Raw genomic sequence first — 56,597 nt, 5'->3', positions numbered from 1 at the left:
CAAGCTATCGCGCGCAGCGTTACCAATCCGTTTATGGTAACCGCCGCGTTCACCATTTTTCGGCAAATCGAGCTTCTCTTTAATCGAATTTTACCGGCCGGCGGCGCTGAAGCCCCTGCTTACCCAAGGGATTCTTGACTTTTGTGCAGCGCACAATATATTGAGGTGCATTGCACAAGGGCGCCCGGGGCCAAAAGGGCGTTTCAACCAAGGGAAGAATGAAATGACCCAGACCTATGAGGACTTCTCGAAATACGGCAAGGAGTTTGCCGACACCGGGCTGAAGAGCTTTGCCTCGCTGACCAAGGGTGCGCAGGCGATCGCCACCGAAGCCGGCGAATACACCAAGAAGAGCTTCGAGGCCGGCAGCGCCGCCGTCGAGAAGCTGTTCGCGGCCAAGTCGATCGAGAAGGCCATCGAGATCCAGACCGATTACGCCAAGCAGAGCTATGAGAGCTTCGTGGCCGAGGCCAGCAAGATCGGCAATCTCTATGCCGAACTCGCCAAGGAAGCCTACAAGCCTTTCGAATCGGTGGTCGCTAAGGCGAAGTAATTTCGTCCCACCACAACCGATACGGCCAACCGGCCTGCGGAAAGGGCCCGGTCGCGGAAACGCGGCCGGGTTTTTTCATGCGCGACCGCAACCCGATGCACATTGCCGCATTCACGATTGAGAAATTCGCTGAGGTTTGCCCACCTAGCCATATTGTCAGCTAAACAGAAGGGCTTAAAATCGTCCATCGAGAACCTACATGTTGAACTCGCATGAGGATTCGAAAAGGCTGGACTACGTGACGATCGGTTTGACTGCCACGGCGGGCGTGGTGCGAATGCAAAGTGACGGGGACCGCAACGATCCCGGTCGCGGTACCGCTGTCATCACGCGCACCAAGACCAAAACCAAAAAGCCCAGTCTCTACCGGGTCCTTATTCTGAACGACGACTACACGCCCATGGAGTTCGTCGTTCACGTCCTGGAGCGTTTTTTCCAAAAGGACCGCGAGGCCGCCACGCGCATCATGCTTCATGTTCACAATCATGGAGTGGGCGAGTGCGGTGTCTACACATTCGAGGTGGCCGAGACCAAAGTGTCCCAGGTCATGGATTTCGCCCGACAGAATCAGCATCCGCTGCAATGCGTGATGGAGAAGAAGTGAGGTAACATGCCGGCTTTCTCCCAAGGCCTGGAAAAGGCGCTACATCAGGCGCTGACATTCGCCAACGAGCGGCATCATGAGTATGCGACGCTCGAACATCTGCTGCTCGCCCTCATCGACGACACCGAGGCGGCTGCGGTCATGCGCGCCTGCAACGTCGATCTCGACGAGCTCAAGCACACCGTTCTCACCTATATCGACACCGAGCTGGACAACCTCGTCACCGGTTACGACGAGGACTCCAAGCCGACCGCCGGCTTCCAGCGCGTCATCCAGCGCGCCGTGATCCATGTGCAGTCGTCCGGCCGCGAGGAAGTGTCCGGCGCCAACGTGCTCGTCGCCATCTTCGCCGAGCGTGAGAGCCACGCCGCCTACTTCCTGCAGGAACAGCAGATGACCCGCTACGACGCGGTCAACTACATCTCGCATGGCATCGCCAAGCGCCCGGGCGCTTCGGAATCGCGCACCCCGCGCGGCGCCGAGGACGAGCAGGGCGGCCAGAACGGCGCCGAGCCGCAGGAGGAAAACGGCAAGAAGAAGCAGCAGGACGCGTTGACGGCCTACTGCGTCAACCTCAACAACAAGGCGCGCGCCGGCAAGATCGACCCGCTGATCGGCCGCGACAGCGAGATCAACCGCACCATCCAGGTGCTGTGCCGCCGCTCCAAGAACAACCCGCTCTATGTCGGCGACCCCGGCGTCGGCAAGACGGCGATCGCCGAGGGCCTCGCCAAGCGCATCGTCGAAGGCGATGTGCCGGAAGTCCTGCAGGACGCGACCATCTTCGCGCTCGACATGGGCACGCTGTTGGCCGGCACCCGCTATCGCGGCGACTTCGAGGAGCGGCTGAAGCAAGTGGTGAAGGAGCTCGAGGACTATCCGGGCGCGGTGCTGTTCATCGACGAGATCCATACCGTGATCGGTGCGGGCGCCACCTCGGGCGGCGCCATGGATGCGTCGAACCTCCTGAAACCGGCGCTGTCGTCCGGTGCGATCCGCTGCATCGGCTCGACCACCTATAAGGAATTCCGGCAGTTCTTCGAAAAGGACCGCGCGCTCGTGCGGCGCTTCCAGAAGATCGACGTCAACGAGCCGACCATCGAGGACGCCATCGAGATCATGAAGGGCCTGAAGCCCTATTTCGAGGAGTTCCACAAGGTCCGCTACACCAGCGAGGCGATCAAGGCCTCGGTCGAGCTGTCGGCGCGCTACATCAACGACCGCAAGCTGCCGGACAAGGCGATCGACGTGATCGACGAGACCGGCGCCTCGCAGATGCTGGTGCCGGAGGCCAAGCGCAAGAAGACGATCGGCATCAAGGAGATCGAGGCGACGATCGCCACCATGGCGCGCATCCCGCCAAAGACGGTCTCGGCCGACGACGAGAAGGTGCTGCAGGGGCTTGATGTCGAGCTGAAGCGCGTCGTCTACGGCCAGGATACCGCGATCACAGCGCTGACCTCGGCGATCAAGCTGGCGCGTGCCGGCCTGCGCGAACCGGAGAAGCCGATCGGCTCCTACCTGTTCTCGGGCCCGACCGGCGTCGGCAAGACGGAAGTGGCCAAGCAGCTTGCTGCCTCGCTCGGCGTCGAGCTGATCCGCTTCGACATGTCGGAATACATGGAACGCCACACCGTCTCGCGGCTGATCGGCGCGCCTCCCGGCTATGTCGGCTTCGACCAGGGCGGCCTGCTCACGGACGGTGTCGACCAGCATCCGCATTGCGTGCTGCTGCTCGATGAGGTCGAGAAGGCGCATCCGGACCTGTTCAACATCCTGTTGCAGGTGATGGACCACGGCAAGCTGACCGACCACAACGGCAAGCAGATCGACTTCCGCAATGTGATCCTGATCATGACCACCAATGCGGGCGCGTCGGATGCGCAGCGTGCGGCGATCGGTTTCGGCTCGACCAAGCGCGAAGGCGACGACGTCGAGGCGATCAACCGGCTGTTCACGCCGGAGTTCCGCAATCGTCTCGATGCGATCATCCCGTTCGGCTCGCTGCCGGTGCCGGTGATCCATCAGGTGGTGCAGAAGTTCGTCATGCAGCTCGAGGCCCAGCTCTCCGAGCGTGGCGTCACCTTCGACCTGTCGCCGGACGCGATCGCGTGGCTGGCCGACAAGGGCTATGACGAGCGCATGGGCGCGCGGCCGCTCGGCCGCGTCATCCAGGAGCACATCAAGAAGCCGCTGGCGGACGAAGTGCTGTTCGGCAAGCTGAAGAAGGGCGGCACGGTGCGCGTCACCGTCGAGAAGAAGGAAACCGGCGAGTCCGGCCTGAAGCTCGAATCGCTCGCCGACGAGTCGCCCGTGCAGCCGAAGAAGGAAGAGCCGGAGGACGCGCCGAAGCCGAAGAAAGCGGTGGCCAAGAAGCCTGCGCCCAAGAAGGCGGTGGCGCAGAAGCCGGAGCCGAAGGGCAAGGACGGCAACAAGCGCAGCCTTGTGCCGCAACTGCCGCGCAAGGGCTGATAGGCCTTATCCCGAATTGCAGAAAAGCCCCGGCGACGGGGCTTTTTTTTTTGCAAGGAAAACGTGGAAATGCCGCACGGATCTTGCCGGCGTTTTCGGGCAGGTTTTGTGACTGCCCGCATGGCCGGTGTCCTCAAAACGCGCCAACAGATTTTCCTGGATCAATGGAAAGACGATGCGCCGCTTACGGTGCGGTCGCATCCGATGGCCGCGCATGCTATGGCCGGCACATGTCGACTTGGACCTCGGACGCCACAGCGCCTCGTTCCACCTGGTTCCTGCGTGGTGTCCGCGCGGCCTTTTCCCTGCCTGGCCTGATCCTCGTCAGCTCGTTCATTGGCTTTGCCGCCTTGGCGAAAGACGCCGGGGTCACGGCGGTACAGGCCGCTTTCATGACCGGCACGGTGTGGGCGCTGCCATCCATGGTCGTGCTGGTGGGCGCGATTGCGTCGGGAGCGGCGCTGCCGGCGGCGATGTTCGCCGTCACATTGTCCGCCATACGTCTGATGCCGATGGTGATGGCGCTAGCACCCGAGATGCGCACCGGGAAAACCCCGCAATGGGTGCTCTATCTCCTGGCGCATTTCGTGGCCGTGACCTCCTGGGTGCTGGCCATGGAGCGCCTCAAGCGCGTCCCGCCTCACATGCGTACGACCTACTATGCCGGCATCGGCGGTACGCTGGTGACGACGAATATCACCGTCGTGACCGTCGTCTATGCAGTGGCGGATGCGCTGCCGTCCGCCATTTCGGCGGCGTTGCTGATGTTGACGCCGATGTATTTCCTGACCTCGTTGTGGGGGTCCGCACGCGAACGGGCAGGGCATGTGGCAATGGTCCTGGGTCTCGTCCTCGGACCGGTCTTCCACATGGTGTTGCCGCAGATCGATTTGCTGGTTGCCGGACTGATCGGCGGCACGGTCGCCTATGGCTTGCGATTGTGGCGGCTCAAGGTGCGCGCGGCGTGAGTTACTTTTCCAGCGGCGCCTGGTGGTGGCCATATATGTTCATTCTCGTCGCCGGTTTCGCCGCCACGGATATCTGGCGCTTCCTCGGTGTCTATCTCGGCGGCAAGCTTTCCGAAGATTCAGACCTGTTGGTACTGGTTCGCACCATGGCGACGGCGCTCGTTGCCGCCGTCATCGGCAACCTGATTGTCTTTCCAGGCGGCGCGCTTGCGCACACTTCGTTTGGCTTGAGGATAGCGGCGGCGGCCCTGGGTTTCGTCGCCTATCTGGCGTCGGGAAAGCGCATGGCCGTCGGCATCGCCACAGCCGAGTTTCTGCTGCTGGCGGGACTTTATCTGAACTTTTGATTTCGCCCCATCTCAGCCCGCCAGCGCCGCCCGGATCTTGCCGGCATTCTCGGCCAGCACCTCCGGCTTCTCCATCTGCCCGGAATGCGGCTTGAGCGGCACGCCCTCGAAACGCGGCACGACGTGGACATGGAGATGGTAGACGGTCTGCCCGGAAGCCGGCTCGTTGAACTGCATGATGGTGACGCCGTCGGCGTTGAAGGCCTTTTTTACCGCCACCGCCACCTTCTGCACGACCGTGAACAGTGGACCGAACGTTGCTGGATCAGCGTCGAGCATGTTGCGCGAGGGCGCTTTGGGCACCACCAGCGTGTGGCCCGTGCCTTGCGGCATCACATCCATGAAGGCCACGACCGCGTCGTCTTCATAGACGCGGTGCGAGGGGATCTCGCCGCGCAGGATTTTCGCGAAGATGTTGCCGGGATCATAGGCTTCGGCCATGGGGACACTCCCAATTGCATTCGCCGTCCGGTGTAGCGAAGCCGCGGATAGGCGGCAAGGCGTTCAGGGGAGATCGACCGCCAAGCCGCCTTTTCGCTGCCCAGGATTATTCGCCGAGGTCCTTGCGGAAGGGCGTGTGCTCTTCAAGATATTCGCCCATGCGCTCGACCTCGCGCCGCTCCCGCCTGAGATAGTCGGCGACGGCGTTGCGCAAGCCGGGATGCGAAATGTAATGCGCCGAATGCATGGTCACCGGACGGTAGCCGCGGGCCAGCTTGTGCTCACCCTGCGCGCCTGCCTCGACCACCTTGAGCTTGCGCTCGATGGCGAAGTCGATGGCCTGGTGATAGCAGACCTCGAAATGCAGGAAGGGGTGGTCCTCGATGCAGCCCCAGTTGCGCCCGTAGAGCGCGTCGGAACCGATAAAGTTGATGGCGCCGGCAATATAGCGGCCGTTGCGCTTTGCCATCACCAGAAGGATGTCGCCGGCCATGCGCTCGCCGATCAGCGAGAAGAACTGCCGGTTAAGATAGGGCCGGCCCCATTTGCGGCCGCCGGTATCCATGTAGAAGGCGAAGAAATCGTCCCAGGCGCTTTCGGTGATATCCTTGCCGGTCAGCCAGTCGACCGAGATGCCGTCGGCAAGTGCCTCGCGGCGCTCCTTCTTCATCGCCTTGCGCTTGCGCGAAGCAAGCGTGGCGAGGAAGTCGTCATAGGTCGAAAAGCCTTCGTTGAAGAAATGGAACTGCTGGTCCGTGCGATGGAGGAAGCCCGCCGCTTCCAGCGTCGCGACGTCGGGCTCGCTGGCGAAGGTGACATGCGCGGAAGAGACGCCGAGCTTGTCGGTCACGAGCTTCAACCCCTCCGCCAGGCCGGCCTTCACGGCGCCTGCGTTCTCGCCTTTGCTGACCAGCAGGCGAGGGCCGGTGACCGGCGTGAACGGCACCGAGCATTGCAGCTTTGGGTAATAGCGGCCGCCGGCGCGCTCGAAGGCGTCGGACCAGCCATGGTCGAAGACATATTCGCCTTGGCTGTGCGATTTGAGATAACAGGGGACAGCGCCGAGAAGCCTGCCTTGCGCCGTTTCCAGCCGCAGGTGATGGCCCTGCCAGCCAGTGCGCCGGACAGCGCAGCCGGAGTCCTCCAAGGCGCTTAGAAAAGCGAATGAAACCAGCGGATTGTAGCCGTTTTCTTTATCGCTGCGCGTGGTTCCGGCAAAGCCGTCCCATTCCTCGCAAGTGAAGGCGCCGATGCCCGCTGCGACGCGGATTGCATAGTCCGCGTTCGCTGCCCGTCCATCGTCGTCGTCGCCTTGATCCATGCGGCTTATTTAAGCGTCCTCAGGGCTGCTACAAGTCACGTTTCAGGCACCGCCTAGAGCATGATGCCGAAAAGTGTGAAGCGGTTTTTCGGACGACATCATGCTCTCTCTTTGATTGATTTAGAGGCGGATCAGATTTCAGGTCGCTTCGACCTGAAATCATCCGGCTCTAGGCGACCTTCACCAGGTCTGGCTCGAAACCCTCGAAGGTCATCTGATCGGCATATTTGAAGGTGAGGTCGACAGCCGGCTGGTCATGCACGGTCCAAGTGATGACCGGCATCTTCAGCTTTTCGCGCACGAAGCTGACGAAGGGGTTGGGCAGGTCGCCGGCGGCGTAGGAGGTGAAGGCGAGGTCATGCGCGAGCATGGCGAAATGCGCTTCGATCAACTGGTTCTCCGTGCCGTAGGCGGTCAGCCCGCCGGGGATGCCCGGTGCGTCCCTGGCGAAGTCGCGGATCAGCCAGTGATCGAACGACATGATCGCCACCTTGCCCTCGTAGCGCTTGAGCAGCCGGCCGACGGCTGCCACCAGCCCCGCGTCGTGGCCGGGAACGCCTTTCAGCTCGACCACCAGCGGCACGCGGCCGTCGATCAGGTCGAGCGCTTCCTCGAGCGTCGGGATATGGTCCTTGGTGCCGCCGATTCTGAGCGTCGCCAGCTCGGCCGCGGTACGCTGCCAGACGAAGCCGTCCTGACCGGTCAGGCGTTTCAGGTCGCCATCGTGGATGATCACCGGGACGCCGTCGGACGAGATATGCACGTCGCATTCGATGGCATAGCCGCGCTCGGCCGCCGCGGCGAAGGCCGACAGCGTGTTCTCCCAGCGGGTCTTGTTCATGTCGTGGAAGCCGCGATGCGCGACAGGGCGGGCAATCAGCCAGGAGAGATCGGTCATGTTGGGCATTACTCGACTTCGAAGATCGCTTCGATCTCGACCGCGGCGTTGAGCGGCAGCGAGGCGGTGCCGACGGCGGAGCGGGCGTGCTTGCCGCGCTCGCCCAGCGCCGCGACCAGGAAGTCGGAGGCGCCGTTGGCGACAAGATGCTGCTCGACGAAATCAGGTGCCGAAGCGACGAACACAGTGATCTTGACCAGACGCCGGATCTTCTCGAGATCGCCGAGGGCTGCCTTGGCCTGCGCCAGGATGTTGATGGCGCAGAATTTGGCGCCTTCCTTGCCTCCCGCCGTGTCGATGTCGCGGCCGAGCAGCCCGCTTGCCTGCAGCTTGCCGTCCTTCAGCGGCAGCTGGCCGGCGGTGAACAGCGTGTTGCCGGTGCGGCAATAGGGCACGTAGTTGGCGGCGGGCGCGGCGGCGGCCGGAATGGTTACGCCCAGATCGCTTAGCCGCTTTTCGATTGTTTCGCTCATTGGTTTTCCCTATTGCTGGAAGACGCCGCGTTGGCCGGGCCGAAATTGCTATTTTTGCCTCGCTTCCGCCACGACTTTTTTTAAGCTGGACCATCTTTCCCTGCGGCCTGTCTCGCGGCCGCGACGATCGGAGCAACGTATGCGCGCAACGCGCCTTTTTCTTGCCGCTGCCTGTCTTTCTGCGGTGTTCCCAATGGCGCCGGCCTTTGCGGTGCCCGCGCTGCAGGCGCATCGCGCCGTCTACGATCTCACGCTCAACAAGGCTTCCGATCGCTCGGGCATTACCGGCATCACCGGCCGCATGGTCTACGAGTTCAATGGCTCTGCCTGCGAGGGTTACACGGTCAAGTTCCGCTTCGTCACCCAGATCGTGACCAACGACAACACCAGGCTCACCGACCAGCAGACGACGACTTTCGAGGATGCCGAAGGCAAGACCTTTTCCTTCGTGACGAAATCCTTCGTCGACCAGAACCTCGACAAAGAGGTGAAGGGGGTGGCCACCAGGGAACCGAAGGGCCTCAAGGTCGATATCGACAAGCCCGAGAAAAGCAGCCTCGAGCTCGCGGCCACGCAGTTCCCGACCCAGCATCTGGTCGAGCTGATCGGCAAGGCCGAAAAGGGCGAGAATTTCTACCAGACCAATCTGTTCGATGGCTCCGAGGACGCCAACAAGGTGATGACCACCACCGTAATCGTCGGCAAGAAGACGGACGCGGAAAAGACGGATCCGGAAGCGCCCGCGCTGGCCAATCTCGCTTCCGACAAATACTGGCCGGTCGACATCGCCTATTTCGACGATACCGACAAAAGCGGCGAAGAGGTGCCGGAATACCGGATCAGCTTCAAGCTGCACGAGAACGGCATCACCCGCGACCTTGTCATGGACTATGGCGACTTCTCGATGACCGGCAAGCTGGTGAACCTGTCGCTGTTCGACCAGACCAAGCCTTGCCCGGCTTCGAAATAGCGGCGCCGCGACAGTAGGCGATCGGGCTTGCACGCCTGGCTTCAACTCGCCATGTGTCGGGCTGACGGAGCGCGGCGGGCCTGATGGCGGTCTATGTCGACGCGGCGATCTGGAGATGGGCCGGCCACCGCTGGTGCCATCTGCTTGCCGACGATACGGACGAACTGCACCGCTTTGCCACCGAACTCGGTATCAAGCTTTCCTCCTATCAGGGACCGCCCAAGACATCGGCGCCGCACTACGACATCACCGGCTTCGAGCGCGACCGAGCGGTCCGGCTCGGCGCGATCGAATGCAGCCGCGAGGAAATCGTCGCTATCTTTCGCCGCGTCCGGGTCCCGAACGGCAAGGTAAAACGCTGAGATTTGGGCGGATCGCCGCAGGTGAGGGCGTTTTCCGGCACCCGGCTTGCGTTTACCAGACTTCCCCTCTATATGCGCGCTCATTCCACACACGGACTTTGGTGTCTGCCCGGGAGAAATCCGGCTGAAACCTCCGGTGGCATCAGGACATCCCGTCCGAAATGCCTGTGTCCGTGGAGGCCAACCGGAAAGGAACTAAAGAATGGCTCTGCCAGATTTCAGCATGCGCCAGCTTTTGGAAGCTGGTGTTCACTTCGGCCACCAGACCCATCGCTGGAACCCGAAGATGGCGCCCTACATCTATGGCGCCCGCAACAACATCCACATCATCGACCTGTCGCAGACGGTGCCGCTGCTGCACCAGGCCCTGAAGCAGGTGTCCGACACCGTCGCCAAGGGCGGCCGCGTGCTGTTCGTCGGCACCAAGCGCCAGGCCTCCGACATCGTCGCCGACGCGGCGCAGCGTTCGGCCCAGTATTATGTCAACTCGCGCTGGCTGGGCGGCATGCTCACCAACTGGAAGACGATCTCGAACTCGATCCAGCGCCTGCGCAAGCTCGACGAGACGCTGGCCGGTGAGGCCCAGGGCCTCACCAAGAAGGAGCGCCTGAACCTCGACCGCGAGCGCGAGAAGCTCAACAAGGCTCTCGGCGGCATCAAGGACATGGGCTCGACGCCGGACCTGATGTTCGTCATCGACACCAACAAGGAAGCGATCGCCATCCTCGAGGCCAAGCGCCTCGGCATTCCGGTCGTGGCCATCATCGATTCGAACTGCGACCCGGACAAGATCGACTTCCCGATCCCCGGCAATGACGACGCGGCTCGCGCCATCCAGCTTTATTGCGACCTGATCGCCAAGGCCGCCATCGACGGCATCGCCCGCCAGCAGGGCGCGCTCGGCGTCGATATCGGTGCTTCGGCCGAGGCTCCGGTCGAGCCGGCGCTCGACACCCCGGCCGCGGAAGCTCCGGAAGCTTGATAAGGAAGGCCGGGTCCCGGCCTTCATCTTTCCAATAAGTTGGCGCGCTAAAGCGCTTTTGCCGAGCGCATCACCCGAGTCCCGGTTGGTGCGTCGGCGCATTTGAAACAAAGAGGCGACAATGACGATTTCGGCTGCACAGGTCAAAGAACTCCGCGACTTGACCGGCGCGGGCATGATGGACTGCAAGGCGGCGTTGAACGAGACCAACGGCGACATGGAAGCAGCCGTCGACTGGCTGCGCAAGAAGGGTATCTCCAAGGCCGACAAGAAGGCCGGCCGCACTGCCGCCGAGGGCCTGATCGGCGTCGACGCCGGCGTGCGTGAAGCGGCCATTGTCGAGGTCAATTCCGAGACCGACTTCGTTGCCCGCAATGCGGCCTTCCAGGAGATCGTCGCCAAGGTCGCCAAGGTCGCGCTCGCCTACGGCACGACCGAGGCCGTGGCTGCCGCCAAGTATCCTGGCTCGGATAAGTCGGTCACCGACACCATCAAGGACGCGGTCGGCACCATCGGCGAGAACATGGGCTTCCGCCGTTCGGCGAAGCTCACCGTGCCGCATGGCGTGGTGGCGACCTATGTCCACAATGCGGTTGCCGACGGCCTCGGCAAGCTCGGCGTGCTGGTTGCGATCGAGACCACCGGCAACGAGCATGCGGCCAACGCCTTTGCCCGCCAGGTCGCGATGCATGTCGCCGCCAGCAACCCGGTCGCGCTGAGCGCCGAGGAAGTCGATCCCGCGCTGGTCGAGCGTGAGAAGGCGATCTTCTCCGATCAGGCGCGCCAGTCCGGCAAGCCGGAAGCGATCATCGAAAAGATGGTCGAAGGGCGCCTGCGCAAGTTCTACGAAGAGGTCGTGCTTTTGAAGCAGGCCTTCGTGCTCAATCCCGACATCACCGTCGAGAAGGCGCTGAAGGATGCCGAGAAGGAGATCGGCGCTCCGGCGAAGATCACCGCTTACCTGCGTTACGCGCTGGGCGAGGGCATCGAGAAGGAAACCACCGATTTCGCGGCGGAAGTCGCGGCAGCGGTCAAGAAATAGCTCCGACCCGGGGGAGCGCGCGGCGCTTTCCTTAAGGTGAGGAGCTCACGAGCTCAGGCAACTCGGCCGGGTGTCCGCATGGATGCCCGGCCGATTTCTTGTGCGGTGTCGATAAAGGCCCTGAGCTTCGGCGCCATCGACGCGCGGCGCGGGAAATAGAGGAAGAGGCCCGGCTCCTCGATCGCAGTCTGCGGCAGGATCTGGACGAGGCGGCCGGCGGCGAGGTCGGCATGCACCAGCGGCTCGAAGACGTAGGCGAGTCCGACGCCGGCCAGCGCCAGGTCGATGGCGCCGAGCGAATCCGTGACAACGGCCGTGCCGCGCGTTTCGACAACGACATCCTTGCCGTTGTCGTTCAGATCCCAGCGGTAAAACGCGCCGGATCGGACCAGGCGGTAGCCGATGCAGTTGTGATTGGCGAGATCGGTCACGTCGCGCGGACGGCCGTGCTTTCCGACATAGGCGGGAGAGGCGACCACAACGGCCTTGAACGGCGGTGTCATTCTGACGGTGACCATGTCCTGCGCGATCATCTCCCCCAACCGGATGCCGGCATCGAAACCTTCACCGACAATATCGATAAGCCCCTGGTCGGCAACGATCTCGACCGTCACGTCGGGGTAGCGTTCGGCCATGGCCGCGACCACCGGCGTGACCGCCAGGTGGATCGCTATGTTGGAGGCGTTGATCCTGAGCAGGCCGGACGGCCTTCCCTTGATGCCGCGGATGCGGTCCATCCGCTCGGCGATGTCCTGCAGCGCTGGGGCCGCGGTCTCGACCAGCGCCTTGCCGGCGTCCGTCAGCGAGACGCTGCGCGTCGTGCGGGCAAAGAGCGGCTGGCCTATGCGCTCTTCCACCAGCCGGACGGCATGGCTGACGGCAGATGGGCTCATGCCGAGCTCAGCGGCGGCAAGCGCAAAGCCGCCGCGCCGCGCCACGGCGACGATGACCGGAAGATGTGTGAGCAGATCGCGATCCATTCATGAATTATGTCGCATAGTCCGTGCGAACAATGCAATCTTATAGATGCTCCTGCGGCGGCCCATATTGGCGTCGACACATCGGCGGCGGGCCGATGTTCAAGGAGAGACAAAATGAACACGTTGAAACATGTAACCTTTGCAGCGAGCATGGCATTGGCGCCGGTCGATGCCGGCGGCGCCGAACCGGCCGGTTGGCAGGCGCTTGCCGACGAGCGTGCGGTGATCCGCATCGCCGACGCTATCGACCGAGCGGTGGATGCACAGGACTGGAAGCTGGCCCGCAGCTACTTCGCCGATCGCGTTACGGCCGATTTCAGCAGCCTGTCCGGCCAGCCCGCGGCCAACATCGCCTCCGACGACCTGATCGGCGCGTGGGCGGCCAACCTCAAGGGCAGCAAGACAAGCCTGCATTTGCGCACCAATCATCAGGTCGTGCTCGAAGCGAATGCCGCGACCGTTCATTCCAACGGCTATGCCTGGAACCGGATGGAAGGCAATGGCGACCCGCTCTGGGAAGTCTGGGGCACCTATGAGCACCATTTGACGCGCTCGGCCGCCGGCTGGAAAGTCGACGGCTTCACCTTCCGCATGACGCATGAGCGCGGCAACCCCTGGGTCAAGGCGACGCCTGGCCAGTGACCGGCAGCACATCAGTTCAGAATCGGAAGACCACCATGAGCATGACTTACTACACGCTTGGCAACAGCGGCCTGCGCATCATCCGGCTGGCGCTCGGCACCATGACTTTCGGCACCGAGTGGGGCTGGGGCGCGGACAGGGACACCGCCCGCGCCATGTTCGATGCCTATGTCGAGGCAGGCGGTAATTTCTTCGACACCGCCGATCTCTATACCGGGGGCACGGCCGAAACCTGGCTCGGCGAGTTCGTCGCCGAGCGTGGCTTGCGCGACAAGGCTGTCATCGCCACCAAATTCACCTTCAACTCCGAACCGGGCAACCCCAATGCCGGCGGCAATGGCCGCAAGAACATCATGCGCGCGGTGGATGCCTCGCTGAAGCGGCTCGGCACCGATCATATCGACCTTTACCTTCTGCATGTCTGGGACAGGATCACACCAGCCGAAGAGGTGCTGCGCACGCTGGATGACCTCGTGCGCGCCGGCAAGGTTCGCCATATCGGCCTTTCCGACGTGCCGGCCTGGTATGCCGGCCGCGCCCAGGCGATCGCCGAACTGCGCGGCTATGAGCCGGTCTCGGCGCTGCAGCTCGAATATTCGCTGGCGGAACGCGCGATCGAACATGAGTATGTGCCGTTCGCGACCCATCATGGCGCCGGGATCATGGTGTGGAGCCCTTTAGCCAGTGGCCTGCTCAGCGGAAAATACAAGCTGACGCAGGGCGCCAATGCCGGGCGGCTTGACGGTTTCCGCAACACCACGCATCCCGGCTTCCAGAAGTTCAGCGACCGCAATTGGGCGATCGTGGCGGAGCTCGAGAAGGTTGCGACAGAGCTTGGCCGCAGCATGGCGCAGGTCGCGCTCAACTGGGTGGCGACGCGGCCCGGCGTTGCCTCCGTCATCCTCAGAGCGACGAAGCTCAGCCAACTCGAGGACAATCTTGGCGCGCTCGATTTTTCGATCCCCGCCGAGCTTCGCGCGCGGTTGGAAAAGGTCAGCGCCACGCCGGCGCCGTTCCCGCATCCCTATTTCGGCTCCGAGATCCAGGTGCGGGTGACCGGCGGCGCGGTCACCGGCGACAAGCCGGCCGGCTATTCGCCCGCGGTCATGATCGAAGGCGAAGCGGTCAGCATCTCAAGCGACTGATTGAAAAGGGCAAAGATCAAAAGGCGGCAACTGACCGAAAAAGCCTGGGATTTTGCACGAGGGCGCGGCGTGACATCGCCGCGCCCTTCGTGTATCGGGTCAGCCAGTCATGACAGCATCGCCGGGTGAAGCGGGGGCGGTTTTGCCTCCAAAATTGCCGCGCCGAGATTTTCGAGGACCAAGATGACGGATAAGCCCCTCTATCGACGTGTCGTGCTGAAAGCTTCGGGCGAAGCGTTGATGGGTGAGCAGCATTTCGGCATCGACGTCTCGGTGGTCGATCGTATTGCGGCCGATATTGCCGAGGCGCGCGCGCTGGGTGTGGAAGTGGGCGTCGTCATCGGCGGCGGCAACATCTTCCGCGGCGTCGCCGTGGCCTCCAAGGGCGGCGACCGCGTCACCGGCGACCACATGGGCATGCTCGCCACCGTCATCAACTCGCTGGCGCTGCGCACATCTCTGAACAAGATCGGCGTCGACGCCGTGGTGCTTTCGGCGATCGCCATGCCGGAACTTTGCGAGAGTTTCTCGCAGCGCCAGGCGACCGCCTATATGAACCAGGGCAAGGTGGTCATCTTCGCAGGCGGCACCGGCAATCCGTTCTTCACCACCGATTCGGCAGCTGCGCTTCGCGCCGCCGAGATCGGCGCCGATGCGCTGTTCAAGGGCACGCAGGTCGACGGGGTCTATTCGGCCGACCCCAAGAAGGACCCGAATGCGGTCCGCTTCGACCGCATCAGCCATGCGGAAGTCATCAAGCGCGGGCTTGCGATCATGGATACGGCCGCGATTGCACTTGCGCGCGAAAACAACATTCCGATAATCGTCTATTCGATCCACGAAAAAGGTGGTTTCGGCGATATTCTAAGGGGCGGCGGCCATTGCACGGTCGTCACCGACAAGTAACAGGCGCCGGGATCCGCTAAACGACGACGGAACCGCGGACCAGAACAATACAAGCAGTGAACCCGGCGAACGGGTCGAGGAGATGATCATGAGTGGCGAGTACGAAGACCTGAAGCGACGCATGGACGGGGCGATCGCCGCTTTCAAGCACGATCTGGCTTCGCTGCGCACCGGCCGGGCCTCCAGCAACCTGCTCGACGCGGTCCAGGTGCAGGCCTACGGCACGGCGATGCCGATCAACCAGGTCGCCAACGTGTCCGTGCCGGAACCGCGCATGATTTCAGTATCGGTCTGGGATAAGTCTATGGTCAGCGCGGTGGACCGCGCCATCCGCGAGGCCAATCTGGGCTTCAACCCGATCGTCGACGGCACCACGCTTAGGATTCCGCTGCCCGAGCTCAACGAGCAGCGCCGCAAGGAGCTGGTCAAGATCTCGCATGGTTACGCCGAGAATGCGCGCGTCGCGGTCCGCCATGTCCGCCGCGACGGCATGGATTTCCTCAAGAAGGCCGAGAAGGATGGCACCATCAGCGAGGACGATCAGCGCAAGCGCTCCGACCAGGTGCAGAAGCTGACCGACGAGATGATCAGCACGATCGATCACCTGCTTTCCGATAAGGAAGCTGAAATCATGCAGGTTTAGGGTCGGGTTTTCCGGCTCGAAAGCGAGATTATGGCAACGCCCGCGCATGTCGCGATCATCATGGATGGAAACGGACGCTGGGCCAAGGCGCGCGGCCTGCCGCGCCTTGCCGGCCACCGGGCGGGCGTAGAGGCCCTACGCAAGACCGTCCGTGCGGCGCCGGAGCTCGGCATCTCCTACCTCACCGTCTACGCCTTTTCCTCGGAGAACTGGTCGCGGCCGAAATCCGAGGTCAGCGACCTCATGGGTCTGTTGAAGCTGTTCATCCGCCGCGATCTTGCCGAACTGCATCAGAACGGCGTGCGGGTGAGGATAATTGGCGACAAGCAAGGGCTGCAGCCCGACATCAGGGGCCTGCTGCAGGAAGCCGAATCGCTAACGGCGGGCAACGAGTCGCTGACGCTCATCATCGCTTTCAACTATGGCGGCCGCGACGAGATCGTGCGCACGGCCCGCAAGCTGGCGGATGCCGTCGCGCGCGGCGACATGGCGAGCGACGCGATCACGGCGGAGAGCTTTGCCGCTTCGCTCGATACCCAGGGCATTCCTGACCCTGAGCTTGTGATACGGACGAGCGGCGAGCTCAGGCTGTCGAACTTCCTTCTGTGGCAAGCGGCCTATAGCGAGCTTGTCTTCCTGCCTTGCTACTGGCCGGATTTCAGCCGCGAGCATCTGGCCGATGCCTTGCGCGATTTTGCCGGCCGCGAACGGCGCTTCGGCGGGCTTGCCGCCCGCGATGTCGCGCTTTAGGTGCCGCCACGCATGAGCAACCTCCAGCAGCGCGTCATCTCGGCAATCGTGATGGCGGCGCTGACGCTTGTGCTCACCTGGCTCGGCGGATTGCCGTTCCGGCTGTTCTGCGCGGGAATCGCGGCGCTGATCTTCTATGAATGGACCCGCATGGCGCGTCCTGGGAATGGCGCGGCGCTCGGCTTTCTACCGGAAGCGCTGATTCTGGTCTTCATCGTCGCGCTGATTGCCGGCGTGCCGGCCCTGTGGCTGTTGCTGTTGGTCGTGATCCTGGTGGCGATCACAGCCGTCGCCGCCCGCATCAAGGGTGCAGCGGATTGGGAAGCCTCCGGAGTGGCTTATGCAGCTCTTTCCGGCTTTTCGCTCGCCTATCTGCGCGACGGCAGCCATTCCGGCCTGATAGCGATTCTCTTCCTGTTCGCCGTGGTTTGGGCGACGGATATTGCGGCCTATTTCGTTGGCCGTGCGGTCGGCGGCCCGAAACTCGCGCCGTCGATTTCTCCCGGCAAGACGCAGAGCGGTGCGTTGGGGGGCGCGGTTGGCGGTCTTGCCGCCGGACTGCTGCTGGCTATTGCAGCCGGCGCCGGCAATCTCGCCCAGCTCGGTTTCGTGGCGCTGGCGCTTTCGATCGTTTCGCAGATCGGCGACCTGTTCGAATCCTGGGTCAAGCGCCGGCACGGCGCCAAGGATTCGAGCAACCTCATTCCCGGTCATGGCGGGGTCATGGACAGGGTCGACGGGCTTGTCGCGGCCGCGTTCGCGCTGTACGTCATTGGTTGGGTCTCGGCGGGCGCCGAGCATCCGGCATTGGGGCTGTTTCCGAACTGAACGACGATACGGGCAAGGCGAAAAACGGCGCGCGCCACGGTTTCGCCCGGATTGATGCCACAGTCGCGGCGGAGTGTCGTGTGCGGGCGAATTTGAGGGCATGACTTGAACGACATCTTTCACGCGGTCTTCAGCACGCAAGGCTTCGTCCTTGGCACGCTCGTGCCGTTTCTGTTCGTGCTGACCATCGTCGTGTTCGTCCACGAGATGGGCCACTACCTCATCGGCCGCTGGTGCGGCATCGGCGTGAAGGCCTTTTCCATCGGCTTCGGCCCCGAGCTGGTCGGCTTTAACGATCGCCACGGGACGCGCTGGAAGCTTTGCGCCATTCCGCTTGGCGGCTACGTCAAATTCGTCGGCGACATGAATGCGACGTCGAGCCAGCCCAGCGCCGAGGAGATCGAATCATTGACCGACGCCGAGCGCGAGGTCGCCTTCCACACGCAGCCCATATGGAAACGCGCCGCGACCGTCGTTGCGGGGCCGCTGTTCAATTTCCTACTGACGATCGCCGTGTTTGCGGTGTTGTTTTCCCTTTATGGCCGTCCGGTTCTGGAACCTACGGTGGCCCAGGTCACCGCGGGCAGTCCGGCGGAGAAAGCCGGAATCCTGCCTGGCGACCGATTCGTCAAAGTCGACGGCAGCAAGGTGGAGACCTTCGCCGATGTGCAGCGCCTGGTTTCAGGCAGGGCAGGCGATGCCATCAACTTCACCATGCTGCGCGACGGCAAGGAAATCGACGTGACGGCGACACCGGAGCCCATGGAGCAGCAGGATGCGCTGGGCAACAAGGTCAAGGTTGCGGTTATCGGCGTCGTCAACAATGCCGAGCTCGGCCAGCCACGCCTGATCTCCTACACACCGGCCGGCGCCGTGGTGGCGGCGGTCGAGGAAACCGGACATGTGATCGAGCGCACCGGCCAGTTCCTGCAGCGCTTTGCGCTTGGGCGCGAGGACAAATGCCAGTTGGGCGGCCCGATCAAGATCGCCAAGATGTCGGGTCAGGCGGCCAAGCTTGGCTTCGAGTGGCTGGTGCAGCTTGTTGCATTTCTGTCAGTCGGGATAGGATTTCTCAATCTGCTGCCGATTCCCCCTCTCGACGGCGGCCACCTGTTGTTCTACGGCGTGGAGGCGGTCATAAGGCGGCCCGTTTCTGAGCGAATGATGGAGATGGCCTATCGGACCGGCTTGTTCCTGGTGCTCGGTTTCATGGGCTTCGTTTTTTGGAATGATCTGTTTGGGTGCTGAAATCATGAAGAAATTTGGCTTCAGCCCCACCCATATTGAGATGCCGTTTACCATGCGTGGGGATATGCGTGACGCGAAAGCCACGCGGTACGGTTAAGTAAATACAAATTAACCGGGAGCCTTGCGTGTAGGGAAAATCCGGTTAATACGGTAAGGGAAAATACCGCACGTCCGGTTTTCTCGCCGTGGGGACTACGAGAAAAAGGTACAAAAGCCCGATGAAGGCAGCATCCAAATTTCTGAGCGCCGCTTCCGCGGCGGCTTTGTCCGCCGCTCTGGTCGTGCCAGGCGCGCTCGCAGTGCAGTTCGCTGCCACCTCGGTGGCCGAGGCCGCGGTCATTTCGCGTGTCGAGGTCAGCGGCAACCAGCGGGTCGATGCGGAGACCATTCGCAATTACATCTCGATCAAGCCGGGCAAGCCCTTCTCCAGCTCCGATATCGACGAAGCCGTCAAGGCGTTGTTCGGCACTGGGTTGTTTTCGGACGTTAAGATCAACCAGGTCGGTTCGAGCCTGGTCGTCAAGGTCTCGGAGTACAAGGTCGTCAATCAGGTCCTGTTCCAGGGCAACAAGAAGATCAAGGACAACGCGCTTCAGGCCGCTATCCAGCTGAAGCCGCGCGCGACGTTCTCGCAGCAGGCGCTCGATGCGGATGTCGAGGCGGTGAAGGCCGCCTACAGGCGCATCGGTCGTGACGACGCCGCCGTGACCACGCAGATCATGGATCTCGGCGACAACCGGGTGAACGTGGTCTTCAACATCAACGAAGGCGGTCGCACCCAGATCGCGGCCATTAATTTCGTGGGCAACCACGCTTATTCGAGCCGTCGCCTTTCCGACGTCATCAACACCAAGCGCTCGTCCTGGCTGTCCTTCGTTTTGCGCGACGACGTCTATGACGAGGACAAGCTGCGCGCCGACCAGGAGCTCCTGCGCCGCTTCTACTACAATCATGGCTATGCCGACTTCCAGGTCGTGTCCGCCGTCGGCGAGCTCGACGACACCACGAACAAGTACACGGTCACCATCACGGTGCAGGAAGGCGACCGCTACACGTTCGGCGACGTCAGCGTGGAAAGCACCATCCCCGAGGTCGATTCGAAGTCGCTGCAATCGGTCGTCGAAACTCATAAGGGCGACGTCTATAACGCCAAGGACGTCGAGGACTCGATCGTCGCCCTGACCGAGAAGGTCGCGGGCTCGGGCTATGCCTTCGCCCAGGTGACGCCGCGCGGCGACCGCAATTTCGAGAACCACACCATTTCGGTCGTCTACACGATCGACCAGGGCACCAAGGCCTATATCGAGCGCATCGAAATCCGCGGCAACGACCGCACGCGCGACTATGTCATCCGTCGCGAATTCGATGTCAGCGAGGGCGACGCCTTCAACCAGGTCCTCATCCAGCGCGCGAAGAAGCGGCTGGAAAACCTTGATTACTTCCAGTCCGTCGATATCTCGACGGTTCCGGGCTCGGCGCCCGACCAGGTCGTGCTCGTCGTCACCGTGGTTGAGAAGTCGACCGGCGAATTCTCGGTCGGTGCTGGTTATTCGACCGGCGGCGACACGCCCGGCCCGTCCATCGAAGGCTCGATCACCGAACGCAACTTCCTCGGCCGTGGCCAGTACATCAAGCTGTCGGCCGGCGGCGGCAAGCATTCGCGCGACTTCGCTGTCTCCTTCACCGAGCCATATTTCCTCGGACGGCGCATCGCGGCGGGCTTCGACATCTACAAGTCGACCCGCGAGTATAGCCACTACGACACCGACGTCACCGGCGCGACGGTTCGGTTCGGCCTGCCGATCACCGACAGCATTTCGACGCAGCTAGCGTACAACATCTCGCAGGAAAAGTATTCCTATCCAGATAATTGCTTGAATCCTGATGGGACCCTTAATCTGTCCAAGTGCGATGTTTCTGCGCCAATTCAGGCTGGTATTGCAGAAAGCCCGTGGCTGAAGTCATCGGTCAGCTTGGGCCTTGTCTACAACACCATCGACGACATGAAGAACCCGCATGAGGGTCTCTACATCACCGGTACCACCGAATTCGCCGGCCTTGGTGGCGACGCCAAGTGGGTGAAGGTGACCGGGCGCGCTAGTGTCTACCAGACCTTGTCGGAGCAACTGGACTTGGTTGGCTTGGTTTCCGGCGGCGCCGGCTACATCGCTGGTTACGGCAATGGTGATCTGCGCATCTTCGACTATTTCCAGAGCAATGACCGCATGATCCGTGGCTTCGAATATGGCGGTATCGGGCCAGTGGCTTCTGGCACCAGCGGGGACCATCTCGGCGGTTCGACGTACTTCAATGCTTCGGCTGAAGCCCAGTTCCCGCTGCCGGTCATTCCCGAGAGCTTCGGCCTGCGCGGCGCTGTATTCGCTGACGCGGCTACGCTTTATGGCAACAACCTTGTCGGTGTCGACTCGGCTTCGGCCGGCATGAAGCTTCGCGCTTCGGTCGGTGTCGGCCTGATGTGGGCCTCCCCGTTCGGTCCGATCCGCATCGACTATGCGATCCCGGTCAAGAAAGAGTCGACCGACAACGTGCAGGAATTCAACTTCGGTATTGCGACCCGCTTCTGATTTCGCGGTCGCGACGAATCCGGGCCGCCTGACGGCCCGGACTAGACTGAGCCGACCCAGCTGGATATTGCTTCTGGAATGACCGATCCGGTGTTCTTCGCGCCTTCACGCCGGTATACGGCTGGCGAGGTCGCGAATCTGACCGGCGCCAGCCTGCTTGATACCGCCCAGGCTGAAATTGCCATCGAAGCGCTGGCTCCCGCCAATGAGGGCGGCGACGGCGCGCTCGTCTTTGTCGACGGGAAACGCAATTTCGCGCTGATGCCGTCGCTGAGGGCCGCCGCGGTCCTGTGTCCCGCCGATTTTGCCAGCAAGGCGCCGCCAGGGGTCGCGGTGCTTATGCATCCTCGTCCGCAACAGGCTTTCGCGATGGTCGGGCGCCTTTTGTTTCCGCACGCAGCAACTCCGGGGCCAATGACCGGAGAAACCGGCATCTCGGCGCATGCCTTTGTCGATGCGTCCGCACATATCGAGGAAGGAGCGATCGTCGAAGCGGGCGCCGTGATCGGTCCCGGCGTGTCCATCGGCAGCGGCACCGTCATCGCGCCTCACGCCGTTGTTGGCCGCTCCTGCCAGATCGGCCGCGACGGGTTCGTCGGCCCGGGCGCCAGCATCCAATATGCGCTTGTCGGCAATCGTGTCATCATCCATGGCGGCGCAAGGATCGGCCAGGACGGTTTCGGCTTCGTGGGCGGCGCCAAGGGACCTGAACGCGTGCCGCAGATCGGGCGCGTCATCATCCAGGACGACGTCGAGATCGGCTCCAATTCGACCGTCGACCGCGGCGCGATGTCCGATACCATCATCGGCCAAGGCACCAAGATCGACAATCTGGTGCAGATCGCCCACAATGTTCGTATCGGGCGCAATTGCATTATAGCGGGCCTTTCGGGTATTTCCGGTTCCGTCGTCGTCGGCGACAACGTCACCATGGGTGGCGGTGTCGGCCTCGCCGATCATTTGACCATCGGGCCGGGGGCCAAGCTTGCTGCGAGAAGTGGATTCATGAACAACGTGCCGGCAGGCGAGATCTGGGGAGGCTATCCGGCACAGCCGATGGCGGAAGCCATGCGCGAGATAGCGATGCTGCGCAAGATGGCCAGGACGCGCAAGCAAGGCGACGGAAATGGCTGATATGGTGGCAACGACACTCGAGGCGGTCGACATCATGGGGCTGATGAAGCTTCTGCCGCACCGCTATCCGTTCCTGCTGATCGATCGGATCGTCGACATCGACGGCGACGAATCCGCTGTCGGCATCAAGAACGTGACCATCAACGAGCCGCATTTCCAGGGCCACTTTCCGCAACAGCCGGTCATGCCCGGCGTGCTGATCATCGAGGCGATGGCCCAGACCGCCGGAGCGATCTGCATTCGCACCCTCAATGCTGAAAAGCCCTCGCTGGTTTATTTCATGACCATCGACAACGCGAAATTCCGCAAGCCGGTGGTTCCGGGAGACCAACTCAGAATCCACGTCAAGAAGATCAAGAAACGCGGCAATCTGCTGAAATTCGCCTGCGAGGCAATGGTTGACGGGGCGAAAGCCGCCGAAGCCGAGGTTTCGGCCATGATGATTACCGACTGACGATTTGAAATGCTCATGAAAGTCGAGACATCCATTCATCCTTCCTCGATCGTCGAAGAAGGAGCCCGGCTCGGCAAAGGTGTCCGCATCGGACCCTTTTGCCATATCAGCGCCGATTCAATCATCGGCGACCGCGTCGAGCTGGTCAGCCATGTGTCGGTGATGGGCGCAACAACCATCGGAGCCGGAACAAAGGTCTATCCGATGGCTACGCTCGGCGCGCCGCCGCAGAACACCAAGCACAAGGGCGGACGCACCACGCTGGTCATTGGCGAGAACTGCACCATCCGCGAAGGCGTCACGATGCATGTCGGCACCGATTCCAGCCGCGGCGAGACGACTGTCGGCGACAACGGCAATTTCCTTGCCTATGCTCACATCGCCCATGATTGCGTCGTCGGCAAGAACGCGACCTTCGCCAATGGCGCGACGCTGGGCGGCCATTGCGAGATAGGTGACAGCGTCTATATCGGCGGCCTGACCGCCGTTCACCAGTTCGTGCGCATTGGCGACAACGCTTTCATCGGCGGCTGCTCGGCGGTTGTCGGCGATATCATTCCCTACGCGATCGCCGCCGGCAACCGTGCCAAGCTGCGCGGCCTGAACATCGTCGGGCTGAAGCGTTCCGGCCTGCCGCGCTCGGAAATCTACCTGCTGCGCAAAGTCTACCGGTCGATTTTCGACCGTTCCCGCAGCGTCGCGGAGAATATCGATCTCGCCAGGGCGGAATTTGGCTCCTCGTCTCCTGCCGCCATGAAGATGATCGACTTCATCGCCAGCGGCGGCAAGCGGCACTATGCGGTCCCGCCGCTGAAGGGTGGCGGCGACGATGACAGCGGCGATGACGAGGTTTGAAGCGGCCGGGACGAAGCTAGACCTCGCGCCGGGCGCCAGGATCGGCATCATCGCCGGCGGCGGTAGTCTGCCGGTGGAAGTCGCCGCGAGCTTGGCAAAGCAAGGGTACCCGCCTGTCATCATCGCGGCCGAGGGCGAAGTCGACCGCAAGTCGGACCTCGCCGCTTACGAAACCGAGAAGCTTGCTCTCGAAGACTTCGGCTCGCTGGTCCCGCTGCTGAAGCGCAAACGGATCAGCCATCTCGTGCTGGCCGGCGAGATCAGGCGCAGGCCGAAATTGACTGGCATGCGACCGAGCCTTGGCCTGCTGGCCGTCGTGCCTACGGTGGTCATGGGGCTGGCGCGCGGCGACGATGGCTTGCTGAGGATCCTGACGCGATTTCTGGAAAAGCGGGGCATCAAGGTCGTCGGAGCGCACGAGATCGTGCCTGAACTGCTTGCGAGCGGTGGCCCGCTGACCAAGGCGGAGCCGCGCAAATCCGACTGGCGTGACATCGAGGCGGCGCGGGCTGCGGCGAAGGCGATCGGCGCGTTGGATATCGGCCAGGCCGCGGTCGCGATCGGCGGCCGGGCGATCGCGCTGGAAGGCATCGAAGGCACCAACGGATTGCTCGAGCGAACAAGGCAATTGCGCAACCATGGCAGGCTCGCCGGCAAGACGCGCGGCGTTCTGGTCAAATGCGCCAAGCCCGGCCAGGAGCTTCGCGCCGATCTGCCGTCGATCGGTCCCCAGACCGTCGAAGCTGCGCATGCCGCCGGACTTGCCGGCATCGCCATCGAAGCCGGCCGCTCGCTCATCCTCGAAGGGCCGGTAACCATCGCGCGCGCCAATGCGCTCGGCCTGTTTGTCATTGGACTGCCCGCAACGGAGCCGGCCAATGAGCAATGACAAGCCGCTGAGGATTGCGATCGTCGCCGGCGAGGAATCCGGCGATCTGCTCGGCGCCGATGTCGTGTTGGCGCTTGAGCGTACGACCGGCCGCAAGGTTCAGCTTGTCGGCATCGGTGGCCGGCACCTGCAGCAATTGGGGCTGACGCCACTGTTCGACAGCGGCGAGATCGCGCTGATGGGTTTCAGCGCGGTGCTGCGCGACCTGCCGCGGCTGATGCGCCGCATCAATCAGACGGCGGCGATGATCGCGACCGAGCGGCCTGATTGCCTCGTCACTATCGACAGTCCCGACTTTTCGCTGCGCGTCGCGAAGAAGGTCCGCGCCACGGCGCCGGCCATTCCGGTCATCCACTATGTCTGCCCGAGCGTATGGGCCTGGCGACCCGGCAGGGCAGTGGCGATGAAGCCCTATGTCGATCATATCCTGTGCATCCTGCCGTTCGAGGTGAAGGCGCTTGCCCGGCTCGGCGGACCACCGGGCACTTATGTCGGTCACCGGCTGACGCGGGATCCGGGCGTGCTTAGCGCCGCCAAGGCGCAGAGCCAGCCGCGCGACCTCTCCGACGACCGCGTCAAGACGGTGCTGGTGCTGCCCGGCTCGCGCCGCGGCGAGGTCCGCCGGCTGATGGAACCATTCGGCAAGGTGATGTCGGCGCTGCGCCAACGCGGCCATCGCCTGCGCCTGCTGTTGCCGACGGTGCCGCACGTCACCGAGCTGGTGAAGGCTTCGGTCGCCAGTTGGGACGACAAGCCGGAAATCATCACCGAGCCGGAGCGCAAGTGGCAGGCCTTCGGCAAGGCCGATGCGGCATTGATCGCGTCCGGAACGGTATCGCTCGAGTTGGCGCTTGCCGGCGTTCCGATGGTTTCCTGCTACAAGCTCGACCCGATTGCGCGCCAGCTGCTGCAGCATATGGTGACGACTTGGTCGGCCCTGCTGCCCAACCTCATTTCCGACCGCACGCTGGTTCCGGAATTCTACGATCAGTATGTCCGGCCGGAGAACCTTGCCCGGCAACTTGAGGCCCTGTTTGCCGACACCGGCATGCGTGCCTGGCAAAAGGCGGGCTTTGCCGAAATTGCCCGGCGCATGGCGACCGAGCGGCCCTCCGGCGATATCGCCGCCGAGGTGGTGATGGGGTGCATCAAGAGAGCGAATAGGGAGTAGTCAGTAGTGAGTAGTTTGGCGCGATAGCTCACTACTCACTACTGACCTTTTCACTATTTGCTCACCGCTTCGCAATCGGTACGTAATCGCGTTCCGTGGCGCCGGTATAGAGCTGGCGCGGGCGGCCGATCTTCTGGTGCGGATCCTCGATCATTTCCTTCCACTGCGCGATCCAGCCGACGGTGCGCGCGACCGCGAACAGCACGGTGAACATGGTGGTGGGGAAGCCGAGCGCCTTCAGCGTGATGCCGGAATAGAAATCGACATTCGGATAGAGCTTCTTGGCGATGAAGTATTCATCGGTCAGCGCGATCTTCTCCAGCTCCATCGCGATGTCGAGCAGCGGATCGTCCTTGATGCCGAGCTCGCCCAATACCTCATGCGCGGTCTTCTGCATGATCTTGGCGCGCGGATCGTAGTTCTTGTAGACGCGGTGGCCGAAGCCCATCAGCCGGAACGGATCATTCTTGTCCTTGGCGCGGGCAATGAACTCCGGGATGTGATCGACATGGCCGATCTCGCCCAGCATGTTCAGCGCCGCCTCGTTGGCGCCGCCATGCGCCGGACCCCACAGGCAGGCGATACCAGCGGCGATGCAGGCGAACGGATTGGCGCCGGAAGAGCCGGCGAGGCGAACGGTCGAGGTCGAGGCGTTCTGCTCGTGGTCGGCGTGCAGGATGAAGATGCGCTCCATGGCGCGCGCCAGCACAGGGTTGATCTTGTACTCCTCGCACGGCACGGCAAAGCACATGTGCAGGAAATTGGCCGCGAAGCCGAGATCGTTCTTCGGATAAATGAAGGGCTGGCCGATATGGTATTTGTAGGCCATCGCCGCGATGGTCGGCATCTTGGCGATCAGGCGCATCGAGGCGACCATGCGCTGATACGGATCCGAGATGTCGGTCGAGTCGTGATAGAAGGCCGACAGCGCGCCGACCACGCCGCACATGACGGCCATCGGATGCGCGTCGCGGCGGAAGCCGGTGAAGAAGCGCGACATCTGCTCGTGCACCATGGTGTGGCGCGTCACGCGATAGTCGAAATCCTCCTTCTGCGCCTTGGTCGGCAATTCACCGTAAAGCAGGAGGTAGCAGACTTCGAGGAAGTCGCCATGTTCGGCAAGCTGGTCGATCGGATAGCCGCGATGCAAAAGGATGCCCGCATCGCCGTCGATGAAGGTAATTGCCGACTCGCAGCTTGCAGTCGACGTGAAGCCGGGGTCGTAGGTGAAGGCGCCGGTGGTGCTGTAGAGCGCGCCGATGTCGATGACGTCAGGCCCGGTCGACCCGCTTCGTACCTTGAATTCATGGGTCTTGCCGGCGAGTTCGAGCCTGGCGGTCGACTCATGCGTCTTGCCGCCAGGTTCCAGTTTTGTCGCAGCTTCGCTCATTCCCAAACTCCTTTATGTTTCCTCATGCCGGCAAGGCAATTCCTGCAAACGACACGTCGAAATCACCGGAATGCGCGAACTTGCCACCGCATTTTAGGAGGTGCGTGCCAGATTGGGCCAAGGCCTAATGTTGCACTGCGAAACACACCTTTCAATGCCAATCTTCTTGGGCCAGTTCGCTCCTAATCGATTTGATCTCCAATGCGCGCCAGGCTTTCCTGGCGGCCCAGCACGGCCAGCACGTCGAACACGCCGGGCGAGGTGCTGCGGCCGGTCAGCGCGGCTCTGAGCGGCTGGGCCACGGCGCCGAGCTTGTGGCCGCCGGCCTGCGCGAACTCGCGGATCGCGGCCTCAGCCGAGGCGGCGCTCCACTCGCCCTGGATGGAAGACAGCGCGCCGTGCGCGCCGCGCAGAATCGCGCGCGCATCCGCGTTGAGCAAGCCCGCCGCCTTCTCGTCCAGAGGCAGTGGCCGCTCGGCGAACAGGAAAGCCGCTCCGTCGACCAGCTCGACCAGGGTCTTGGCCCGCTCCTTGAGGCCGGGCATGGCGGCAAGCAGCTGCGCCTTGCGCTTGTCATCGAGCCTTGCAGCGAGCGCCGGACCGCCTTCCAGATAGGGCAAGGTGGCGACGAAGATGTCGAACAGCGCCTGGTCGTCCATCTTGCGCATGTGCACGCCGTTCAGCGCCTCGAGCTTGGCGAAGTCGAAGCGGGCAGCGCCCTTGTTGACGTCGCCGATGTCGAACCAGGCGACCATGTCCTTGACCGACATCACCTCGTCGTCGCCATGGCTCCAGCCGAGTCGCGCCAGATAGTTGAGCAGGGCTTCGGGCAGATAGCCCATGGCGCGATAAGCCTCGACGCCCAGCGCGCCGTGCCGCTTCGACAGCTTGGCGCCGTCGGCGCCGTGGATCAGCGGGATATGCGACATCGACGGCACGTCCCAGCCCATGGCGTTGTAGATCACCGTCTGGCGCGCGGCGTTGGTCAGGTGATCGTCACCGCGGATGATGTGGGTGACGCCCATGTCGTGATCGTCGACGACGACGGCATGCATGTAGGTCGGGACGCCGTCGGAACGCAGGATGATGAAGTCGTCGAGATCCTTGTTCGGGAAGCGAACCTCGCCCTGAACGCGGTCGTTGACGATCGTCACGCCGTCGGTCGGCGCCTTGATGCGGATGGCGCCCTTGACGCCTGCCGGCGCCTCGGAGGGATCGCGGTCGCGCCACTGGCCGTTGTAGCGCGGCGGCAGACCCTTGGCGCGGGCCGCCTCGCGCATTGCCTCGAGCTCGGCCGGCGTCTCGAAGGCGTAGTAGGCCTTGCCCAAGCGCACGAGCTCCTCGGCCACCTCGCGATGGCGCGGAGCGCGCTCGAACTGCGATACGGCCTCGCCGTCCCAGGAGAGGCCAAGCCAGGTCAGTCCGTCGAGAATCGCAGCGGTCGCCGCCTCCGTTGAACGCTCGCGATCGGTGTCCTCGATGCGCAGCAGCATCGTGCCGCCGGTATGCCTGGCATAGAGCCAGTTGAACAGCGCCGTGCGCGCCCCGCCAATATGCAGGTAGCCTGTGGGCGAGGGGGCAAAACGGGTGACGACCTTGTCGGACATGGAACTCTCGAAGAAGCACTGAAAAAATGCATGTTTCGCGCGGACTTCCACGCGATCGGCGTTCATGTAGCATAGGCGGTCTGGGGCGCAAGGGGCAGACCCGATGGCTGGACGTGGCCGGGGCGTGAGGGAGGGCGGGGAAACGACAGCTGGCGTCAGCGAGCGCCTGATGTTTGCCCATGCCGCGCCTGCCGAAGAAGCGCCGGTTTCGCTTCCGGAGCTTCGTCTGCCAGCCGGGCTTCTGCCGCCCGGTGACGGTGGGCTTCAGCCAGCCTCGCCAGCAGGCACCGTAGGCCGGATCCGCAGACAGCTCGGCCGCGCCTCGCTCCCCGCATTGCGCCGAGGCATCGCCGTCGCCTTGGAGATCGAGCTCGACCGTGGCGTGGGCTTCCTGCTGGTGCCGGTGTTCCTGGCCGCCGGTGTGATCTATTACTTCTCGCTGAGCACCGAGCCCGATCTCTACAGGCCGATTGCGGCGGTGGCTTTGATGGCTGTCTGCGCGGCAGTCTCGCGTTCCTGGCAGCGGACGCACCTTGTCTTCATGGCCACGCTTTTCTGCGCGCTCGGCTTTCTGGCGGCCAAGGCGGAGACCTGGCGGATGGCGACGCCGATGCTGGGGTCCGAGATCCAGACACGGCTGACCGGCCGCCTGGTCACCGCCGAAGCGATGGCCAATGGCCGAGTGCGGCTTACCATCGATCTCATCTCCACCGAGCGCCCGACGCTGCGCTATGCGCCGGATCGCGTTCGGCTGTCGGCGCGCAGGATCCCGCCCGGCATGACGGCTGGGTCGATGCTGACCGGCTATGTCAAGCTGCTGCCGCCGACCGGTCCGGTTCGGCCGGAAAGCTATGACTTTTCCTTCGACAGCTATTTTGCCGGCATCGGCGGCAGCGGCTTTTTCCTGGGCGATCCAAAGCTGTTACCTCCGGCCGAGGCTCCGTTCGGCGCGCGCATTACGTCGGCCGTGGAAAACGCGCGCGAAGGCATTGCCGACCACATCCGGAGCAGCATTGGCGGCTCCGAGGGCGAGATCGCGGCGGCGCTGATTGTCGGCGTGCGCGCCGGCATTCCGGAAGCGATCAACGAGTCTATGCGGCGCACGGGCATCTATCACATCATCTCGATCTCCGGCCTGCACATGGCGCTGGTGGCCGGCACGATCATGTTCCTGCTGCGCGGCGCTTTCGCGCTGTTTCCGGATTTCTCGTCGCGCCGGCCGGTGAAGAAATATGCCGCAGCGATCGCGCTGGTCTCGATCGCTGCTTACCTTGTCATCTCCGGCATCGTGGTGGCGGCCGAGCGAAGCTTCATCATGCTCGCCGTGATGCTGGTCGCCGTGCTCTTCGATCGCGCGGCGCTGACGATGCGCAACCTGGCGATCTCGGCGATTGCCGTCATCCTCGTGTCGCCGCATGAAGTGGTCGGCCCGAGCTTCCAGATGTCCTTCGCCGCCACCGCCGCCCTGGTCGGCGCCTATGCCGGCTTTGCCGACTATCGCGCCGGCAAAACGACCGCGCCGCCGGCAAGGCGTTCATTCCTGGGGTTCCTGTCGCGAAAACTGGCGGTTGGCGTGGGCGGCGCCGCCGTAACCTCGCTCATCGCGGGCAGCGCGACACTGCTGTTTGCGATCTGGCACTTCCAGCGCGTATCGCCGCTCAGCCTGCTCGCCAATCTGGCGGTGATGCCCATCGTCTCGCTGATCGTCATGCCATTCGCCGTGTTGAGCGCGCTGGCCATGCCCTTCGGCCTGGACGGTCCCTTCCTCTATGTGATGGGGAAGGGCCTGACAGCGATGATTGCGATTTCGGCATGGATTTCCGAGCGCTCGCCGGTCGATGCCGTGGGATTGATCTCGATCCAGTCGGTGCTGCTGGCGACGATCGCGCTGGTCATCGCGACCATGGCCACCACCTGGCTCAGATTGGCAGCCGTGCCGTTCGCCCTCGCCGCGCTGCTGGCGATTCCGGATGTGCGCACGCCGGATGTGTTGATCTCGGAGGACGCGCATCTGGTGGCGATGCCGATCGGCGGCGGCGAGCTTGCCATCAACCGCGAACGCTCCAACGAGTTCACCACCGACAATTGGAAACGGGCGCTGAAGGTCGAGGAAATCGTACCGCCGGAGACATTCGCCAAGGATGCTCTCGATATCGCCGACCCGGTCGACCTGCCGCCCGGCTCGCCCTTCTATTGTACCGGCGACCTCTGCATTGCCCGGCATCCTTCCGGCGCGATCGTCGTGCTCGCCGAAAACCGCGACAGCGCACGGCCCGCCTGCGGCTTTGCCGACCTCATCGTCATCAACGATGCGACGGCCTACAATCCCTGCCGGGATCAGCGCGTGCTTGTCGTCACCAAGCGCCAGCTGGCGCGTGACGGCAGTGCCGCCGTCTTCTTCGATCCACAATCGGCAACCGCGCGCCCGGCCATCCAATATGCCGTCGAAAAGCCATATCGGCCCTGGCACGAGCAGCGCAAATACACTCGCGAGGCGAGGGGACTGCCGCCTTATCAAAGGCCTGAGCGGGTAGGCGCCGCGCCTTCGCAGCCGGATCAGTAGCGACGGATCAGCCCGACGAGCTTGCCCTGCACCTTGACCCGATCCGGTCCGAAGATGCGGGTTTCGTAGGCCGGGTTGGCGGCCTCCAGCGCGATCGAGGCGCCCTTGCGGCGGAAGCGCTTGAGCGTCGCTTCCTCATCGTCGACCAGCGCCACCACGATCTCGCCCGGGCTTGCCGTGTTGGCGTTACGGATGATGACGGTGTCGCCGTCGAATATGCCAGCCTCGATCATGGAGTCGCCCTTGACCTCCAGCGCATAATGCTCGCCGCCCATGATCATATCCGGCGGCACCGAGATCGAATGCGTCTGGTGCTGGATGGCGTCGATCGGAACACCGGCGGCGATGCGGCCCATCACCGGAATGGATACGGCCGAAGCAGCCTCGTCGTCATTGCTGGGCGTCGGGGCGCGCGAGGACGCTGCCGGCTTCACCTGGCGGCTTAGATTGCCCTGGCCGCCTTGAATGACGCTCGGCGAAAACTTCTTCGCGGCGTTCAGGCCAGGCGCGATCGAATCGGGCAGCCGCAAGACCTCCAACGCGCGCGCCCGGTTCGGCAGCCGGCGAATAAAGCCGCGTTCTTCCAGCGCCGTGATCAGCCGATGGATGCCGGACTTCGAGGCGAGGTCGAGCGCCTCCTTCATCTCGTCGAAGGATGGAGGAATCCCGCTCTCCTTCAGACGTTCATGGATGAACATCAGGAGTTCATGTTGTTTGCGCGTCAGCATTGGCGGCCCCACGGGTTCCGAAACCAGAATCAGAAAAACAAACCCAGAACAAACACTATCTGTTCCAGTTGTGTTCCGCAACCGTTTAAAGTTTAATGAATTTCTTAAGGCGGGCGAAAGAATGTTGCACCCGACGGTGCCCGGCCGCCACCGGTTGGCTGTGTCATTGATTCCGCTCGATTTTGCAATTCTCCTTAAAGCTTAAATTCGGAGGCGGCACCGTCGCGAAGGTGCTGAAGGGATCCCGTCAGCTAACCCAACCATGTACCGCACCGTGAACGAAACGAACCCAAAATGCCAACCTTGGCGATGATTCCGATCCTTGGCCTTTGCTGTCTATGGACCAGCTAACACAGGACAGAAGGTTCTTGCCGTGCCGCGGACGGTGATGAGACAACCGCTGAGGATATAGCGGCCTGGTTCGAAACGGAGGCGGTAGCACAATGAGGGGAATTCCCGATCTTGCCGAGGTGGACGCGATGGATGCCGCGGACCCGCTGCGCGCCCTGCGCGATCGCTTCGTTCTGCCGGAAGGGGTGATTTACCTCGACGGCAATTCGCTGGGCGCTGCTTCGATCAATGTCTTCAACGAGATCGAGACGGCCGCGAAGGAGGAATGGGCGCGGGATCTCATCCGCGCCTGGAACACCGCCGGCTGGTTCGACATGCCCGTCCAACTGGGCGACCGGCTCGGCCGTCTGGTCGGCGCCGCGCCGGGTCAGACGGTGGTTTGCGACACCACCTCGATCAACATCTACAAGGCTCTGCATGCGGCGCTCGCAATGCGACCCGACCGGCCGGTTATCGTTGCCGAGGGCGACAGCTTTCCGACCGACCTCTACATGGCGGAAGGGGTGGCCTCGACGCGGCCCGGCACGGTGCTGCGGCTCGAAGGGGTCGATGCGCCGACGATCGAAGACCTGATCGACGACCGTGTCGCCGTCATCCTGGTCAACCAGGTCAACTACAAGTCCGGCCGGCTGCGCGACATGGCCGCCCTGACCCGCAAGGCCCATGACGCCGGTGCGCTGATCGTCTGGGACCTCTGCCACACGGCCGGCGCCCTGCCGGTGGATCTCGACGGCTCGAATGCCGATTTCGCCATCGGCTGCACCTACAAATATCTCAATGGCGGACCGGGCGCGCCGGCCTTCATCTATGCCGCCACCCGCCATCATCCCGACATCAGCCAGCCGCTCAGCGGCTGGTGGGGCCATGCCAGGCCATTCGCGTTCGAACAGGGCTACGCCGCCGGCTCAGGCATTCGGCGATTCCTGTGCGGAACGCAGCCGGTGCTGTCGATGCGCGCGCTGAAAGGTTCGCTGGATCTCTGGGACGAAGTCGACATGACGGCCGTGCGCGAGAAGAGCGTCGCGCTGACGGATCTGTTCATCCGGCTTGTCGAAGCCAGATGCGGTGCGTTCGGTCTCGAGCTGGAAAGCCCGCGCGACGGCGCCGAACGCGGCAGCCAGGTGTCGTTCGCCCACCCGCATGGCTACCAGGTGATGCGCGCCTTGATCGAGCGCGGCGTGATCGGCGATTTCCGCGCGCCGTCGACCGTTCGTTTCGGCTTCACGCCGCTCTATGTCGGCTACCGGGATGTCTGGGACGCCGTCGAGGTGCTGGAAGACATCCTGCGCACGGGCGCCTGGCAGGAGGCCCGCTATGCGGTCAAGGAGGCCGTCACCTGAAGCGGGCGCTCAATGGGTCTTTTCGGCCCGCAGGCGGAAGCGCTGGATCTTGCCGGTCTGCGTCTTCGGCAGGGCCGCGATGAATTTCACCGATCGCGGATATTTGTAAGGCGCGATCGTCGCCTTGACGTGATCCTGGAGGCGCTTGACGGTTGTGGCATCCGCCGCCGTGCCCGGCACCAGCACGACATGCGCCTCGACGATCTGGCCGCGTTCGGCGTCCTCGGCGCCGATGACGGCGCATTCCGCGACATCGGGATGCGACAGAAGGGCCGCTTCAACTTCCGGTCCGGCGATGTTGTAGCCGGCGCTGACGATCATGTCGTCGGAGCGGGCGGCGAAATGGAAGAAGCCGTCTTCGTCCTGCACGAAGGTGTCGCCCGTCAGGTTCCAGCCGCCACGGACATAGTCCTTCTGGCGATCGTCGGCCATGTAGCGGCAGCCCGTCGGTCCGCGCACTGCCAGGGCGCCTGTCGCGCCGCGCGGCAACTCGCGCATCTCGTCGTCGACGATGCGCGCTTCGTACCCGCCCACCGGCTTGCCGGTCGAAGCCGGCTTCCTGTCGTCGAGGCGATTGGAGATGAAGATGTGCAGCATCTCCGTGGCGCCGATGCCGTCGAGGATCGGCTTGCCCGTCTTTCGCGTCCATTCTTCGAAGACGGGGGCGGGCAAGGTCTCGCCAGCCGAAACGGCAACGCGCAGCGACGAAAGGTCGGCGCCTTCGTCCATGGCCTTCAGCATCGCCCTGTAGGCCGTCGGGGCCGTGAAGGAGATGGTCGCCTTGTAGGTCTCGATGATGGCGATCATGTTGGGCGGCGTCGCCTGCTCCAGCAGCGTCGCGGCAGCACCGAAGCGCAGTGGAAAGATGGCGAGCCCGCCGAGGCCGAAGGTGAAGGCCAATGGCGGCGAACCGACGAAAATGTCGTCGGGCGTCACCTGGAGAATCTCTCGGGCATAGGCGTCGGCGATGATCATCAGGTCGCGATGGAAATGCATGGTCGCCTTCGGCACGCCGGTCGTTCCGGACGTGAAGCCCAGCAGCGCGACATCGTCGCGACCGGTGTCGACCGCCTTGAAAGTGACAGGTTTGTCGAGCGCCGCGCGATCCAGTTCGGCATCATGGTTGGCGGTGCCGTCGAAGCCGATGACCTGTTTGAGGAAGGCGCTGTCCTTGGCGCAGGCCGTCATCTCGTCCATCAGCCTGGTGTCGCAAAGCGCTATGCCGATTTCCGCCTTGTCGACGATCTTGGCGAGTTCGCCGGCGCGCAGCATCGGCATGGAGTTGACGACGACGGCGCCGACCTTGGTGGCGGCCAGCCAGCAGGCGACCATGGCGGGGTTGTTTGCCGAACGGATCAGCACCCGGTTGCCCGGCTTCACGCCATAGTTTTCGACAAGCGCATGGGCCAGCCTGTTCGTCCAGTCCGACAGTTCCTTGTAGGTGCGGCGACGGCCATTGCCGATCAGCGCGGTGCGATCGCCGAAACCCTTTTCGACCAGCCTGTCGGTGAGTTCGACGCCGGCATTGAGACGCTCGGGATAGTCGAAGCCGTCGAGGAGAAAGTCCGGCCACTGCTCCGGCGGCGGCAGGTTATCGCGGGTGAACGTGTCGCTATGCGCTGAGGGTCCTAGCATGTTGCCGTAATCCTCCTGCTTTCCGGAGGAGGTTTGCCGCCTTCCGGCCACAGCCATTCGCGCGACTCCACCTGAGGGGCGGGCGAGCGCGGGCTTCGGCTATTCAGCAGACCTCCCATTGTCGGCTGTTCGTCAGCCAGGATTGCATCAGGTCGAATTTGTTTCAAGCCTAAAATGTTTTTACCCGGAGCATTGACGCGATCTCCGCAGCCGGCCATTGCTGGATGAACCTGCGCGTCTTGTGAGGGGCTATTGGTCGAGCATCGGGTTACGGATTGGGACAATGCCTACGCCAACGGCGCGAACATCGCCGGCGGCGATCGCTGGCCGGCTGCCTGGGACGGCCCGGCTCAGGCATTTCGCGAAAATATGTCGGCGCAGGGCAGGGCGCGGCTCGACATCGTCTATGGCGAGGCGCCGCGCAGCCGGTTCGATCTCTTCCTCCCGCCGACCGCGCCGAAGGGGCTCGTGGTGTTCATCCACGGTGGCTACTGGATGGAGTCGCACAAGAACTCCTGGTCGCATCTGGCCGCGGGCGCCGTCGGCCGCGGCTTTGCCGTCGCCATGCCTTCCTATACGCTGTGCCCGCAGATCAGGATCAGCGGCATCGTCAATGAAGTCGCGGCCGCGATCGGCGAGGCGGCGGCCATGGTCGACGGCCCGCTGGTGCTGACCGGGCACTCGGCCGGCGGGCATCTCGCCGGCCGCATGGTGACCGAGGCCTCGCCGCTGGCGCCCGGCGTGGCGCAGCGCATTCGCAAAGTCGTTTCGATTTCAGGCCTGCACGACCTCCGGCCGCTGATGTTCACCGCCCTGAACGAGACCTTAAATATCGACGAGCGGGAAGCGTTGAGCGAAAGCCCGGCTTTGCTGCGGCCCCGGCAGGGCGCCCGCATCACCTGTTGGGTCGGCGGCGGCGAGCGCTCGGAATTTCTTCGCCAGAGCACATTGCTCGCCAACATCTGGACAGGGCTCGGTGCCGCCACCGGTTCAGTTGTCGAGCCGGATCGACATCATTTCAACGTTGTCGATGGTCTCGCGGATCCGGACCATCCCCTGACCCGAACGCTGGTGGACGAATAACGATCGACTTCGTCGACGTATGAACGATCGCCGTTGTCGATGTATCAGCGCAGCATAAGCACGCCGCACTCGGCGCCGACCTCCGCGGCCGGCGCGAAGGGCTCGCGCACGATCAGGCCGTTGGCGTCGGCGAGCATGCGCAGCATCGAGGAGTCCTGGATGCCGAAGGGGGTCGCGACCACGGTGCCGGCATCCTCGCGAACCACGGCGCGCACATAGTCCTGCCTGAGATCGTTGGCCTGCATCGCGGCGCCCAGCCGGGCCGTTCGCACGTCCTGCCTGAAATCGCGGCCGCCGAGCCGGGCAAGCAGCGGCTTCAGGAAGAGCTGCGAGCAGACGATGCTTGCCACCGGATTGCCGGGCAGGCCGATGCAGCGGATGTTGCCAAGCCGGCCGAACATCAACGGTTTGCCTGGGCGCATGGCGATCTTCCAGAAGTCGAGCGTCATGCCCTCGCCGGTCAGCACGTCGTGGATCAGGTCGTGGTCGCCGACCGAGGCGCCGCCGAGCGTGACGATAACGTCGGCGCCCGCCTCGACCGCTTTCCGGACCAGTGCGGCGATCGCCTCCTTGCGGTCGGCGGCGATGCCGAGATCGAGCGCCCGCGCGCCGACCGACTGCGCGGCGGCGGCAACGCCATAGGCATTGGAGGAAATGATCTGGTCGGGGCCGAGCGTGCTGCCCGGCGGCAGCAATTCGTCTCCGGTGGCGATGATCGCGACCAGCGGCCGGCGCACGACACGCAAGGCAGGGTGGTTGGCCGACGCTGCCAGCGAAAGGGCCGCCGCGTCGAGCACGCGACCTTTTTCGAGCAGCACATCGCCCTGGCTGAAGTCGAGCCCGCGGCGGCGGATGTTGCGTCCTTCGACGGTCGGTTCCGTCACCTCGATCTTGCGGTTGCCGAGGTCGCGAACGTTTTCCTGGATGACGACGGTGTCGGCGCCTTCAGGCAGCGGCGCGCCGGTGAAGATGCGCACGGCCTGGCCTTCGCCGACGGTTCCGGCAAACCCGCGCCCGGCAGGCGCAATGCCTATGACCTCAAGCCGCGCCAGCGCTGAAGCGACGTCGGCGGACCGCGTGGCATAACCATCCATTGCGGAGGCGTTGAAAGGCGGCTGCGTGCGCAACGCCACAACCGGTTCCGCCAGGACCCGTCCGGCCGCTTCCGCCAGCGGAACGCTCTCGCCCGGCAAAGGTGCTGCGCCGTCGAGCAGGCGTGCGAGCGCTTCGGCGACCGGGACCAGCGCCATCAGGCATCCACCTTGTAGTCACTTGATTTGCCGCCGGTCTTCTCGACCAGCCGGATGCCAGAAATCGTCATGCCGCGGTCCACCGCCTTAGCCATGTCGTAGATGGTAAGGCAGGCGATCGAGGCGGCGGTCAGCGCCTCCATCTCCACGCCCGTCTTGCCGGTGACGCGGGCGAGCGCTGTGACCTTGAGGCCAGGCAATGCACGATCAGGTTCGATCTCGACGGCCACTTTGGTGAGAAGCAGCGGATGGCAAAGCGGGATCAGCTCATGCGTCTTCTTCGCCGCCATGATCCCGGCGATGCGGGCGGTGCCCAGCACATCGCCTTTCTTGGCGTCGCCGGCCAGAATCATCTCCAGCGTTTCGGGCCGCATCGAGACGAAGCCTTCGGCGATCGCGGTGCGGGTCGTCTCGGCCTTGTCGCCGACATCGACCATGTTGGCTTCGCCCTTGGCGCCAAGATGGGTGAGGGCCATTTCAGATGGCCTCGGCTGCTGCCTTGCCCGTCAGCAGAAGCTCGGTCGCCGCGGCCACATCCGCCTGCCGCATCAGGCTCTCGCCAACGAGGAACGTGCCGATCCTGCTCTTTTCCAACCGGCGGCAATCCTGATGCGTGAAGATGCCGCTTTCGCTGACCAGCAGCCGGTCCGCCGGTACCTTGGCGGCCAGCCGCTCCGAAACGTCGAGGCTGGTCTCGAAGGTTCTCAAGTTGCGGTTGTTGATGCCGATCAGCCGCGACGACAGTTTCAGCGCCCGCTCCATTTCCATCTCGTCATGCACCTCGACCAAGGCGTCCATGCCCAACTCGAACGCAGTCGCCTCGAGCTCGCTGGCCAGCGCGTCGTCGACGCTCGCCATGATGATCAGGATCGCATCGGCGCCCCAGGCGCGCGCTTCGTGGACCTGGTAGGGATCGAAGAGAAAATCCTTGCGCAGGGCCGGCAGGCGCACGGCTGCCCGTGCGGCCGTCAAGAATTCCGGCGCGCCCTGGAAAGACGGTGCGTCGGTCAGCACCGAAAGGCAGGCGGCGCCTCCTTTCTGATAGGCCTTGGCCAACGCCGGCGGATCGAAATCGGCGCGGATCAGCCCCTTGGAAGGGCTGGCCTTCTTGATTTCGGCGATCAGCGCGAAGCCTCCGCCCCGGCGCTTGGCTTCGAGCGCCGCGAGGAAGCCGCGCGGTGGCTCGGCATCCTTCGCCTTCGCCTTGATTTCGGCGAACGGTACGCGAAGCTTCGCCGCCGCGATCTCGTCGCGCTTATAGGCTTCGATCTTGCGCAGGATGTCCGACAAGGCCTTATCCGTTCGAAATCTCGACAAGCTTGTCCAGCACCGCAAGAGCGCGGCCGCTGTCGATCGCTTGCGCTGCCGCCGCGATACCGTCGGCAAGCGTCGTCGCCTTGCCAGCCACGACCAGGCCGGCGCCGGCGTTCATCAGCACCGTATCGCGATAGGCGCCGGCGGCGCCGCCCAACATATCGCGCAGTTGCCTGGCGTTATAGGCCGCGTCGCCGCCGCGCAGTTCTTCCCTAGTGTGCCGCTTCAGGCCGACGGCTTCCGGCGTCAGGGTGAAGGTGCGGATCTCGCCGCCGGCAAGCTCCGCGACCTGGGTCTCGCCCGTGGTTGTGATCTCGTCATAGCCATCACCATGGACGACCCAGGCGTGCTCGGCGCCCAGCGCCTTCAACGTCTCGGCCACCGGCATGATCCATTCCGGCAGGAAGACGCCGACCATCTGGCGGCTGACGCCGGCGGGATTCGACAGAGGTCCAAGCAGATTGAAGATGGTGCGCGTGCCGAGCTCGACGCGGGTCGGCCCGACATGCTTCATCGCCGGATGATGCGCCGGCGCGAACATGAAGCCGACACCGGCTTCGTGGATGCAGCGGCCGATCATCTCCGGCGAGATATCGATCTTGACGCCCAGCGCCGTCAGCACATCGGCCGAGCCGGTCAGCGAGGACAGGCCGCGATTGCCGTGCTTGGCGACCGGCACGCCGGCGGCGGCGATAACGAAGGCCGAAGCGGTCGAGATGTTGACCGAGTGCGAATTGTCGCCGCCGGTACCGACGATGTCGATGGCGCCCTGCGGCGCCTCGACACGCAGCATCTTGGCGCGCATCGTGGCGACCGCGCCGGATATCTCGCTCACCGTCTCGCCACGCACGCGCAGCGCCATCAGGAAGCCGCCGATCTGGCCGGGCGTCGCGTCGCCCGACATTATGATATCGAAGGCCTCGCGGGCCTCCTCGAAAGACAGCGCGGTGCCGGTGGCGACCTTGGCGATGTGTGTCTTCAGCGCGCTCATCGTGTCTGTGCTTGCGAAACGGCGTTCGGATCGATGCGGACGTTATATTGTGACTGCAGCTGCGCCACCAACTGGTCGAGCAAGTCATCGGACATGCCGGCACCGAAGGATTTCTGCGCGTCGTCCGGCACCGCGCTGCCATCGGCGCCCGCCGGCTCGAAGACCTCGGCGACCTTGAACAGGATCTGGCCGTCGCCGGTGGGCGAGGGGATCAGGCCGGTGCCGCCTTCGCCGACGCCGAACATGGCCGCGGCACCCTCCTTGCCGAAATCAGCATCGTCGGCTTCGCGCTTCAGGCCGCGCTTGGTCTGTTTCTCGAGCTTGAGCTCGCTGGCGATGGCGTCGAGCGTGGTGCCAGCCTTGAGGCGCTTCTCCAGTTCCTGCGCCTTTGCGTCGAGCCGCTTGTCGGTCTCGGCTTCGGTCCAGTCGGCCGCGACCTTCTTGCGGACTTCATCCAACGTGCGGTCACGCGCCGGCGTTATCGACTGCACCTCGTAGAAGACAAAGCCATTGTCCGCGGTGGTCAGGCCCTCATTCTCGGTATTGGGCTCGGCCGCGAACACCGCCTTGATGAGGTCCGCCGATTCCGGCAAGTCCTTGACGATCGTGCCGTCCGGCCGCTGGCCGGTGCGGTCGATAGCGTCGATGGTGACGACCTTGAGCTTCAGCTTGTCGGCGGCCTGGGCGAGCGAGGCGCCCGAGGCGCGGATGTCCTCGTAGCTGTCATGCACGTCGAGCAGGATGCGGCTTGCCTCGCCGAGCGCAAGGTCCTTGCGGATCTGGTCGGACACTTCCGAAAGCGGTTTCACGACCTGCGGCTTGATCTCGGTGACGCGCAGCAGCACGGGACCGAAGGCGCCCTGGACGACCTGGCTTACCTCGTTGGCATTGAGCGAGAAGGCCGCGTCGGCAACCGCCTTGTCGGCGATCTTGTCCTTGGACAGCGTGCCGAGCAGCGTGTCGGCCTGCGTCTTGCCTTCGGCGGTGACGAGCTTGTCGAAGGTGGCGCCGGCCTTCAGCGAATCCAAAGCCGCCTTGGCCGCATCCGGCGTCTTGAACACCAGCTGCTCGATGGTGCGCATTTCGGGCGTCGTGTAGCGCGCGATGTTCTTGTTGTAATCGTCTCTCACCTGCTGGTCGGTCACCGCGGACGGATCCATGATGTCCTGCGGTTCGAGCCGGACATAGGAGAACTTGCGGTATTCCGGCGCGGCGTAGTTCTTCTTGTTGGCGTCGAAATAGGCGTTGAGGGCGCTGTCGGACGGCGCCTCGATCGGCTGCACAAGCGTCTTGGGCAGCACGAGATAGTCGATCGTGCGATCCTCGCCGCGATAGAGCGAGACCGCCTTCAGGAAGGTCTGCGGAACCTTGAGGCCGTCGGAGATCGCCTCGACGATCTGCTGGCGCACGGCCACCTGCGAGCGGTTCTTGAGATAGTCCTCCGGCCGCATGCCGAGCTGGCGCAGCAGATACTCGAAGGTGCGGCGATCGAACTGGCCGCTGGGGCCCTTGAAGGCCGGATCCTCGCGCGTCAGTTCGGCCAGCCGGTCCTTGGAAAGGCCGAGACCGAGCTTGCGCGCCTGCTCGTCGAGCACGGCGCCCGAAACGAGCTGCGCCAGCACCTGATTGTCGACACCGAGCAGCTTGGCCTGCTCCTGGGTGACACGCTGGCCATATTGCTGGGAAAGCAGGCTGAGCTGGCGATCATAGGCGAGGCGGTACTCGTTGATCGAGACCTCGGTGCCGCCGGCGGTGATCACCGCGTGATGGCCGCCCAGCACGCCACCCACCATGCGCGTGGTGGCGCCCCAGGCGAGGAAACTCACCACCAGCAAGGACAGCAACGCCTTCGCGACCCAGGTACCCGCCGCGCTTCTCAATATACCAAGCATGCATACTTCCGAGTTTTGCGCATTTTCGCATGCGCCGAGTCTGAAACAAGCGCAATAGCGCCCTTCCAGTCCACTGTCGATTGCTTTGTGACCTGATTTTGGTAGTGAGGGCGCTGCTTAATGTCGCTCGGAGAACGCGTCCCATGACCCCTGGAATCCGCCCGCTTGTCGCCGGCAACTGGAAAATGAACGGTACCAGCGCCTCACTCAATGAGTTGCGGTCGATCGGCAACGGGTTCATGAGCGGGCTCGACGCCGAGACCGAAGCGTTGGTGTGCGTGCCGGCGACGTTGCTCCAGCGCGCAGCCGAGATCCTGTCGCGCACGCCGGTCCGAGCCGGCGGAGAGGATTGCCATCCCAAGGAAAGCGGCGCCTTTACCGGCGAGATTTCCGCCGAGATGCTGAAGGATGCCGGCGCCAGCCACGTTATTGTCGGCCATTCCGAGCGCCGCGAGCTGTTCGGCGAGGACGACGCGATGGTCCATGCCAAGGCTTCGGCCGCCTGGCGGGCAGGGCTGGTGGCCATCATCTGCATCGGCGAGATGCGCGCCGAGCGCGAGGCGGGCGCCACGCTCGATGTCCTGTCGCGCCAGCTCGAGGGCTCCGTCCCGACCAGCGCCACCGCGGCGAACACCATCATCGCCTATGAGCCGGTGTGGGCGATCGGCACCGGCCTGACCCCGACGGCGGCCGACGTCGCCGAGGCGCATGCGCATATCCGCGGCAAGCTGACCGGTTTGCTCGGCGATGCCGCGGCCAGAATGCGCATTCTCTACGGCGGCTCGGTCAAGCCGTCCAACGCGGTGGAACTGCTCGGCGTCGAGAATGTCGATGGCGCGCTGGTCGGCGGCGCCAGCCTGAAGGCGGCCGACTTCCTCGCCATCGCGGAAGCCTACATGAACATCTCCTAGAGACCATCGCCTGGGCTTCCGCGGCATAAATCGTTGTATTGGCCGCATTGCTTCCCATATTCCCGGCCACGGGCTTGGAAATGCCGCCAAAGCATTGTAAGGAGCCGCCTCCAAAACACCGGTCGTATGCGCGGCCGCGCAAGGCCTCGCCAGGATAAATTATGGAAACCGTACTGATCGTCATCCACCTCATGGTCGTGCTCGCCCTTGTCGGCGTGGTGCTGCTGCAGCGCTCCGAAGGCGGCGGCCTGGGCATCGGCGGCGGTTCCGGTTTCATGACCGCGCGAGGTGCTGCGAATGCACTGACCCGCGCCACCGCGATCCTGGCGGCTGCGTTCTTCGTGACCTCGCTGGCGCTGTCGATCCTTGCCCGTTACGGCGAAAAGCCGATCGACATTCTCGACCGCCCGGCGACGTCGAGCCAGGGCAGCGGCGTGCTCAACCAGCTGCCGGGTTCCAATGGGCCGGTGGGCACCTCCAAGCCCGCGGCTCCGGCCGGCGGCACGGCTCCCGCGGCTCCATCGGGCGGCACGACGACCACGACGCCCCTTGCCAACGGCACCACGGCGCCTGCGCCGGCTCCGGCGACAACGCCTGCTCCGGCTGCGCCGGCGCCGGCAGCCAACGGCGTCACCTTGCCGGTTACTCCTCAGGTTCCGAACCAGTAACCGGCCAAGGACTGGCCGCGATCTGTTGTTCTTTGAACACAGTCGCGGCAAATGCGCGTCCGATCACAAAGATTCAACCGGGCGTGGCGCCTGCCTCAGCTTGAGGCGGTGACGGCTAATCGATTATAGATTGCCCGCGGCACATTATCGGCGTCCTTGGGGGGCGCCGGGCGACGCCGTGGGCAACTTGCTTTTGAACAATCGGATCTTCGCCATGCAGCTTCGCAGCTTCATCCTCCTGGGAGTCTGTGCCGTCCTCGGCATGGGTTCCGCGGCCATTGCCGGACCGGCAAATCTGGCCACTTCCCCGTCGGTAGAGACGACCGACGCCATTCCAGTCGTCGCCGCCAAGAGCGACGCATCACAGCTGAAGCTTCTCAAGAAGAAGAAAAACCCGACCTCGGGCGATCTTGCGCAGATCAGCAAGCTCGAGGCCAAGATCGCGGCCGACAAGGAAGCCGCCAAGGAAAAGGCGCTCGAAGCTCGCAAGCTGGCGATGCGTGAGGCGGCCAAGGCCAAGGCGGACGCGGCGCGCCAGGAATGGCTCGCCAAGAAGGGCAGCGCACCGGCAGAAGTCGCCGACGCCAAGCCGGCCAAGAAGACCACCAAGATCATCGCGCCGCTGGAGCCATTAGCGCCGCTCGTTCCGGTCAAGGCCGAAGAGCCGATCCCGGCCGAAGCCATGAACATCACCGCCACCGGCAACAATGGCGAGCTGCGCAGCGAGCAGCCCGGGCAGAAGCAGAGCAGCGGCGGGCTGTTCGCAGGCCTGTTCGGCGGTGCCTCGGTGTCTTCGATCAGCTATTTGCCAGAGACCCGCGCACTTGATTCGGCGCTCGCCAAAAAGGACGCCAAGCGGCCCTTCAAGGTGAAGCCGGAATTCGTGCCGCAGGACGTCACGTTCACCGGCTATGAGCCGGGCACCATCGTCATCGACACCAGCGCTCGTCGCCTCTACCTCGTCGAGTCGTTTTCCACTGCCCGCCGCTACGCCATCGCCGTCGGCCGCGAAGGCCTGCAGTTCAAGGGCACGGTGGCGGTCGGCGACAAGCAGGAATGGCCGCGCTGGATCCCGACGCTCGACATGCAGAAGCGCGAGCCGAAGCATTACGGCCAGTACAAGGATGGCATGCCCGGCGGCGGCGAGAACCCGCTCGGCGCGCGCGCCATCTACCTCTATGACGGCAAGAAGGACACGCATCTGCGCATCCACGGCACGATTGCTCCCCAGTCGATCGGAACCAGCGCCTCCAATGGCTGCTTCCGCATGATCAACGAGCACGTCATGGATCTCTACAGCCGCGTCAAGATCGGCACCAAGGTCGTTATTATCTAACGATTTCCATCATACTGCCGAAAGGGCCGGCACCGCCGGCCCTTTTGTTTTGAGTTCTGTTTTGACGGATGTCGGTCTTCCAAACTGCTTAGCATTTTTGGGCGACATGCTTCGCAAAGGCCCCGTGCGGGCCACCGGCGCCATTTTGGGAAAAAGCCTTCGCGGCGGTTTTTTTCTCTGGCGGAATCAATCAGGCCGCGTTAAGCGATGACTCCCATGGCGCGATATGTATTCATCACAGGCGGCGTGGTTTCCTCACTCGGAAAAGGCATCGCCGCAGCAGCTCTTGGGGCTCTTCTGCAGGCGCGGGGCTATCGTGCGCGGATCAAAAAGCTCGATCCCTACCTCAATGTCGACCCTGGAACGATGTCGCCATACCAGCATGGCGAAGTGTTCGTGACCGATGACGGCGCCGAGACCGATCTGGATCTCGGCCACTATGAGCGCTTCACCGGCCGTTCGGCCAACCAGCAGGACAACATCACCACCGGCCGCATCTACAAGAACATCATCGAGCGCGAGCGGCGCGGCGATTATCTCGGCGCCACCGTTCAGGTGATCCCGCACGTCACCGACGAGATCAAGCATTTCGTGCTGGACGGCAATGACGACTACGACTTCGTGCTGTGCGAGATCGGCGGCACGGTCGGCGACATCGAGGCCATGCCGTTCCTGGAGGCGATCCGTCAGCTCGGCAATGACCTGCCGCGCAACAACGCGGTCTATGTGCATCTGACGCTGATGCCCTACATCCCGACCGCCGGCGAACTGAAGACCAAGCCGACGCAGCATTCGGTCAAGGAACTGCGCGGCATCGGCATTGCGCCCGACATACTTCTGGTGCGCGCCGACCGGCCGATCCCGAAGGAAGAACGCCGCAAGCTTTCGCTGTTCTGCAACGTGCGCGAAAGCGCCGTCATCCAGGCGCTGGACGTGCCGCATATCTACGACGTGCCGATGGCCTATCACCAGGAAGGGCTCGATTCGGAAGTGCTGGCAGCTTTCGGCATCGACCCGGCGCCGAAGCCACGCATGGAGCCGTGGCAGGCGCTGTCCAAGCGCATCCACAATCCGGAAGGCGAGGTGACCATCGCCGTCGTCGGCAAATACACCGGCCTCAAGGACGCCTATAAGTCGCTGATCGAAGCGCTGTCGCATGGCGGCCTAGCCAACCACGTCAAGGTCAAGCTCGACTGGATCGAAAGCGAGATCTTCGAGAAGGAGGATCCCGCTCCCTGGCTGGAGAAGGTGCACGGCATCCTCGTTCCGGGCGGCTTTGGCGAGCGTGGCTCGGAAGGCAAGATCCTGGCCGCCAAGTTCGCGCGTGAGCGGAAAGTGCCTTATTTCGGCATCTGCTTCGGCATGCAGATGGCCTGCATCGAGGCAGCACGCTCGCTGGCCGGCGTCGATCATGCGTCGTCGACCGAGTTCGGCCCGACGGATGAGCCAGTCGTCGGCCTGATGACCGAATGGCTGAAGGGGAACATGCTTGAGAAGCGCCGGGCTACCGGCGATCTCGGCGGCACGATGCGGCTCGGCGCCTACCAGGCCGAACTCGCCAAGGGCTCGAAAATCGCGGACATTTACGGCGACACGCAGATTTCCGAGCGCCACCGGCACCGCTACGAGGTCAATATCGACTACAAGCAGCGGCTGGAAGAGTGCGGACTGGTCTTCGCCGGTATGTCGCCCGACGGCGTGCTGCCGGAGACGGTCGAATATCCGGACCATCCCTGGTTCATCGGGGTGCAATACCACCCCGAACTGAAGAGCCGTCCGCTCGACCCGCATCCGCTGTTCGCGAGCTTCATTTCGGCGGCGGTGGACCAGTCGCGCCTGGTTTGAGCAACCGGCTGGCCACCAGCGATGCAGACCTATGTCGCGCTGCTCTATAGCATAGGCCTCGGCGATGGCCGGCGCCTCGTCATGTCGGACTTCAAGGCGATGGCCGAAGATCTCGGCTTCAACAATGTCCGCACGCTGGTATCGACCGGCAACCTGGTCTTCGAGGCGCGAGCAGGCGAAATTTCGAAACTTGAGCGTCGGCTCGAAAAGGCCTTCGAAAAAACTTTCGGCCGCCATGTCGATATCATCGTGCGTCGGGCCGAGGATTGGTTGAAGCTCGCGGCGTCCAATCCATTCCCTGCCGAATCGGCTGAAGCCGGGGACCAGGTCGCGATTCGGGTGATGCGCCAACCTGTCGCCGACGAAGCGCTATCGGGACTTCAGACGCGCGCGGCCGACGATGAGAAGGTGCTTTTGGTCGACGGCGATATCTGGCTGGTCTTTTCGCGCCAGCGGCCGAGCTCGCGGCTGCTTGCCGCCGCCAATCACAAGCGCCTGGGCATCGGAACGTCGCGCAACTGGAACACGGTGCGCAGGCTGGCTGAAATGGTAGGCGGGGCCTTCCCTTCTCCCCCTGTGGGGGAAGATGGCCGCGAAGCGGCCGGATGAGGGGTGTTCCAGGGAACGCCAACGTCTCACTCCGCTGGAACACCCCTCATCCGTCTCGGCGCTATCGCGCCGATCCACCTTCTCCCGCGAGGGGAGAAGGGGAAAGTGCGCTCAGGCCTTGGCTGTTCTTGCACCCGCGCCAAGCGCCATGGTGCGCAGGACGTAGTAGACGGCGCCGGCGATGGCCACGCCGAAGAACCAGCCATAGACGCCCCACCAGGCCGGCAACCAACTGGTGAAGTTGGGCAGGATCGAGGAAAAGACCGCGCCGATGCCGGCGGCGATAAAGGCGTTGACATGCCAGCCGCTCTGGAACCGGAATTCGCCGTTCTCGCGGTAGAGCGCTTGAACATCGACCTCGCTTTTACGGATCAGATAGTAGTCGACCATCATCACGCCGAAGATCGGCCCCATCGTCGCGCCGATGATGCCGACGAAATGCGCCGCGCTGCCTTCCCAGGGCGCGAAGGGATAGAGCACCAGCGCAATCAACGCCGCGATGTAGCCGCCTTTCTTGAAGTCGATCTGGCGCGGGAAGACATTGGAGAAGTCGAAGGCCGGCGAAACGAAATTCGCCACCACGTTGATGCCCAGCGTCGCCACCGCGAAGGTGAGCGCCGCAAGGGCCGCCAGGAACCAGCTGTCGAACTTGGCCGAGATCTGGTCGGGGTGGAGCAGCACCTCGTGGTAGACGTCATAGGCGGCGATCGTCGTGACGCCGGCGACCAGCGAGAACAGGATAAGGTTGACCGGCAGGCCCCAGATATTGCCCTTGCGAAGTGCGGCATTGTCGGGCGCGTATCGGGCGAAATCGCAGAAGTTGAGATAGAGCGCCGAGAAATAGGTCACCCAGATCGCCGCGACGCCGAACAGCGCGGTCCAGGACCCCGGATCACCCGGAATGCCGGCGTCGGCGGTCTTCTCGCGCAGCACGTCCATCGGGATGTCGCTGGTGAAGGCGAAGCTGCCCGATTTCACGCAGAGATAGATGGCCAGAAGCAGCATCATCACCCAGACGGCGGGACCGGCCCAGTCCTGGAAGCGGCGCACAGTCTCCATGCCTTTCTGGATGATCAGCAGTTGCAGCGCCCAGATGATGACGAAGCAGATCACCTCCAGGGTCGAGTGTCCGAGCATATGCGAGGTCTTGTTGAACTCGTCGAACCATTGCAGGCGCGTCAGCAGCGCCACGATGGCGCCCGACGCCGCGGCCGTCTGAGCGCCATACCAGAAGCAGGCGACAATGGCGCGTACCAGCGCCGGGACGTTGGCGCCCCAGATGCCGAAGGAGGCACGGGCAAGCACGGGGTAGGGCACGCCGGTCTTCACGCCGGCATAGCCGACCATGTTCATCAGCGCGTAGATGATCAGCGAGCCGATGCCGATGGCGATGATGAAATTGACGAAGCCGCCGCAGAACAGAAACAGGCTTGCCGCCAGATAGTAGCCCCAGAGGCTGTGGACGTCCGAGGTCCAGACATTGAAGATCGAAAACGGTCCCCAGTTCCTGACCGTTGCGGGTGCCAGATCCTCGTTGTAGAGGTCGGGCGATGCGCCTTGAATGGTCATTGCAGTAGTTCCCCTTTTTTTGCAAAACGCGCCCTCACGCGTTTGACCGCGAAGGTTAAGCCTGACGCCAGGGAACCGGCAAGCAACCCATTTGCCGGCTTTCGCCTTAAAGATATTCAATGAGAATCGCCGTTATCCGATGGCGCCTGGCTGGCGGCGAGCCGAGTCGGCAGAGGTTTTTCCCGCATGCCGGGCGGTTCCAGATTTTTTCCACCGGCAATCAAATTTGTTTGGAACCGATCAGCGAGACGTGCGTTTAGTGGGGTTCGACCGCTCTGCGGCCGACCGGGAGGATAATCATGGATCGCTTGCATTTCTTTACCCCAGTGCGAATTGCGCGTGGGCAGGGATACCCTGTGGAGGAAGTCGATAGCGTCTCCGAGGCGATGGTGTTCCTGCGGAAATGGCCCACGGGAAGACGCGGCCCGGTTTATCAATGCGCCCTGAATTGCTGCGCGGCGGCAATGTCGGGCAAGATGTCGGCCGAGGAAGCGCGGAAAGCTTTTGTTGGCTTTGCCCGCATCACCCGCCTGCTCGACGACGATATGGCGCTGCCGCTGGGCGGCGTGTCGATGGACAACGTCTACGCGTTGCGGCGCTAGGCCGAAAAACCCACTTGAAATCAATATGCTGCGTCGGCGACGGCGCGGCATGTGAGGTATTGATGGTTTCCAGGTTCCGCATCATGTCGGATCGGGAGCCGACGTTTGACTCATCGAGAGCGCCATTTGGCTCCCCGCTAATTTCTAGAAGCCAACGCTTTCGAAGCAACAAAGGCGTTGAAAATACTTATACGATTTCGGCGTGAAGTATCTTTAAACCTGTTGGCCCTATTCCTACGTCATCGTTGTTATGTCTATCAAGGCAACACCGATGTAACATCGCTACGGCCACGCCTTTCTCACGGGGGACTCGGGAGGCGCGGTCACTTTCCCAAACGATGAGCAGCCCGAACGTTCGACATGCCTCGGTGCGTCGAGCGTCTCGGCGCGAAATCTCCCCGCTTTGTCAATCAACACCAGCCGGGTGGCGGCCGGGTGAACGAGCCTGCGCGCCCTTAGGAGACAAGACATGGAAGCCCTAGAATATCTCGGCCCGATGAAATGGACGGCGATCGAGATCGCCGTGCCGGTTGTCGTGCTGGCGATCCTGTTCTGGCGGAGCGGCATGGTCCGCTACATCCCGAACGACAGGCTCGGCATCCTGGAAAAACTATGGAGCTTTCGCGGCTCCGTCAGTGATGGCTTCATAGCGCTCAACCGTGAGGCAGGCTACCAGCCGGAAGTCGTGCGCGGCGGCCTGCATTTCTTCATGCCGTTCCAATATTCGATGCACCGCGCCAATCTTGTCACCATCCCGCAGGGCCAGATCGGCTACGTCTTTGCGCGTGACGGCAAGCCGCTGCCTCCGACGCAGACACTTGCTTCCAACACCGATGCCGATGATTTCCAGGATGTGCGCGGCTTTCTCGAAAAGGGCGGACAGAAAGGACCGCAGCGCAAGATCTTACGCGAAGGCACCTATGCCATCAATCTCGCGCAATTCATCGTGCTCACCGCCCAGTCGATCTATGCCGTCAATCTAAGCTCGTCGGAACAAAACCTTTTTTCCAACATGTCCAGCATGATCTCGGAGCGGGGCGGCTTTGAGCCGGTCGTCATCCACAATGCCGAGGACATGATCGGTATCGTCACCATCCATGACGGTCCGGCCCTGCCGGACGGCGAGATCATCGCGCCGACCGTGGCCAACGATCCGAGCGACCCTAACTTCCACAACAATTTTCAGGACCCGGAGAAGTTTCTCAAGGCCGGTGGCTATCGTGGCCGGCAGCTGCAAGTGCTGGCCGACGGCAGCTACTTCCTCAATCGCATTTTCGCGACCGTCGAACTGGTCGAGAAGACGATCATCGACGTTGGCACGGTGGGTGTCGTCGTCTCCTATAACGGCCGCCACGGCACGGACATATCCGGGCAGGCATACCGTCACGGCGAATTGGTCGAAATCGGCGCACGCGGTGTCTGGTCGACGCCGCTGCTGCCGGGCAAGTATGCGTTCAATACTTATGCCGGCAATATCATCACCGTGCCGACCACCAACTTCGTGCTCAAATGGACGAAGGAGCAGTTCGGCGAACACAGGCTGGACGAGAACCTGTCCGAAGTGTCGTTGATCACCAAGGATGCGTTCGAGCCTGTGTTGCCGCTCTCCGTCGTCGTGCATATCGACTATATGAAGGCGCCGCTGGTGGTGCAGCGTTTCGGTGACATCAAGCGGCTGGTCGAACAAACGCTCGATCCGATGGTTTCCGCCTATTTCAAGAACATCGCCCAGACAAAGACGCTGATCCAGCTTTTGCAGGAGCGCAGCGACATCCAGCGCAAGTCGGGCGAGGAGATGCGCGAGAAATTCAATTCCTACAGCCTCGAACTGCAGGAAGTGTTGATTGGCACGCCGCGTGCCGCCAACGGCCAGAACAGCATTGAGCAGATCCTGATCCAGCTGCGCGAGCGCCAGATCGCGGTCGAAAAGGTCGAGACCTACAAATTGCAGGAGAGGGCGGCCACCCAGGAACGCACCTTGCGTGAGAAGGAGGCGCTGGCCGAACAGCAAGCCAAGATCACGACCTCGGCACTTACCATCGAGATCAGCGAGAACGAGGGCAAGGCGCAACTCGCTCGCACCCGTCAAGAGGCGGAAACCATCCAGGTCACCGCCAAGGCGGAGGCGGAGAAGGTGCGCGTCGCCGGCCAGGGCGAGGCCGACATGATCAAGGCTGTCGCGCTCGCCGATGCCGAACGTATCAAGGCGACCGGTTTTGCGGAGGCCGAGAAGGTGCGGGCCATCGGTCTGGCGGAGGCCGAGGCCACCGAGAAGAAAGTCGCGGCCTTCGGCGGCCCGGACTATCAGCTCAACTCGCAGGTCCTCATGCGCTTCGCCGAGGCGATCGAGAACGGCAGGCTGCCACTCGTGCCGCAGATCCAGATCGGCGCCAATGGCGGCGAGAAGGGAGCCGCCAATGGCCTTGTCGAGATGATGCTTTCGATGCTCGTCGCCGACCGGGTTGGACGGCAAAACCTGCCGGATGCGATCCCGGAACCCGTTGAGGAGGAATGAGCCGGTTGTAACAGCCCATTTTGACTGCAGACGAACCCCGTCGAATGTCGGCGGGGTTTTGTCGTCAAGAACGCGGCGCCAAGTGCGTGTGCTGTGAACCCGTTATCAGCGACCACTCGCTCTGACGGACGTCGGTTCGCGATAGCTTCGTGACTCAGGGTTCGCGGATGCTTTCGTCGAGGCCACTCAGCTTCTCGAACTATTTGAAATTAAACGGGAATACGATAGATCCCGCTAAAGGGTTTGACTGCGACACCTGCTGCGGCGATGAAATAGGCCATGAAGAAGACGCTTGCCATTGCACCCATGATGGATTGGACGGACAGGCATTGCCGGTTCTTCCACCGCCAGTTGACGGGGCGCGCGCTGCTTTACACCGAGATGGTTGTGGCGGACGCGGTTATCCACGGCGCGCGCGAACGACTGCTCGGTTTCGACGATGTCGAGCATCCGGTAGCGCTGCAGCTCGGCGGATCGGATCCGGCAAAGCTCGCCGAGGCAGCGCGGATCGGCGAGGCCTTCGGTTATGACGAGATCAACCTCAATGTCGGCTGCCCGTCCGACCGCGTCCAGTCGGGTACGTTCGGCGCCTGCCTGATGAAGACGCCGGACCTGGTCGCCGAATGCGTCGCGGCCATGAAAGCTTCGGTGAAAATCCCCGTCACCGTCAAATGCCGCATCGGCGTCGACGATCAGGACCCGGAACCCGCTCTCGACACGCTTGCCGACGGCGTGCTCGCGGCCGGCGCCGACGCGCTCTGGGTGCACGCCCGCAAGGCCTGGCTGGAGGGGCTGAGCCCCAAGGAGAACCGCGACATCCCGCCGCTCGACTATGCGCGCGTCTATCGGCTGAAGGCCAGAAAGCCGAACGAATTCATCGGCATCAACGGCGGCATTCAATCGCTTGCCGAAGCGTCGGCGCATCTCGGCCATGTTGACGGCGTGATGCTCGGCCGCGCCGCCTATCATACGCCCGGCATCCTGACCGGCGTCGATGCCGCGTTCTACGGCGAAGTGGCAGCCGCCTTCGACTATCCGGCGCTGATCGACGCCATGGCCGGCTATGCCGCGCGCCACATCGAGCGGGGCGGGCGGCTCGGCCACATCACCCGCCATATGGTCGGACTGTTCCACGGCTTGCCTGGCGCGCGCCGTTTCCGGCAGATCCTCTCTACGGATGCAAATAAGCCCGGCGCCGGTCCGGAGGTGCTGAAGAGCGCGTTCGCAGCGATCGATTTCACGGCCGTGGAAGCCGACGCTGCCTGACTTTCGGTTAAGCGCGTTGCGCTTTAACCTTTTTTCTAATGCATGTCGTGGTCCCAGAGCCGCTACGCAGTTCCGGGCGACATTAGTCCCGCAGGATCATGCGGTCGCCGCGCACGTCGAAACCCGACAATGAGCCGATGAAGTTCATGCCGAGCAGGCTTTGCTCGAGCATGCCAGGCGCCGCGACCATCACCGTCATATCCTTGCGCACGATGCCGCCGATCGCCACCTCGTTGACCCTGACAGTCGCCGCGCGCGCCATGCCGTTGGCGGTGGAGACGTCGACGCTGTAGCTGAGCGCTGCCGGGTTGAAACCCGCGGCCTGAGCATCTTCCGATGTCAGCACCGTGCTGGTCGCGCCGGTGTCGACGACGGCGCGCACTGGCGTGCCGTTGACCAGGATGCGGGCCTCGAAATGGCCATTGTCGGCCTTGTCGAGCGTGACGGTCGGGCGGCCATTCTCCAGGCCAAGCGCCAGCGGGCTTCCCGGCACCAGCCCGGCGGTCACGCGGCTCGCGACGTCCTGCAACTCGTAGCGATACTGGTAGCCGGCGATCAGCACGAGCACGAACGCGGCCCAGACGCCGAGATTGCGCGCCATGTCGCCCAGAGGCCGGCCGGAGCGGAGCAGGCTCGCGCCGATCACCATGACCAGCACGCCGACCCAGATCAGCCGGCCGAAATCATTGTTGTTCATGCCGAAAGTGCGGCCGGCCGAATTGTTGAGCATCAAGAGCACCAGCCCGGCGCCGATCACCGCCATCACGATCCAGAACAGCCGGTTCATCGGTTTCTTCTCACAAAACGCCGCGTTCGCGCGCCATGCGGGCACGCCTTGTTTCGCGGCGCGGCCGCCGCTCGACCGTTTCGAGCCGCGCCGGCAGTTCGGACATCACCGCCCGGCGCGTTTCGGGGGTCATCGTGAGCCAGCCGGAAATCTCGTCGCGCGTGCGCCCGCAACCGAAGCAGAAGCCGGTTTTCATATCGATCGAACAGACCAGGATGCAGGGGGATTCGATGGCGGTCATGCTGTTCTCTTGCGTTCATTCCACATGGTGCAACCGCCGGATCAATGCAAGCCCTCCGCGATGCGTCGCAAGTCAACGTGTTCGCGGCATCGTCAGGCGGTTGTGCCGGCTGCAGAAGGCGGCTATGCCGCTTGCGATTTCCGCAACGAACCGCGACCGACATAAATGCCTGCTAAGCCTTTCGATGACTTCCGAAGCCTGCTGGCGGCGCTGCCGCCTGCCGATGACGCGGCGGGCGCGCGTGTCCGCTCGCTGTTTGCCAAGGCGGACAAGCCGAACGAATCGCTCGGGCGCATCGAGGACATCGCGGCCTGGATTGCCGCCTGGAGCGGGCGGGCGCCGCCGGCGATCAACCGGCCACTGGTGGCGATCTTCGCCGGCAATCATGGCGCCGTCAGGCATGGCATTTCGCCGCGGCGTGTGGCTGCGACCGCCAATGAAGTCGAGCTCTGCGCCGCCGGCGGGGCCGCGATCAACCAGGTCTGCATCGCCAACGATCTCGGCCTGAAAGTCTTCGACCTGGCATTGGATATCCCCACAGGCGACATCACGGAGGAAGCCGCGCTCGATGAGCGCGGCTGCGCCGCGACCATGGCCTTCGGCATGGAGGCGGTCGCCGGCGGCGCGGATCTGCTGTGCCTGGGTGATCTCGGGGTTGGCAATTCGACCATCGCGGCTGCCCTTTGCGCCGCGCTGTTCGGCGGCAAGGGGACGGATTGGGTTGGGCCGGCGTCTGGCGCCGATGCGGCGACGATGGCGCGAAAAGCCGAGGTTGTCGATCGGGCGCTGGCGTTTCATGGTTCCGGCCTCGGCGATCCGCTGGAGGCTCTGCGACGGGTCGGTGGGCGCGAGTTCGCGGCGATCTGCGGCGCCATTCTTGCGGCCCGCATGGAGAAGATTCCCGTCCTGCTCGACGGATTCGTGGCGACTGCCGCGGCCGCTGTTCTGCATGCGGCCAGCCCCGGCACGCTCGATCATTGTCTGCTTGCCGGCCTGTCGCCCGAGCCCGGCCACGCCAAGGCTGCCGAAAGGCTCGGACTGCGGCCTCTGCTCGATTTCGGCATCAGCCATGGCGAAGGGGTAGGGGCTGCTCTCGCTGCCGGTATCGTCAAAGCCGCGGCGCTGACCAGCTCAGGCATGGCGATGGCTGTTCGGCTGTAGAGCCGCAGGGATCGCGTCAGCGGCGCCCGCGCGTGGCGACCGTCCTGGTCGGCAGGGCCGGCAATTCCTCCATCACCCGGCTCAGCGGGAAAATGGCAATCGCCTCCGTGCCTTCACGCAACTTGGAATGAAGCTCGAACTCGCCGCCATGCATGGCGAGCAGGCCCTGCACGATCGGCAGGCCGAGGCCGGTTCCCTGTTCGGCACTCTTGATGGCGATCGAGCCCTGGCCGAAAGCGGAAAGCACCACCGGGATTTCTTCATCCGGTATGCCCGGTCCATTGTCCTTGACCGAAATGTACTGGCCGCCGCCGGCGGTCCAGCCGACGCGCACGCGCACTTCGCCGCCGGACGGCGTGAACTTGATCGAATTGGACAGGAGGTTGAGCGTGATCTGCCGCACCGCGCGCTCGTCGGCGAAGAGGCGCGGCAAGGTCTCCTCGAACTCCTGGATGATGCGGATATCCTTGTTGCGGGCCCGCAGCTCCATCATGTGGCAGCAATCCTCGACAATGGTCACCAGCACGACCGGCTCCTCGTTGAGCTGGTAGCGGCCGGCCTCTATGCGCGACAGGTCGAGGATCTCGTTGATCAGGTCGAGCAAATGCTGGCCGGACTCGTGCACGTCATGGGCATAGTCGCGATAGGTCGGATTGTTCATCGGACCCAGCACCTCATTGGCCATCACCTCGGAGAAGCCGAGGATGGCGTTGAGCGGCGTCCTGAGCTCGTGGCTCATCGAGGCGAGAAAGCGCGACTTCGCCAGATTGGCGTCCTCGGCGCGCCGCCTTGCCTCGTCCGACATGGATTTCGCCGTCTCCACCTCGGCGATCAGCGCGTCTTTTTCCGAACGGAATGAAAGAAGCATCAACGAGGCCCGGTTGAGATGACGCGCGACGTAACCGAAGAAGGGAAGTGCGGCGATGAGGAGCGCCGCCATCGTGGCTTCGATCGGCGTCCACACGCGGATGATGGTGTAGACATAGACGGCAACGGGGATGGCGAAGGTCGCCAACAGCGCGCCGCCAAGCGAGGAGGCCATTACGGCGGTTGTCGCCATCGCGATCAGCAGCACCATGGCCTTGGCCACATGGAACTGGTCGATCTGGCAGGTTTCGCAGCCGATCCATGCGAACCAGGCCCAGCCCAGGCCACACAGGAAGTGGCCGATCAGAAAATCGCGGCGCGTCTGTGCCGGGTCGAGTTCGGCGGCTTCGGTTCGCTCGACGCGCCGCGACATGAAAGCGACGATCGCGTAGCAAAGCAGCATCGCCAGGGCC

The 56,597-nt window shown here is 63.5% G+C and carries 52 protein-coding genes (1 of these 52 cut by a window edge); 34 read left to right on the top strand and 18 right to left on the bottom strand.

Annotation, left to right across the window (positions count from 1 at the left end):
- Positions 1-223 precede the first annotated feature (223 nt).
- The 5 genes from DPM35_RS21795 (at position 224) to DPM35_RS21775 (ending at position 4,944) form a co-directional block, all read left to right on the top strand.
- Positions 224-553, top strand: coding sequence for a phasin family protein (locus DPM35_RS21795; RefSeq protein ID WP_095818678.1), 330 nt, complete (start codon positions 224-226; stop codon positions 551-553).
- 277 nt (positions 554-830) lie between these two features.
- Complete coding sequence (gene clpS, locus DPM35_RS21790) at positions 831-1,157, top strand: ATP-dependent Clp protease adapter ClpS (protein ID WP_040972327.1); 327 nt, start codon at positions 831-833, stop codon at positions 1,155-1,157.
- Between the two features lie 6 nt (positions 1,158-1,163).
- Complete coding sequence (gene clpA / locus DPM35_RS21785; protein ID WP_112129305.1) at positions 1,164-3,629, top strand: ATP-dependent Clp protease ATP-binding subunit ClpA; 2,466 nt, start codon at positions 1,164-1,166, stop codon at positions 3,627-3,629.
- A gap of 230 nt (positions 3,630-3,859) precedes the next feature.
- Positions 3,860-4,597 carry an AzlC family ABC transporter permease gene (locus DPM35_RS21780; RefSeq protein WP_112129304.1) on the top strand — a complete coding sequence of 246 codons (738 nt, stop codon included), beginning with the start codon at positions 3,860-3,862 and terminating at the stop codon, positions 4,595-4,597.
- Positions 4,594-4,944, top strand: coding sequence for an AzlD domain-containing protein (locus DPM35_RS21775; protein WP_112129303.1), 351 nt, complete (start codon positions 4,594-4,596; stop codon positions 4,942-4,944). The genes DPM35_RS21780 and DPM35_RS21775 overlap by 4 nt, the downstream gene beginning before the upstream one ends.
- Before the next feature lie 12 nt (positions 4,945-4,956).
- Here the strand turns inward: DPM35_RS21775 and DPM35_RS21770 are convergent, their stop codons facing one another.
- The 4 genes from DPM35_RS21770 to DPM35_RS21755 form a co-directional block, all read right to left on the bottom strand.
- Entirely contained in the window at positions 4,957-5,385 is a 429-nt protein-coding gene (locus DPM35_RS21770) for an HIT family protein (RefSeq protein ID WP_112129302.1), read from the bottom strand.
- Between the two features lie 106 nt (positions 5,386-5,491).
- A complete protein-coding gene (locus DPM35_RS21765; RefSeq protein ID WP_112129301.1) occupies positions 5,492-6,706 on the bottom strand; it encodes a GNAT family N-acetyltransferase in 1,215 nt (404 codons plus the stop codon).
- 169 nt (positions 6,707-6,875) lie between these two features.
- Positions 6,876-7,604: a glycerophosphodiester phosphodiesterase gene (locus DPM35_RS21760; RefSeq protein WP_112129445.1), complete on the bottom strand. Its 729-nt coding sequence runs from the start codon at positions 7,602-7,604 to the stop codon at positions 6,876-6,878.
- Between the two features lie 8 nt (positions 7,605-7,612).
- On the bottom strand, positions 7,613-8,077 hold the full coding sequence (locus tag DPM35_RS21755; protein ID WP_112129300.1) for a RidA family protein: 465 nt from the start codon (positions 8,075-8,077) through the stop codon (positions 7,613-7,615).
- Between the two features lie 139 nt (positions 8,078-8,216).
- On the opposite strand from DPM35_RS21755, the gene DPM35_RS21750 reads away from it, so the two are divergent.
- From DPM35_RS21750 to tsf, 4 genes are all read left to right on the top strand, one after another.
- Positions 8,217-9,047 (top strand): cell envelope integrity EipB family protein, encoded by an 831-nt coding sequence (locus DPM35_RS21750; protein WP_112129299.1) that lies wholly within the window; start codon positions 8,217-8,219, stop codon positions 9,045-9,047.
- Between the two features lie 83 nt (positions 9,048-9,130).
- On the top strand, positions 9,131-9,409 hold the full coding sequence (locus DPM35_RS21745) for a DUF4031 domain-containing protein (RefSeq protein ID WP_112129298.1): 279 nt from the start codon (positions 9,131-9,133) through the stop codon (positions 9,407-9,409).
- Between the two features lie 202 nt (positions 9,410-9,611).
- Positions 9,612-10,391: a 30S ribosomal protein S2 gene (rpsB, locus tag DPM35_RS21740; protein WP_040994986.1), complete on the top strand. Its 780-nt coding sequence runs from the start codon at positions 9,612-9,614 to the stop codon at positions 10,389-10,391.
- Positions 10,392-10,512: 121 nt separating this feature from the next.
- Positions 10,513-11,433: a translation elongation factor Ts gene (gene tsf / locus DPM35_RS21735; protein ID WP_112129297.1), complete on the top strand. Its 921-nt coding sequence runs from the start codon at positions 10,513-10,515 to the stop codon at positions 11,431-11,433.
- Between the two features lie 53 nt (positions 11,434-11,486).
- Here the strand turns inward: tsf and DPM35_RS21730 are convergent, their stop codons facing one another.
- Positions 11,487-12,413: a LysR family transcriptional regulator gene (locus tag DPM35_RS21730; protein ID WP_112129296.1), complete on the bottom strand. Its 927-nt coding sequence runs from the start codon at positions 12,411-12,413 to the stop codon at positions 11,487-11,489.
- A gap of 114 nt (positions 12,414-12,527) precedes the next feature.
- On the opposite strand from DPM35_RS21730, the gene DPM35_RS21725 reads away from it, so the two are divergent.
- The 13 genes from DPM35_RS21725 to lpxB all read left to right on the top strand — a co-directional run bounded on the left by DPM35_RS21725 (position 12,528) and on the right by lpxB (position 25,663).
- Positions 12,528-13,055, top strand: a complete 528-nt coding sequence (locus DPM35_RS21725) for a nuclear transport factor 2 family protein (RefSeq protein ID WP_112129295.1) — start codon at positions 12,528-12,530, stop codon at positions 13,053-13,055.
- A 35-nt stretch (positions 13,056-13,090) separates the two neighbouring features.
- Positions 13,091-14,200, top strand: a complete 1,110-nt coding sequence (locus DPM35_RS21720; protein ID WP_112129294.1) for an aldo/keto reductase — start codon at positions 13,091-13,093, stop codon at positions 14,198-14,200.
- 183 nt (positions 14,201-14,383) lie between these two features.
- The gene (gene pyrH / locus DPM35_RS21715; protein ID WP_042642552.1) at positions 14,384-15,106 is read left to right on the top strand and encodes a UMP kinase; all 723 of its coding nucleotides are present in this window, start codon (positions 14,384-14,386) and stop codon (positions 15,104-15,106) included.
- 88 nt (positions 15,107-15,194) lie between these two features.
- Positions 15,195-15,749, top strand: coding sequence for a ribosome recycling factor (gene frr / locus DPM35_RS21710; protein ID WP_082037291.1), 555 nt, complete (start codon positions 15,195-15,197; stop codon positions 15,747-15,749).
- A 30-nt stretch (positions 15,750-15,779) separates the two neighbouring features.
- On the top strand, positions 15,780-16,499 hold the full coding sequence (locus tag DPM35_RS21705; protein ID WP_112129293.1) for an isoprenyl transferase: 720 nt from the start codon (positions 15,780-15,782) through the stop codon (positions 16,497-16,499).
- Between the two features lie 12 nt (positions 16,500-16,511).
- Positions 16,512-17,327 (top strand): phosphatidate cytidylyltransferase, encoded by an 816-nt coding sequence (locus DPM35_RS21700; RefSeq protein ID WP_112129292.1) that lies wholly within the window; start codon positions 16,512-16,514, stop codon positions 17,325-17,327.
- A 105-nt stretch (positions 17,328-17,432) separates the two neighbouring features.
- Positions 17,433-18,575: an RIP metalloprotease RseP gene (rseP, locus tag DPM35_RS21695; RefSeq protein WP_112129291.1), complete on the top strand. Its 1,143-nt coding sequence runs from the start codon at positions 17,433-17,435 to the stop codon at positions 18,573-18,575.
- A 218-nt stretch (positions 18,576-18,793) separates the two neighbouring features.
- Positions 18,794-21,160, top strand: coding sequence for an outer membrane protein assembly factor BamA (bamA, locus tag DPM35_RS21690; protein ID WP_112129290.1), 2,367 nt, complete (start codon positions 18,794-18,796; stop codon positions 21,158-21,160).
- 78 nt (positions 21,161-21,238) lie between these two features.
- Entirely contained in the window at positions 21,239-22,294 is a 1,056-nt protein-coding gene (lpxD, locus tag DPM35_RS21685) for a UDP-3-O-(3-hydroxymyristoyl)glucosamine N-acyltransferase (protein ID WP_112129289.1), read from the top strand.
- Complete coding sequence (gene fabZ / locus DPM35_RS21680) at positions 22,287-22,748, top strand: 3-hydroxyacyl-ACP dehydratase FabZ (RefSeq protein WP_112129288.1); 462 nt, start codon at positions 22,287-22,289, stop codon at positions 22,746-22,748. Before lpxD ends, fabZ begins: the two co-directional genes overlap by 8 nt.
- A 15-nt stretch (positions 22,749-22,763) precedes the next feature.
- Positions 22,764-23,603, top strand: a complete 840-nt coding sequence (gene lpxA, locus DPM35_RS21675) for an acyl-ACP--UDP-N-acetylglucosamine O-acyltransferase (RefSeq protein ID WP_112129287.1) — start codon at positions 22,764-22,766, stop codon at positions 23,601-23,603.
- The gene (locus tag DPM35_RS21670; protein WP_181592097.1) at positions 23,590-24,492 is read left to right on the top strand and encodes an LpxI family protein; all 903 of its coding nucleotides are present in this window, start codon (positions 23,590-23,592) and stop codon (positions 24,490-24,492) included. The genes lpxA and DPM35_RS21670 overlap by 14 nt, the downstream gene beginning before the upstream one ends.
- Positions 24,482-25,663 carry a lipid-A-disaccharide synthase gene (gene lpxB, locus DPM35_RS21665; RefSeq protein WP_112129285.1) on the top strand — a complete coding sequence of 394 codons (1,182 nt, stop codon included), beginning with the start codon at positions 24,482-24,484 and terminating at the stop codon, positions 25,661-25,663. Before DPM35_RS21670 ends, lpxB begins: the two co-directional genes overlap by 11 nt.
- A gap of 61 nt (positions 25,664-25,724) precedes the next feature.
- On the opposite strand, the gene gltA is transcribed toward lpxB, so the two are convergent.
- Both gltA and gltX read right to left on the bottom strand, forming a co-directional pair.
- Positions 25,725-27,053: a citrate synthase gene (gene gltA / locus DPM35_RS21660; protein ID WP_112129284.1), complete on the bottom strand. Its 1,329-nt coding sequence runs from the start codon at positions 27,051-27,053 to the stop codon at positions 25,725-25,727.
- A 182-nt stretch (positions 27,054-27,235) separates the two neighbouring features.
- The gene (gltX, locus tag DPM35_RS21655; RefSeq protein ID WP_112129444.1) at positions 27,236-28,660 is read right to left on the bottom strand and encodes a glutamate--tRNA ligase; all 1,425 of its coding nucleotides are present in this window, start codon (positions 28,658-28,660) and stop codon (positions 27,236-27,238) included.
- A gap of 103 nt (positions 28,661-28,763) precedes the next feature.
- On the opposite strand from gltX, the gene DPM35_RS21650 reads away from it, so the two are divergent.
- Entirely contained in the window at positions 28,764-31,223 is a 2,460-nt protein-coding gene (locus DPM35_RS21650) for a ComEC/Rec2 family competence protein (protein WP_112129283.1), read from the top strand.
- On the opposite strand, the gene lexA is transcribed toward DPM35_RS21650, so the two are convergent.
- Complete coding sequence (gene lexA, locus DPM35_RS21645; RefSeq protein WP_112129282.1) at positions 31,217-31,951, bottom strand: transcriptional repressor LexA; 735 nt, start codon at positions 31,949-31,951, stop codon at positions 31,217-31,219. The genes DPM35_RS21650 and lexA overlap by 7 nt on opposite strands.
- Before the next feature lie 443 nt (positions 31,952-32,394).
- Between lexA and kynU the strand changes: the two genes are divergently transcribed.
- Complete coding sequence (gene kynU, locus DPM35_RS21640; RefSeq protein ID WP_112129281.1) at positions 32,395-33,642, top strand: kynureninase; 1,248 nt, start codon at positions 32,395-32,397, stop codon at positions 33,640-33,642.
- 9 nt (positions 33,643-33,651) lie between these two features.
- Here kynU and DPM35_RS21635 read toward each other — a convergent pair whose 3' ends face one another.
- On the bottom strand, positions 33,652-35,277 hold the full coding sequence (locus DPM35_RS21635; RefSeq protein WP_112129443.1) for an AMP-binding protein: 1,626 nt from the start codon (positions 35,275-35,277) through the stop codon (positions 33,652-33,654).
- 252 nt (positions 35,278-35,529) lie between these two features.
- Between DPM35_RS21635 and DPM35_RS21630 the strand changes: the two genes are divergently transcribed.
- On the top strand, positions 35,530-36,360 hold the full coding sequence (locus DPM35_RS21630; RefSeq protein ID WP_112129280.1) for an alpha/beta hydrolase: 831 nt from the start codon (positions 35,530-35,532) through the stop codon (positions 36,358-36,360).
- A 44-nt stretch (positions 36,361-36,404) separates the two neighbouring features.
- Here DPM35_RS21630 and DPM35_RS21625 read toward each other — a convergent pair whose 3' ends face one another.
- Genes DPM35_RS21625 through DPM35_RS21605 form a run of 5 tightly spaced genes read right to left on the bottom strand, consistent with a single transcriptional unit; the run spans position 36,405 to position 41,807 of the window.
- A complete protein-coding gene (locus tag DPM35_RS21625) occupies positions 36,405-37,610 on the bottom strand; it encodes a molybdopterin molybdotransferase MoeA (RefSeq protein ID WP_112129279.1) in 1,206 nt (401 codons plus the stop codon).
- Positions 37,610-38,086 (bottom strand): cyclic pyranopterin monophosphate synthase MoaC, encoded by a 477-nt coding sequence (gene moaC / locus DPM35_RS21620; RefSeq protein ID WP_112129278.1) that lies wholly within the window; start codon positions 38,084-38,086, stop codon positions 37,610-37,612. Before moaC ends, DPM35_RS21625 begins: the two co-directional genes overlap by 1 nt.
- A gap of 1 nt (position 38,087) precedes the next feature.
- Positions 38,088-38,900: an indole-3-glycerol phosphate synthase TrpC gene (gene trpC, locus DPM35_RS21615; protein ID WP_112129277.1), complete on the bottom strand. Its 813-nt coding sequence runs from the start codon at positions 38,898-38,900 to the stop codon at positions 38,088-38,090.
- Positions 38,901-38,904: 4 nt separating this feature from the next.
- Positions 38,905-39,915: an anthranilate phosphoribosyltransferase gene (gene trpD, locus DPM35_RS21610; RefSeq protein ID WP_112129276.1), complete on the bottom strand. Its 1,011-nt coding sequence runs from the start codon at positions 39,913-39,915 to the stop codon at positions 38,905-38,907.
- The gene (locus tag DPM35_RS21605; RefSeq protein ID WP_112129275.1) at positions 39,912-41,807 is read right to left on the bottom strand and encodes a peptidylprolyl isomerase; all 1,896 of its coding nucleotides are present in this window, start codon (positions 41,805-41,807) and stop codon (positions 39,912-39,914) included. The genes trpD and DPM35_RS21605 overlap by 4 nt, the downstream gene beginning before the upstream one ends.
- 143 nt (positions 41,808-41,950) lie before the next feature.
- Between DPM35_RS21605 and tpiA the strand changes: the two genes are divergently transcribed.
- From tpiA to DPM35_RS21580, 5 genes are all read left to right on the top strand, one after another.
- On the top strand, positions 41,951-42,718 hold the full coding sequence (tpiA, locus tag DPM35_RS21600; RefSeq protein WP_112129274.1) for a triose-phosphate isomerase: 768 nt from the start codon (positions 41,951-41,953) through the stop codon (positions 42,716-42,718).
- A 161-nt stretch (positions 42,719-42,879) separates the two neighbouring features.
- Positions 42,880-43,386 carry a preprotein translocase subunit SecG gene (gene secG / locus DPM35_RS21595; protein WP_112129273.1) on the top strand — a complete coding sequence of 169 codons (507 nt, stop codon included), beginning with the start codon at positions 42,880-42,882 and terminating at the stop codon, positions 43,384-43,386.
- A 214-nt stretch (positions 43,387-43,600) separates the two neighbouring features.
- Complete coding sequence (locus tag DPM35_RS21590) at positions 43,601-44,722, top strand: L,D-transpeptidase (RefSeq protein ID WP_112129442.1); 1,122 nt, start codon at positions 43,601-43,603, stop codon at positions 44,720-44,722.
- Positions 44,723-44,929: 207 nt separating this feature from the next.
- Positions 44,930-46,567: a CTP synthase gene (locus tag DPM35_RS21585; RefSeq protein WP_112129272.1), complete on the top strand. Its 1,638-nt coding sequence runs from the start codon at positions 44,930-44,932 to the stop codon at positions 46,565-46,567.
- A 21-nt stretch (positions 46,568-46,588) separates the two neighbouring features.
- Positions 46,589-47,176, top strand: a complete 588-nt coding sequence (locus DPM35_RS21580) for a DUF1697 domain-containing protein (RefSeq protein WP_112129271.1) — start codon at positions 46,589-46,591, stop codon at positions 47,174-47,176.
- Positions 47,177-47,287: 111 nt separating this feature from the next.
- On the opposite strand, the gene DPM35_RS21575 is transcribed toward DPM35_RS21580, so the two are convergent.
- The gene (locus DPM35_RS21575; protein WP_112129270.1) at positions 47,288-48,745 is read right to left on the bottom strand and encodes an NCS1 family nucleobase:cation symporter-1; all 1,458 of its coding nucleotides are present in this window, start codon (positions 48,743-48,745) and stop codon (positions 47,288-47,290) included.
- A 299-nt stretch (positions 48,746-49,044) separates the two neighbouring features.
- Here DPM35_RS21575 and DPM35_RS21570 point away from each other — a divergent pair, with 299 nt between their 5' ends.
- From DPM35_RS21570 to dusA, 3 genes are all read left to right on the top strand, one after another.
- A complete protein-coding gene (locus tag DPM35_RS21570) occupies positions 49,045-49,347 on the top strand; it encodes a DUF982 domain-containing protein (protein ID WP_112129269.1) in 303 nt (100 codons plus the stop codon).
- A 469-nt stretch (positions 49,348-49,816) separates the two neighbouring features.
- Positions 49,817-51,862 carry an SPFH domain-containing protein gene (locus DPM35_RS21565; protein WP_112129268.1) on the top strand — a complete coding sequence of 682 codons (2,046 nt, stop codon included), beginning with the start codon at positions 49,817-49,819 and terminating at the stop codon, positions 51,860-51,862.
- Positions 51,863-52,141: 279 nt separating this feature from the next.
- Positions 52,142-53,128 carry a tRNA dihydrouridine(20/20a) synthase DusA gene (gene dusA, locus DPM35_RS21560; RefSeq protein WP_112129267.1) on the top strand — a complete coding sequence of 329 codons (987 nt, stop codon included), beginning with the start codon at positions 52,142-52,144 and terminating at the stop codon, positions 53,126-53,128.
- Positions 53,129-53,210: 82 nt separating this feature from the next.
- On the opposite strand, the gene DPM35_RS21555 is transcribed toward dusA, so the two are convergent.
- Together DPM35_RS21555 and DPM35_RS21550 are read right to left on the bottom strand one after the other, a co-directional pair.
- On the bottom strand, positions 53,211-53,915 hold the full coding sequence (locus DPM35_RS21555; RefSeq protein WP_112129266.1) for a TIGR02281 family clan AA aspartic protease: 705 nt from the start codon (positions 53,913-53,915) through the stop codon (positions 53,211-53,213).
- A gap of 10 nt (positions 53,916-53,925) precedes the next feature.
- Positions 53,926-54,156, bottom strand: a complete 231-nt coding sequence (locus DPM35_RS21550) for a DUF1289 domain-containing protein (RefSeq protein WP_112129265.1) — start codon at positions 54,154-54,156, stop codon at positions 53,926-53,928.
- Between the two features lie 165 nt (positions 54,157-54,321).
- Between DPM35_RS21550 and DPM35_RS21545 the strand changes: the two genes are divergently transcribed.
- Positions 54,322-55,317, top strand: a complete 996-nt coding sequence (locus tag DPM35_RS21545) for a nicotinate-nucleotide--dimethylbenzimidazole phosphoribosyltransferase (protein WP_112129264.1) — start codon at positions 54,322-54,324, stop codon at positions 55,315-55,317.
- A gap of 16 nt (positions 55,318-55,333) precedes the next feature.
- Here the strand turns inward: DPM35_RS21545 and DPM35_RS21540 are convergent, their stop codons facing one another.
- On the bottom strand, positions 55,334-56,597 hold the 3' portion of the coding sequence (locus DPM35_RS21540; protein ID WP_112129263.1) for a sensor histidine kinase. 260 nt of this gene lie beyond the right edge of the window; 1,264 of the gene's 1,524 nt are visible here — the last part of the coding sequence; the start codon falls outside the window, past its right edge; it ends in the stop codon at positions 55,334-55,336.

Source organism: Mesorhizobium atlanticum, from assembly GCF_003289965.1.
GTDB lineage: Bacteria > Pseudomonadota > Alphaproteobacteria > Rhizobiales > Rhizobiaceae > Mesorhizobium > Mesorhizobium atlanticum.
This window is presented reverse-complemented; position numbering and strand designations above follow the sequence as displayed.

Excerpts from the sequence above, each read along its gene's own strand:
- DPM35_RS21795 (WP_095818678.1), top strand. The coding sequence starts at position 224 with ATGACCCAGACCTATGAGGACTTCTCGAAATACGGCAAGGAGTTTGCC.
- clpS (WP_040972327.1), top strand. The coding sequence starts at position 831 with ATGCAAAGTGACGGGGACCGCAACGATCCCGGTCGCGGTACCGCTGTC.
- clpA (WP_112129305.1), top strand. The coding sequence starts at position 1,164 with ATGCCGGCTTTCTCCCAAGGCCTGGAAAAGGCGCTACATCAGGCGCTG.
- DPM35_RS21780 (WP_112129304.1), top strand. The coding sequence starts at position 3,860 with ATGTCGACTTGGACCTCGGACGCCACAGCGCCTCGTTCCACCTGGTTC.
- DPM35_RS21770 (WP_112129302.1), bottom strand. The coding sequence starts at position 5,385 with ATGGCCGAAGCCTATGATCCCGGCAACATCTTCGCGAAAATCCTGCGC.
- DPM35_RS21765 (WP_112129301.1), bottom strand. The coding sequence starts at position 6,706 with ATGGATCAAGGCGACGACGACGATGGACGGGCAGCGAACGCGGACTAT.
- DPM35_RS21760 (WP_112129445.1), bottom strand. The coding sequence starts at position 7,604 with ATGACCGATCTCTCCTGGCTGATTGCCCGCCCTGTCGCGCATCGCGGC.
- DPM35_RS21755 (WP_112129300.1), bottom strand. The coding sequence starts at position 8,077 with ATGAGCGAAACAATCGAAAAGCGGCTAAGCGATCTGGGCGTAACCATT.
- DPM35_RS21750 (WP_112129299.1), top strand. The coding sequence starts at position 8,217 with ATGCGCGCAACGCGCCTTTTTCTTGCCGCTGCCTGTCTTTCTGCGGTG.
- DPM35_RS21745 (WP_112129298.1), top strand. The coding sequence starts at position 9,131 with ATGGCGGTCTATGTCGACGCGGCGATCTGGAGATGGGCCGGCCACCGC.
- rpsB (WP_040994986.1), top strand. The coding sequence starts at position 9,612 with ATGGCTCTGCCAGATTTCAGCATGCGCCAGCTTTTGGAAGCTGGTGTT.
- tsf (WP_112129297.1), top strand. The coding sequence starts at position 10,513 with ATGACGATTTCGGCTGCACAGGTCAAAGAACTCCGCGACTTGACCGGC.
- DPM35_RS21730 (WP_112129296.1), bottom strand. The coding sequence starts at position 12,413 with ATGGATCGCGATCTGCTCACACATCTTCCGGTCATCGTCGCCGTGGCG.
- DPM35_RS21725 (WP_112129295.1), top strand. The coding sequence starts at position 12,528 with ATGAACACGTTGAAACATGTAACCTTTGCAGCGAGCATGGCATTGGCG.
- DPM35_RS21720 (WP_112129294.1), top strand. The coding sequence starts at position 13,091 with ATGAGCATGACTTACTACACGCTTGGCAACAGCGGCCTGCGCATCATC.
- pyrH (WP_042642552.1), top strand. The coding sequence starts at position 14,384 with ATGACGGATAAGCCCCTCTATCGACGTGTCGTGCTGAAAGCTTCGGGC.
- frr (WP_082037291.1), top strand. The coding sequence starts at position 15,195 with ATGAGTGGCGAGTACGAAGACCTGAAGCGACGCATGGACGGGGCGATC.
- DPM35_RS21705 (WP_112129293.1), top strand. The coding sequence starts at position 15,780 with ATGGCAACGCCCGCGCATGTCGCGATCATCATGGATGGAAACGGACGC.
- DPM35_RS21700 (WP_112129292.1), top strand. The coding sequence starts at position 16,512 with ATGAGCAACCTCCAGCAGCGCGTCATCTCGGCAATCGTGATGGCGGCG.
- bamA (WP_112129290.1), top strand. The coding sequence starts at position 18,794 with ATGAAGGCAGCATCCAAATTTCTGAGCGCCGCTTCCGCGGCGGCTTTG.
- lpxD (WP_112129289.1), top strand. The coding sequence starts at position 21,239 with ATGACCGATCCGGTGTTCTTCGCGCCTTCACGCCGGTATACGGCTGGC.
- fabZ (WP_112129288.1), top strand. The coding sequence starts at position 22,287 with ATGGCTGATATGGTGGCAACGACACTCGAGGCGGTCGACATCATGGGG.
- lpxA (WP_112129287.1), top strand. The coding sequence starts at position 22,764 with ATGAAAGTCGAGACATCCATTCATCCTTCCTCGATCGTCGAAGAAGGA.
- DPM35_RS21670 (WP_181592097.1), top strand. The coding sequence starts at position 23,590 with ATGACGAGGTTTGAAGCGGCCGGGACGAAGCTAGACCTCGCGCCGGGC.
- lpxB (WP_112129285.1), top strand. The coding sequence starts at position 24,482 with ATGAGCAATGACAAGCCGCTGAGGATTGCGATCGTCGCCGGCGAGGAA.
- gltA (WP_112129284.1), bottom strand. The coding sequence starts at position 27,053 with ATGAGCGAAGCTGCGACAAAACTGGAACCTGGCGGCAAGACGCATGAG.
- gltX (WP_112129444.1), bottom strand. The coding sequence starts at position 28,660 with ATGTCCGACAAGGTCGTCACCCGTTTTGCCCCCTCGCCCACAGGCTAC.
- DPM35_RS21650 (WP_112129283.1), top strand. The coding sequence starts at position 28,764 with ATGGCTGGACGTGGCCGGGGCGTGAGGGAGGGCGGGGAAACGACAGCT.
- lexA (WP_112129282.1), bottom strand. The coding sequence starts at position 31,951 with ATGCTGACGCGCAAACAACATGAACTCCTGATGTTCATCCATGAACGT.
- kynU (WP_112129281.1), top strand. The coding sequence starts at position 32,395 with ATGAGGGGAATTCCCGATCTTGCCGAGGTGGACGCGATGGATGCCGCG.
- DPM35_RS21635 (WP_112129443.1), bottom strand. The coding sequence starts at position 35,277 with ATGCTAGGACCCTCAGCGCATAGCGACACGTTCACCCGCGATAACCTG.
- DPM35_RS21625 (WP_112129279.1), bottom strand. The coding sequence starts at position 37,610 with ATGGCGCTGGTCCCGGTCGCCGAAGCGCTCGCACGCCTGCTCGACGGC.
- moaC (WP_112129278.1), bottom strand. The coding sequence starts at position 38,086 with ATGGCCCTCACCCATCTTGGCGCCAAGGGCGAAGCCAACATGGTCGAT.
- trpD (WP_112129276.1), bottom strand. The coding sequence starts at position 39,915 with ATGAGCGCGCTGAAGACACACATCGCCAAGGTCGCCACCGGCACCGCG.
- DPM35_RS21605 (WP_112129275.1), bottom strand. The coding sequence starts at position 41,807 with ATGCTTGGTATATTGAGAAGCGCGGCGGGTACCTGGGTCGCGAAGGCG.
- tpiA (WP_112129274.1), top strand. The coding sequence starts at position 41,951 with ATGACCCCTGGAATCCGCCCGCTTGTCGCCGGCAACTGGAAAATGAAC.
- secG (WP_112129273.1), top strand. The coding sequence starts at position 42,880 with ATGGAAACCGTACTGATCGTCATCCACCTCATGGTCGTGCTCGCCCTT.
- DPM35_RS21590 (WP_112129442.1), top strand. The coding sequence starts at position 43,601 with ATGCAGCTTCGCAGCTTCATCCTCCTGGGAGTCTGTGCCGTCCTCGGC.
- DPM35_RS21585 (WP_112129272.1), top strand. The coding sequence starts at position 44,930 with ATGACTCCCATGGCGCGATATGTATTCATCACAGGCGGCGTGGTTTCC.
- DPM35_RS21580 (WP_112129271.1), top strand. The coding sequence starts at position 46,589 with ATGCAGACCTATGTCGCGCTGCTCTATAGCATAGGCCTCGGCGATGGC.
- DPM35_RS21575 (WP_112129270.1), bottom strand. The coding sequence starts at position 48,745 with ATGACCATTCAAGGCGCATCGCCCGACCTCTACAACGAGGATCTGGCA.
- DPM35_RS21570 (WP_112129269.1), top strand. The coding sequence starts at position 49,045 with ATGGATCGCTTGCATTTCTTTACCCCAGTGCGAATTGCGCGTGGGCAG.
- DPM35_RS21565 (WP_112129268.1), top strand. The coding sequence starts at position 49,817 with ATGGAAGCCCTAGAATATCTCGGCCCGATGAAATGGACGGCGATCGAG.
- dusA (WP_112129267.1), top strand. The coding sequence starts at position 52,142 with ATGAAGAAGACGCTTGCCATTGCACCCATGATGGATTGGACGGACAGG.
- DPM35_RS21555 (WP_112129266.1), bottom strand. The coding sequence starts at position 53,915 with ATGAACCGGCTGTTCTGGATCGTGATGGCGGTGATCGGCGCCGGGCTG.
- DPM35_RS21550 (WP_112129265.1), bottom strand. The coding sequence starts at position 54,156 with ATGACCGCCATCGAATCCCCCTGCATCCTGGTCTGTTCGATCGATATG.
- DPM35_RS21545 (WP_112129264.1), top strand. The coding sequence starts at position 54,322 with ATGCCTGCTAAGCCTTTCGATGACTTCCGAAGCCTGCTGGCGGCGCTG.